The 40,483-nt window shown below is 44.8% G+C and carries 35 protein-coding genes (1 of these 35 cut by a window edge); 24 read left to right on the forward strand and 11 right to left on the reverse strand.

Features of this window, described 5'->3' with window-relative positions; all coding sequences use genetic code 11:
* Positions 1-492 carry the start of an N-succinylarginine dihydrolase gene (gene astB, locus ACXAER_RS16910; protein WP_474831247.1) on the reverse strand. The gene continues 849 nt to the left of window position 1, outside the view, so the window shows 492 of its 1,341 coding nt (coding positions 1-492); its start codon is at positions 490-492; its stop codon lies beyond the left edge, outside the window.
* 395 nt (positions 493-887) lie between these two features.
* Here astB and topA point away from each other — a divergent pair, with 395 nt between their 5' ends.
* The 5 genes from topA to fdhD all read left to right on the forward strand — a co-directional run bounded on the left by topA (position 888) and on the right by fdhD (position 7,151).
* On the forward strand, positions 888-3,548 hold the full coding sequence (gene topA / locus ACXAER_RS16915; protein WP_474831248.1) for a type I DNA topoisomerase: 2,661 nt from the start codon (positions 888-890) through the stop codon (positions 3,546-3,548).
* A gap of 137 nt (positions 3,549-3,685) precedes the next feature.
* Positions 3,686-4,237, forward strand: coding sequence for a DUF2058 domain-containing protein (locus tag ACXAER_RS16920; RefSeq protein ID WP_474831249.1), 552 nt, complete (start codon positions 3,686-3,688; stop codon positions 4,235-4,237).
* A 362-nt stretch (positions 4,238-4,599) separates the two neighbouring features.
* Positions 4,600-5,403, forward strand: a complete 804-nt coding sequence (locus tag ACXAER_RS16925; protein WP_474831250.1) for a leishmanolysin-related zinc metalloendopeptidase — start codon at positions 4,600-4,602, stop codon at positions 5,401-5,403.
* A 340-nt stretch (positions 5,404-5,743) separates the two neighbouring features.
* The gene (locus ACXAER_RS16930) at positions 5,744-6,382 is read left to right on the forward strand and encodes a molybdenum cofactor guanylyltransferase (protein ID WP_474831251.1); all 639 of its coding nucleotides are present in this window, start codon (positions 5,744-5,746) and stop codon (positions 6,380-6,382) included.
* On the forward strand, positions 6,372-7,151 hold the full coding sequence (fdhD, locus tag ACXAER_RS16935; protein WP_474831252.1) for a formate dehydrogenase accessory sulfurtransferase FdhD: 780 nt from the start codon (positions 6,372-6,374) through the stop codon (positions 7,149-7,151). Before ACXAER_RS16930 ends, fdhD begins: the two co-directional genes overlap by 11 nt.
* A 60-nt stretch (positions 7,152-7,211) precedes the next feature.
* Here fdhD and ACXAER_RS16940 read toward each other — a convergent pair whose 3' ends face one another.
* On the reverse strand, positions 7,212-9,536 hold the full coding sequence (locus tag ACXAER_RS16940; RefSeq protein ID WP_474831253.1) for an FdhF/YdeP family oxidoreductase: 2,325 nt from the start codon (positions 9,534-9,536) through the stop codon (positions 7,212-7,214).
* Positions 9,537-9,871: 335 nt separating this feature from the next.
* Here ACXAER_RS16940 and ACXAER_RS16945 point away from each other — a divergent pair, with 335 nt between their 5' ends.
* Complete coding sequence (locus ACXAER_RS16945; protein ID WP_474831254.1) at positions 9,872-10,336, forward strand: GNAT family N-acetyltransferase; 465 nt, start codon at positions 9,872-9,874, stop codon at positions 10,334-10,336.
* 144 nt (positions 10,337-10,480) lie between these two features.
* On the opposite strand, the gene ACXAER_RS16950 is transcribed toward ACXAER_RS16945, so the two are convergent.
* From ACXAER_RS16950 to rne, 5 genes are all read right to left on the reverse strand, one after another.
* Positions 10,481-11,308 carry a haloacid dehalogenase type II gene (locus tag ACXAER_RS16950; protein ID WP_474831255.1) on the reverse strand — a complete coding sequence of 276 codons (828 nt, stop codon included), beginning with the start codon at positions 11,306-11,308 and terminating at the stop codon, positions 10,481-10,483.
* Positions 11,309-11,389: 81 nt separating this feature from the next.
* Positions 11,390-12,067 carry a response regulator transcription factor gene (locus ACXAER_RS16955; RefSeq protein ID WP_474831256.1) on the reverse strand — a complete coding sequence of 226 codons (678 nt, stop codon included), beginning with the start codon at positions 12,065-12,067 and terminating at the stop codon, positions 11,390-11,392.
* A 21-nt stretch (positions 12,068-12,088) separates the two neighbouring features.
* Complete coding sequence (locus ACXAER_RS16960) at positions 12,089-13,672, reverse strand: sensor histidine kinase (RefSeq protein ID WP_474831287.1); 1,584 nt, start codon at positions 13,670-13,672, stop codon at positions 12,089-12,091.
* A gap of 158 nt (positions 13,673-13,830) precedes the next feature.
* Entirely contained in the window at positions 13,831-14,964 is a 1,134-nt protein-coding gene (locus tag ACXAER_RS16965) for a phosphotransferase (RefSeq protein WP_474831257.1), read from the reverse strand.
* A 104-nt stretch (positions 14,965-15,068) separates the two neighbouring features.
* The gene (rne, locus tag ACXAER_RS16970) at positions 15,069-18,467 is read right to left on the reverse strand and encodes a ribonuclease E (RefSeq protein ID WP_474831258.1); all 3,399 of its coding nucleotides are present in this window, start codon (positions 18,465-18,467) and stop codon (positions 15,069-15,071) included.
* An 812-nt stretch (positions 18,468-19,279) separates the two neighbouring features.
* On the opposite strand from rne, the gene rluC reads away from it, so the two are divergent.
* Both rluC and ACXAER_RS16980 read left to right on the forward strand, forming a co-directional pair.
* A complete protein-coding gene (gene rluC / locus ACXAER_RS16975) occupies positions 19,280-20,221 on the forward strand; it encodes a 23S rRNA pseudouridine(955/2504/2580) synthase RluC (RefSeq protein ID WP_474831288.1) in 942 nt (313 codons plus the stop codon).
* Between the two features lie 3 nt (positions 20,222-20,224).
* Positions 20,225-20,932: an HAD-IA family hydrolase gene (locus ACXAER_RS16980; RefSeq protein WP_474831259.1), complete on the forward strand. Its 708-nt coding sequence runs from the start codon at positions 20,225-20,227 to the stop codon at positions 20,930-20,932.
* A 51-nt stretch (positions 20,933-20,983) separates the two neighbouring features.
* Here the strand turns inward: ACXAER_RS16980 and ACXAER_RS16985 are convergent, their stop codons facing one another.
* Entirely contained in the window at positions 20,984-21,604 is a 621-nt protein-coding gene (locus ACXAER_RS16985) for a Maf family protein (protein WP_474831260.1), read from the reverse strand.
* A 153-nt stretch (positions 21,605-21,757) separates the two neighbouring features.
* Here ACXAER_RS16985 and yceD point away from each other — a divergent pair, with 153 nt between their 5' ends.
* The 14 genes from yceD to ACXAER_RS17055 all read left to right on the forward strand — a co-directional run bounded on the left by yceD (position 21,758) and on the right by ACXAER_RS17055 (position 33,293).
* On the forward strand, positions 21,758-22,291 hold the full coding sequence (gene yceD / locus ACXAER_RS16990; protein WP_049588743.1) for a 23S rRNA accumulation protein YceD: 534 nt from the start codon (positions 21,758-21,760) through the stop codon (positions 22,289-22,291).
* 3 nt (positions 22,292-22,294) lie between these two features.
* On the forward strand, positions 22,295-22,465 hold the full coding sequence (rpmF, locus tag ACXAER_RS16995) for a 50S ribosomal protein L32 (protein ID WP_012518206.1): 171 nt from the start codon (positions 22,295-22,297) through the stop codon (positions 22,463-22,465).
* A 15-nt stretch (positions 22,466-22,480) separates the two neighbouring features.
* Positions 22,481-23,506 (forward strand): phosphate acyltransferase PlsX, encoded by a 1,026-nt coding sequence (gene plsX / locus ACXAER_RS17000; RefSeq protein WP_269916416.1) that lies wholly within the window; start codon positions 22,481-22,483, stop codon positions 23,504-23,506.
* Complete coding sequence (locus ACXAER_RS17005) at positions 23,503-24,468, forward strand: beta-ketoacyl-ACP synthase III (RefSeq protein WP_474831261.1); 966 nt, start codon at positions 23,503-23,505, stop codon at positions 24,466-24,468. The genes plsX and ACXAER_RS17005 overlap by 4 nt, the downstream gene beginning before the upstream one ends.
* Positions 24,469-24,540: 72 nt before the next feature.
* Positions 24,541-25,470, forward strand: a complete 930-nt coding sequence (gene fabD / locus ACXAER_RS17010; protein ID WP_076012705.1) for an ACP S-malonyltransferase — start codon at positions 24,541-24,543, stop codon at positions 25,468-25,470.
* 9 nt (positions 25,471-25,479) lie between these two features.
* Positions 25,480-26,220: a 3-oxoacyl-ACP reductase FabG gene (fabG, locus tag ACXAER_RS17015; protein WP_474831262.1), complete on the forward strand. Its 741-nt coding sequence runs from the start codon at positions 25,480-25,482 to the stop codon at positions 26,218-26,220.
* A gap of 199 nt (positions 26,221-26,419) precedes the next feature.
* Positions 26,420-26,659 (forward strand): acyl carrier protein, encoded by a 240-nt coding sequence (gene acpP / locus ACXAER_RS17020; protein WP_012518211.1) that lies wholly within the window; start codon positions 26,420-26,422, stop codon positions 26,657-26,659.
* A gap of 80 nt (positions 26,660-26,739) precedes the next feature.
* Positions 26,740-27,978: a beta-ketoacyl-ACP synthase II gene (gene fabF, locus ACXAER_RS17025; protein ID WP_474831263.1), complete on the forward strand. Its 1,239-nt coding sequence runs from the start codon at positions 26,740-26,742 to the stop codon at positions 27,976-27,978.
* A gap of 273 nt (positions 27,979-28,251) precedes the next feature.
* A complete protein-coding gene (gene pabC / locus ACXAER_RS17030) occupies positions 28,252-29,103 on the forward strand; it encodes an aminodeoxychorismate lyase (protein WP_474831264.1) in 852 nt (283 codons plus the stop codon).
* 113 nt (positions 29,104-29,216) lie between these two features.
* Positions 29,217-30,236, forward strand: coding sequence for an endolytic transglycosylase MltG (mltG, locus tag ACXAER_RS17035; protein WP_474831265.1), 1,020 nt, complete (start codon positions 29,217-29,219; stop codon positions 30,234-30,236).
* A 59-nt stretch (positions 30,237-30,295) separates the two neighbouring features.
* Positions 30,296-30,970: a dTMP kinase gene (gene tmk, locus ACXAER_RS17040; RefSeq protein WP_014979118.1), complete on the forward strand. Its 675-nt coding sequence runs from the start codon at positions 30,296-30,298 to the stop codon at positions 30,968-30,970.
* The gene (holB, locus tag ACXAER_RS17045) at positions 30,970-31,857 is read left to right on the forward strand and encodes a DNA polymerase III subunit delta' (protein WP_474831266.1); all 888 of its coding nucleotides are present in this window, start codon (positions 30,970-30,972) and stop codon (positions 31,855-31,857) included. The genes tmk and holB overlap by 1 nt, the downstream gene beginning before the upstream one ends.
* A 60-nt stretch (positions 31,858-31,917) precedes the next feature.
* Positions 31,918-32,700, forward strand: coding sequence for a TatD family hydrolase (locus ACXAER_RS17050; RefSeq protein ID WP_474831267.1), 783 nt, complete (start codon positions 31,918-31,920; stop codon positions 32,698-32,700).
* Positions 32,701-32,735: 35 nt separating this feature from the next.
* Complete coding sequence (locus ACXAER_RS17055; RefSeq protein ID WP_474831268.1) at positions 32,736-33,293, forward strand: pyridoxamine 5'-phosphate oxidase family protein; 558 nt, start codon at positions 32,736-32,738, stop codon at positions 33,291-33,293.
* A gap of 178 nt (positions 33,294-33,471) precedes the next feature.
* Here ACXAER_RS17055 and ACXAER_RS17060 read toward each other — a convergent pair whose 3' ends face one another.
* The 3 genes from ACXAER_RS17060 to ACXAER_RS17070 all read right to left on the reverse strand — a co-directional run bounded on the left by ACXAER_RS17060 (position 33,472) and on the right by ACXAER_RS17070 (position 39,234).
* Entirely contained in the window at positions 33,472-34,104 is a 633-nt protein-coding gene (locus ACXAER_RS17060; RefSeq protein ID WP_474831269.1) for an SDR family oxidoreductase, read from the reverse strand.
* A 196-nt stretch (positions 34,105-34,300) separates the two neighbouring features.
* Positions 34,301-37,255 (reverse strand): ligand-binding sensor domain-containing diguanylate cyclase, encoded by a 2,955-nt coding sequence (locus tag ACXAER_RS17065; RefSeq protein WP_474831270.1) that lies wholly within the window; start codon positions 37,253-37,255, stop codon positions 34,301-34,303.
* A 158-nt stretch (positions 37,256-37,413) separates the two neighbouring features.
* Positions 37,414-39,234: a M2 family metallopeptidase gene (locus ACXAER_RS17070; protein ID WP_474831271.1), complete on the reverse strand. Its 1,821-nt coding sequence runs from the start codon at positions 39,232-39,234 to the stop codon at positions 37,414-37,416.
* 354 nt (positions 39,235-39,588) lie between these two features.
* Between ACXAER_RS17070 and ACXAER_RS17075 the strand changes: the two genes are divergently transcribed.
* A complete protein-coding gene (locus tag ACXAER_RS17075; protein WP_474831272.1) occupies positions 39,589-39,954 on the forward strand; it encodes a DUF4870 domain-containing protein in 366 nt (121 codons plus the stop codon).
* Positions 39,955-40,024: 70 nt separating this feature from the next.
* Positions 40,025-40,231, forward strand: a complete 207-nt coding sequence (locus ACXAER_RS17080; protein WP_474831273.1) for a hypothetical protein — start codon at positions 40,025-40,027, stop codon at positions 40,229-40,231.
* Positions 40,232-40,483 lie beyond the last annotated feature (252 nt).

Raw genomic sequence — 40,483 nt, forward strand, 5'->3', positions numbered from 1 at the left:
ATGTTGGTGATGAGCAAAGTGCTTTTCATTGGCGAACGTGCCGCGCAGAATGTTGCCCGTAACTTGAGGCTCTAATGAGCGATGAAACTTGTTTGTTAAGTTTGCTGGCGTAAAGTGAACGCGACCATCAGCAGTATCGGCGCTAGGAGACACAGTGGCGGCATTTGCAGTCCACATGCTACTGGCAGAGCAACACGCTAAGAAAATCTCGCGAGACTGCTTTGCAGCGCTTTCTAGCACACGAGCATCGGAACCAGTAAAACCTAGGCGACGAAGCGCAGCGATATCAGGGCGTTCTTGCGGAGCTAACACACCTTGAACCATTCCCATATCGGCCAGCGCTTTTGCCTTAGCAAGGCCTTGCTTAGCAGCTTGTCTAGGACTGCTCTTTGCATTAGCGTTGTTTAGGGAAGCGACGTTACCAAACGACAAACCGGCATAGTTATGGGTAGGCCCAACAAGACCATCAAAATTAACTTCAAACTGCTTCATACTTTCCCTCATTCTTGTAGTTTTTGCTGTTGACCCCATATGCTAAGTTCTTAAAGATTCTGCGACTAAATTAATTGCAGTTGTAGCGCTTTCGCTTTTGTACAGGGGCAAACGCAGCACTTCTTTAAACCTGAGCTCGTTGTTAGTTCAGGTTGGAATGGCTGGCATTATACGGCTTTTAAGACCGATGCCAATCGCACTGTTTATTTATTGTACAGTTTTTGTGCGCGTTTAGAGCGGTAGGAAGAATAAGTATGAAGAAGATCTTGTTTTCCATTCACTTTGTAGATATATGTTAAAAAAGAGCGAGCACCCTATATATAGTGCAAGGTTGCTCCAAATTTCAGAATTTGACGTAAATAGTCATTAAAAATCAATAGGTTTAGTTCAATTATATGGCAAAATCACTGGTCATAGTCGAGTCACCAGCCAAAGCAAAAACGATAAATAAATATCTTGGCAAAGATTTTATCGTAAAAAGTTCGGTTGGCCACGTGCGAGATCTTCCAACGAAGGCGTTAGGCAAAGTAGAGCCTAAAAAACCGGCTAAAGAACTCAAAACTTTAGGCGAAGAAGAGCGTCAAGAATATCTTCGTCGTCACGAATACTTAAAACTTGTAGACAGAATGGGCGTTGATCCAGAAAAAGACTGGAAGGCTCACTATCAGGTGCTGCAGGGCAAAGAAAAGGTAGTCAACGAACTTAAAAAGCTCGCAAAAGACGCCGACACTATCTATCTCGCAACGGATTTGGACCGCGAGGGAGAGGCGATTGCTTGGCACTTACAAGAATTATTAGGCAAAAAAGATAAGACTTATCAGCGGGTCGTTTTTAACGAAATTACCAAAAACGCGATACAAGACGCGTTTTCAGACCCGGGTGAGCTAAATATATCTCGAGTTAATGCGCAACAGGCACGCCGATTCCTAGACCGTGTTGTAGGCTTTATGGTATCGCCACTTCTGTGGAAAAAGATTGCTCGAGGCCTTTCTGCAGGGCGTGTTCAGTCGGTAGCGGTTAGGCTCGTTGTTGAGCGCGAACGAGAGATAAAAGCCTTCGTACCAGAAGAGTTTTGGGACGTTCACGCAGACTTGACCAGCCAGCAAAAAGCAGCGCTTCGTATGTTGGTTGCCAAGCACCAAGGTAATGCGTTTAAGCCTAAAAACAAGGCCGAAACAGATAAGGCTCTCGCTGACCTAGAAGGCGCTAATTACACGGTAGAAAGCCGCGAGTCGAAGCCAACGCAAAGTCGCCCTTCCGCGCCATTTATTACCTCTACGCTGCAACAAGCAGCGAGCACGCGGTTGGGCTTTGGTGTAAAGAAAACCATGATGATGGCTCAGCGTCTTTATGAAGCGGGTTACATCACCTATATGCGTACTGACTCGACCAATTTGAGTCAAGAGGCAGTAGACAGCGCGCGAGCATATATCTCAGATAATTTTGGTGGAAAATACCTACCAGATTCGCCAATTCGCTATGGGAGCAAAGAAGGCGCACAAGAAGCGCACGAAGCGATTCGTCCTTCAAATGTGAGCATTAGTGCGGCGAGTTTAGGGGATATGGAGCGCGATGCACAACGTCTTTATGAGCTTATTTGGCGCCAGTTCTTAGCGTGTCAAATGACACCGGCTAAGTACGATGCAACTACGATTAAAGTGGCGGCAGGAGACTACGAACTTACAGCAAAAGGCCGTGTACTTAAGTTTGACGGTTGGACGCGCGTGCAGCCACAGCTTCGCAAAAAAGGCGACGAAGAGCTTATGTTGCCGGATGTTCAGAAAGGCGATGTGCTTGACTTAAAAGCCCTTGATCCTAAGCAACACTTCACTAAGCCTGTGGCGCGATTCAATGAAGCGTCTTTGGTAAAAGAGCTTGAAAAACGCGGCATTGGTCGTCCTTCTACGTATGCTAGCATCATTTCAACCATACAAGATCGCGGCTATGTGCGTTTAGAAAACAAACGTTTTTACGCCGAGAAAATGGGAGAGATAGTAAACGATCGCCTGATGGAAAACTTCGACGATCTCATGAGCTATGACTTCACGGCTAACATGGAGCAACATCTTGATGATATTGCTGAAGGCAATAAAGATTGGAAAGATGTTCTTAATGAGTTCTATAGTGACTTCTATGGAAAACTGCTAACCGCCGAAAAAGACCCTGAAGAGGGCGGTATGCGCTTAAATCAGGCAATACCTGCGGGCATTGAATGCGACAAATGCGGCCGCGAAATGAACGTGAGAACCGCGTCTACTGGCGTATTCTTGGGCTGTTCAGGTTATAATTTACCGCCCAAAGAGCGCTGCACTAACACCATGAATTTAACGCCTGGTGATGAAGTCGTGAAAGTGGACGATGAAGAAGAGCTTGAAACAGAAGCGCTTCGCTCTAAAAAGCGTTGTCCTAAGTGTGGCACGGCGATGGACAGTTATCTGGTCGATGAAACCCGTAAACTTCATGTGTGTGGTAATACGCCAACGTGTGATGGCACATTGGTAGAGACAGGCACATTCAAAATTAAAGGCTATGATGGCCCCATTATCGAATGCGATAAATGCGGTAGCGATATGGAGCTTAAAAACGGTCGATTTGGTAAATACTTCGGTTGTACTAACGAAGAATGTAAAAATACTCGTAAGTTACTGAGAAATGGCGAAGCTGCGCCGCCAAAAGAAGATCCGGTCGATTTACCAGAGCTTCCGTGTGAAAAGTCGGATGCGCATTTCATGCTGCGTGACGGTGCTTCAGGTATCTTCTTGGCAGCGCATAACTTCCCTAAATCTCGTGAGACTCGTGCTCCGAAAGTCGAAGAACTTGCACGCTTTAGAGATAGAATTTCGCCGAAGTTCTATTACCTTGCTGATGCGCCAAAAACGGACCCTGACGGTAACCCTGCAATAGTTCGCTACAGCAGAAAGACCAAACAGCAGTATGTGATGTCTGAAAACGACAGCGGAAAAGCAACCGGATGGTCGGCATGGTACGACAACGGTAAATGGCAGGAGCAAGCAGCGAAAAAGCCTGCGGCAAAGTCAAAAGCCAAGAAAAAGTAATTCAAAGTTAATATAATACTTTGAAGCCTAAGCAATAAGCCCGGATTTATTCGGGCTTATTACGTTTTAAGACACACAATGAAGACTTGCAACTCGCTTCATGCAAGGTTTATTACTACATTAATAGAGAGTGAATTATGGCCTCTTTACAAGATCAACTTTTGAAAGCAGGGTTGGCTGATAAAGCGACGGCAAAACAAGCACGCGCTGATAAACGCAAAAAGCAAAAACAGAAAAATAAGCAAAAACAGCCAGTGGTAGACGAGGCGACGTTAGCAGCTCAGAAAGCGGCGGAAGAGAAAAAAGCCCGCTCACGTGAGCTTAACCAATTGCAGCAGGAAGAACGTGAAAAACGTTCGATTGCGGCTCAAGTAAGGCAGCTTATTAACGTTAATAAACAGCCGCGCAAGGGTGAAGCTTTACTCAATTTTACTCACGATAACGTGGTAAAGCGCATGTATGTGAGTGAAGAAATGCACAGGCAAGTGACGAAAGGTCGTTTGACAGTAGTATTACTTGACGATGCTTACGAGCTCGTTCCAACGCCGGTTGCTGACAAGATTGCTCAGCGTGATGAATCTTCAATTATATATCGCGCCGATTTAGATAAAAGTGGTAGCGATGGAAAAGACGAAGATGAAGACGACTGGTATGCCGACTACGAAATCCCAGACGATTTAACCTGGTAATCCTCCAAAACTCACCACTTTTTTGCCTTTAGGTGAACTGTGTGGTGAGTAGGTTTTTCTTGTTTTTATCTAAAGTAATCCGCGTTTCAGATACCTATTTCCAATAGCCAAATTTTAGTTAAATGTATTCATAGTAAGTGAGATTAAAATCATTATTAATACTAAGGATTCTCTAAATACATGTTTTAAAATGAATATTTTATAGGGTTCTTATTTTAAACGTTCTTATCTATGCCGCTTCGCATAAATTGTTAAAAAAGCATTGCACCTCGAATTTCTAGTCTATAGTTATTAAAGCACATAAGTAACGCTGTCAATAATTATTAGCATAGCATGCTGTTTCTCAATTCTGGAGGGAAGCCATGAAAGGTTTACCGAAGCTGGTTTTAGGTGTCGCAGTATCATTATGTATTTCATTGCCTTCACATGCAGGGCTATTCAATATCTCTATTAATAATCTTGGTGGCCTTACGCCTTCTCAATCCAGTGCATTTGATGGTGCGGTAGCATTTTGGGAATCCTATTTGATAGGTGTTCAAAGCGCGTTCAATCATACTATTGTTATAGACGCTAGTGGAACGTCGATTGATGGGGTTGGAACCATAATAGCCAGCGCTGGCCCAACAAGTATCATACAATTTTCCGATAGTGCGTTTGTTTATGCAAATAGAGGCCGCATGCAGTTCGATACGGCAGATCTAAATATCATAGAAAATGACGGCACACTTTTCGATGTTATTGTACACGAGATGGCTCACGCTATCGGATTTGGAATCTTATGGACCACCGACTTTATTAGATCGGGGAGCCAGTCTAATTATGTCATGAATTCGGGACGATATACGGGGGAATATGCATTAGAAATATACCGTCAAGAATTTGTGGAAGATACTGAATTTATTCCAGTAGAACTCGGCGGTGGAGATGGTACTGCCAATAGTCATTGGGACGAGCCTTGGCCTGGTGGCTCATCGGACTTAATGACCGGCTATTTAGGGCCCTATCCAATTACGTTAAGCGATACCACTGTAGCGTCGTTTGCTGATATTGGTTATTTGACTACTGTTACTCATGCAGTTGATGAAGCCGCAACAGTATGGCTGTTCGTATTTTCCATTGGACTTGTTGTTAGTCGACGCCAAAAAAAACCGGTACATATCGCTTAAAAGCATTGTCTCCGATGTGATTTTAGCCACATGGACGTGCTAGTGCTTAAAATCATGCGTTCAGTGTACTTACAAGTTCTGTACTCCATTGGTAGAATCACGATAAAACCTACTTATTGTGATGAAGGTATAGATTTCTGGATATTTTCCAACTCTGGTTTCTGCTTAGATTAGGAGAAACACAACACTGCAGTAAAGTGGCCAAATTATGTAATTCGATACACCTCTATATCGCTCAGGTCTGCATGAGGAAAGGCGAGCTCAGTTCTTCCATTGCCAAACAATACTTTGAGTTTTTAAAAAGTTAATGAGAAGATTTTAAGCATTGGAGATTTATGTAGTGGGTAAAGTGAAAACGACGCTCATCGGTTTAGTCCTTGCAGGTGGCAAATCGCGCAGAATGGGGCAAGATAAAGCGCTTATGCGTTATCAGGGTCGAACCCTCGTTGACAATGCTTCGTTACTTTTACAGGAAGCGAAGTGCGATGAAGTGATAGTTAGCCGTAACGTGCCAGGTTTTTTGAATGATAAAATTGAGGATGCCGGTCCGCTTAGCGGAATTCATGCTGCACTAAATGTACTCTCTAAATCTGAGATTCACAATGGCAATCATTGTGAACTACTTGTTCTCCCTGTTGATATGCCACAGATGACGCCAGAGCTTTTAAGTATGTTAGTTTCGCGAGGGCGAGAAACACAACAGGCATGTTATGTTGAAAACCGCTTTTTACCTTTTTATTTACCTGTTGCGAGGAACACCAACGCCATTTTAACCCGCTATTTGGTTGAGCAAAGAAAAAGACGCGTTGTCGGATTTTTAGAAACTATTAGCGCTGTTTCTCTTAAAGAAACTGATCTTAAAAGCACAGCTTTTAAAGATGTAGGGAATAACAAAAAGCGTCTCGAAGGTATGACCAGTGTAGATGACGCACAGTGGCTGAACGTGAATTCTCCCGGTGATTGGCCTAATGAAAAGTAACATTGAACAACACGCATTGGTTTTAGGTGCTGCACCCTATACTCAAAAGTTTGCTCTTGCTGAAGAAGTCGCTTTAAGCATTAGTTACAACGGTATTAATTATGCCGTAATGCTGATAACCCCTGACGACATTGAAGATTTTATTATGGGCTTCAGTTTGAGTAGCGACATTATCGAACATCCCCGCCAGCTTTACGGTATTGAACTGACGCACCACAAAGAGCATATCAATGCTGAAGTTGAAATTGCCAATCAGGCGTTTTGGAAGCTTAAGGAAAATAAACGGCAATTGGCAGGAGCATCGGGCTGTGGACTATGCGGTGTTGAGGCATTAGACAACGCCTTGCCACGATTAACGTCTATTGATGTATCGCCTTTACCCGATGTGAGCTGGTTTGAAGGCTTGCGTAGCCTTATAAGTAACGCTCAAGCGATAGCCCAGCAGAGCGGTGCAGTACACGGCGCGCTTTATATTGATGCGAAGCGCAATGTACTGGCGTGTCGTGAAGATATAGGAAGGCATAACGCTTTTGATAAGTTAATTGGTGCCATTGCGGCTAATAAACTTTATCAGAAGGATTGCCTTGTAGTGCTAACCAGTCGCTGTAGCGTAGAACTAGTACAAAAAGCGATAAGAGCAAAATTACCTTTACTTGTAACCCTTTCAGCACCAACGGCATTATCAGTTAAGTGGGCTAACCGCTATGGTGTTACCCTTATCCACGTGCCTAAATACGATCCACCAAGGGCTTATTCACCACAACTTTAGAAAGGCGTAAGGCTAAAGAGCTATTAAATAGCCCCGTAACCGGGGCCAAATTGGATAAGCTCAGACTGAAGAAACAGCTATTCGTCCATCCGACTCTGACTTTGAAAGTTTGATCGCGATAAATTTCGATGTTGGTGTGAACGTGCCATCACCGTAGCTTTCTAGTGGTACTAACGGATTGGTTTCGGGGTAATATGCTGCGGCTTGACCTTGCGGTATGTCGTAAGCCACCAACATAAACTGTTTAACTTGGCGTGTTTTGCCGTCGTTCCACAACGAGGTAATGTCGACCTTATCGCCATCTTTAAAACCCAGTATCTTAATATCACTTTCATTAATAAACAGTACGTCCCGCGCGCCAAACACGTTTCTGTAGCGGTCATCCATACCATAGATAGTTGTGTTGTACTGATCGTGAGAACGCAGCGTTTGCAAAATAAGGTCAGGCTTTTCACCTTGAGCAACTAGGTCGGCATTTAACAGTGAATCTGGCAGATCGTTAGCAGCAAATTCGGCCTTGCCTGAAGGTGTTAACCAGTGCCTTTCGCTAGCTGCGTTGCCTAGATGGAAGCCGCCGGGCTGCGCAAGTTTGGTATTAAAGTCTTTAAAGCCGTCTATGGTATCTGCAATCAGTTCACGAATGTTATCGTAATCGCTAATTAGCTCATCCCAGTCTACTGGTGTGTTGCCCAGTGTCGCTTTTGCAATACCGGCAATGATGGCGGGTTCAGAACGAAGTTCCGGCGAGCTTGGCGGAAGCTGACCATAAGAAATATGGACCATTGAAAACGTATCTTCTACGGTCACGCCTTGTTGTCCTCTAGACTGCATGTCAATTTCAGTACGTCCCAAGCAAGGTAAAATAAGCGCGTCTCTACCTGTAGTCAGGTGAGAACGGTTTAGTTTGGTAGCGATATGTACCGTTAAATCACATTTTGATAATGCAGCGTGTGTACGCGGTGTATCCGGTGTTGCCTGCGCAAAATTGCCGCCCAAGCCTATAAAAACTTTAGCCTCGCCGCGCTCCATAGCTTGAATAGCTTGAATGGTATTGTGACCCTGTTCTCGGGGGACTGCGAAGTTAAACTTGCTTTCTAACGCATCGAGCAGCGCTTTAGGCGGCGCTTCGTTAATACCCACCGTTCTATCACCCTGTACATTACTATGGCCTCTAACAGGCGATAGTCCTGCGCCAGGCTTGCCGACGTTTCCTCGTAATAGCTGGACGTTCACTATTTCCTGGACCGTAGCAACAGAGTGCTTGTGCTGTGTAATTCCCATAGCCCAGCACATAATTACCCGTTCTCCACGTTTGTACATGGTGGCCGCGTGACGGATGTCGTCTTTTGATAAACCGCTTTGTGCTTCAATATGCTCCCAGCTCGTCGCTTCAACGGTTCTCAGATAATCATCCATGCCGTTGGTATGTGCATTGATAAAGTCGTGGTCGAATACGGGCGCAGCATTGTTCGCTTTAGCTTCATATTCCCAGGTCAAAAGCCATTTAGCGATGCCGCGCATAACCGCCATGTCACCACCAAGGGCAGGCCTAAAATAGGCGGTATTTGTGGGAGTTGAACCATTGGTCAGCATCTCGATAGGGTGCTGAGGATGCTGGAACTTTTCTAACCCGCGCTCTTTTAGCGGATTTAAACATACAACTTGTGCACCTCTGCGAACAGCGTCGCGCAGCGGCTCTAGCATGCGAGGGTGGTTAGTGCCCGGGTTTTGCCCGATAACAAATATAGTATCCGCTTTTTCAAAATCGTTGAACGTAACCGTGCCTTTACCTACACCAATGGTGGGCTTCATACCTTGTCCCGAGGCTTCATGACACATATTTGAGCAATCGGGAAAGTTGTTAGTACCAAACGCGCGTACAAAGAGTTGATATAGGTAAGCGGCTTCGTTACTTGCCCGTCCAGAGGTATAAAATTCGGCTTGATGTGGTGAGCTCAGAGCATTTAAATGTTTAGCGATAAGTGCAAAGGCATCGTCCCATGATATAGGTTCATAATGATCAGTTTGAGCATTGAAGCGCATTGGGTGTGTGAGTCTACCTTGTGATTCTAACCAATAGTCAGTGTGCTTCTTTAGCAAACTTACTGAATGGTTTGAAAAAAACGCTGGGTCGACATAGCGGCCCGTAGACTCCCAATTCACCGCTTTAGCACCGTTTTCACAAAACTTCACTAATCCGCTTTCAGGTGACTCACCCCAAGCACAGCCCAGGCAGTCAAAACCCTTATCCTGATTGGTTTTAAGCATCGCCCGTAAATTTTTAAGCGGCTTCTCACTTTGGATCCAATTTTTAGTCACGCTTTTTAGCGCACCCCATCCGCCAGCGGGCTTGTCGTAAGTTTTGATGTTGCGCTTATCACTCATATTTTGCCCCTGTGCCCGCGCGGGTGTTTGCTCATGTATATAATACCTAGTAGCAAAGCACCTTAACTATTTTTAAATTGTGTTCCAATTAAATACGCCGACTAAATTATAGGGTTCATCAATTAAACGCTTATTTCCAGTCGCCAGTCTTTACAGGAAAGGTGCTACGACCGTTATATTCTTAAGGTAAAGTAAGAGCTTGAGCTTTGTGAGTAAAACGCTATGCGTTACACTCGCAAGTAGGTAACGAGTTGTAGCCTTTTACTTTTAGGTTTTTACAGCACCAGTAATAGCGCGCTACTTAAACGTTAATAATAAAAACTCATTGGGACAACATGGTTTCTTGGCAATCACTTACATTTAATGAACTTACGAATCACCAACTCTTCGACTTGCTTAAGCTACGAGTCAATGTTTTTGTTGTTGAACAAAACTGCCCCTATCCGGAACTTGATGAGAAAGACCGCCACCCACAAACCCATCACCTAATGGGTTTTGAAAATAATAATCTTGTGGCGTGTGCACGATTACTTGGTGAAGGCGTCAGTTATCCATCGGTAAGCATAGGCCGTGTGGCGACCAGTGAAGCTTTTCGGGGGAAAGGAGCGGGAAAAGCCCTCATGTGCGAAGCCATCAAACACTGTGAGTCGCTGTGGCCTGGGAGTGATATTGAAATTGGTGCGCAAGAGTATTTAAAACGCTTTTATGAGAGTTTTGGTTTTGAAGCCACATCGACCATGTACTTGGAAGATGGCATCCCTCATATAGATATGAAGAGACTAGGGACGGCACAAGCGTAGCCCTGTGCCTAGCTCGAAAAATCGGTTGGCATAAGCTTTAGCTTTGGCTCAGGCGTTTAGCCTGAGCATTAAGCCAAGTCCCTTATGCGTGCTAACCGATAAGCTGTGCTTTTGTGTACACCTTGATACCATCGACCCGAACGCTTATTTTGCATCCGGTAAACGGGATACCAGCTCATCTAGTCCGCTCACTACAGTGTCAGGCGATAGAGCCAAAGGGTAGAGCACTTTGCCCGGTCGAGCGATAAACGCAGCTTGCCAGCCAGCCTGTTTAGCCCCAGCAATATCCCAACCGTGAGCCGCAACTAACATAGCGTCTTCTGCTGCTATGCCCATTTTTTCAATCGCCCACTCATAAGTGCGTGTATCTGGCTTGTACAAATTAATATCTTCAACGCTAAGTCGCTCATCGAAGTAAGACAGTAGGTCTGCATTTTTAAACTGGGTATACACGCCTTTATTAGAGGAATTGGTAAGGCTTACCAGTTTATAGCCCTTGTCTTTTAACGCCTGCAAGCCATCACGTACGTCTGGGTGTGGAGGAAGGCTTCGCAAAGGCGTAACGATTGCCGTTTTAGCCTGCTCTTTAGTTAATTCAATACCTTCAATTTCAGCGACCATCAATAGTGAGGCAACGCCAATCTCTCCAAAGGTATGGAAGCGACCAGTGGTTGAGTCGACCAGCGAATGATGCAGCATGGTAGAGAACCAAAGCGGTAACAAATCATCTCGACCTCCTAATGCTTCACCCACCGAACTGCGCATGGCGGTAAGGTCGAGCAAGGTCTCATTAACATCGAAAAAGATAACCTTTGGTGCTCGCAATTCGCGTGCAGACATTGCCGTGTTCTTATCAGGCTGCGCTGCATCTCTGGCGTCTGTCTGAGCGAAAACAGGTGATGATAATAGACTAATGCCTACAGCGGTTGCGCAACATAGCCTTAAGAGTAGTGAAGAAGGTAAGAGAGCCATAATTATCCTTTTTAAATTTTGAACGAGTGTTCAAGTTAGATGGGATAATATATGAATGCAATAGCTAATGAGACGAAATGGCTATTTTCTAGTGGTTAATCGATATCCATTTCCGCGCAAGGTTTCAATAAATAATAAATCACAGCTTTGGAGCTTTTGACGCAGCCTACTAATGTATACATCAACAACATTGGTAAGTGGGTCGCTGTGGCTTCTCCATACTCGACTTAATATACGTTCTCGAGAAAGGACTTTTTCAGTATTTTCCGCAAAATAATAGAGCATGTCGTATTCTAGTTTAGTGAGTGTAATTTCTTCTCCTGACAGTGTCGCAATGCGAGATTCATCATCGATGTTTAACGGTCCGACGGTTAAGCCTGATTGAGTAACAGGCGTGTTGGTCACTCTTCGGCTTAAGGCCGTTATACGCGCTAGCAGTTCGTCAAAGTCAAAAGGCTTACATAGATAATCGTCTGCGCCTTGTTTTAAACCATTCACGCGCTCCCGTACCTCATCTACTGCTGTAAGTAGCAAAACCATAGGAGCATGAGGGAGAGATTTAATGGCGGGCAACAGCTCTACGCTATCTTCGTCGCCAAACATGCGATCGAGTACGATAATGTCTGGGGACTCGTGTCGAATGCGCGTAACTAAGTTGTGCAATGCCGACTCTTCGACACACTCAAAGCCTTCCGCACTCAAGCCTCGCGATAAAAAGCGTAGTAAGGGGGCTTCGTCATCAGCAATAAGAATCTTCATTGTTAGTATGACCTTAATTATTTATTGTTGAATATTATCTGAATGAATCGCTTGTTCTTCTATCACAGGCAGTGTCAACGTGAACTGAGAGCCTTTGCCTAGCGTAGAGTGGGCAGTTAGTGCGCCGTGGTGCGCTTCTGCTATGGCTTTTGCGATAGACAAACCTAACCCCATTCCATTGCCTTTGCGTTTTAACCTAACGAAGCGTTCAAACACGTGCTGCAAATCACTTGAAGAAATGCCTTCACCGCTATCAATGACTGATACATTGATATTCTGGTCTTCGCTTTCAACACGCAGCGAAATGGGCGTATCTGGATAGGAGTATTTGTGTGCGTTTTCAATAAGAATGGTCAGTGCCTGCGAAATTCTGTCACTGTCTATAAGCACTTGCGCTTTTTCTTTAGCAAGCCATTTAATATCTAGTTTTCTGGGCTTTGTAAGTTTTTGCCACGATGGCATGTTTTGAGTAAGCAGGCTGTGTAAGTCCGATTTAACCAAATCCACCGTGAATTCGTGCATCTCGGCCCGTGCGAGTAGCAGTAAATCATCGACTAATTTACTTAAGTTGACGGCCTGCTCGAGAATGGTTTCTAGCGTCTCTTTGTATATTTCATTGCTAGCTGCAGCTTGCCTAAGAGTGACCTGTGCTTCGCCGCGAATAATGGTTAGCGGTGTGCGCAATTCGTGGCTAACATCGGCCATAAATTGTCGGCGCTTGGCATCTTGCTTGGTTAGCTTGTCATTCGCCTCTTTTAGCGCACGAGTGCGGCTCTCCACTTCAAATTCTAGGTGCTTGCGATGGGCGTCAGCCTGATCTTCGTGTTCTTGTAAACGCGCAATCATAGAGTTAAGTGCTTTGACCAAGTCAGTGAATTCGCTGTCTAGCGTTTCAGGCAACCGATATTGGTAATTTCCTGAAGCAATGGCGTCTGTACCGGTGCGGATGACTGTAAGGGGTTGATAAAGGGCATTGAATAGCCAGTAGCAACCCAGCAAAATGAAGGGGCAGGTGATAAGACCCAAACTAATCGTAAACCATACAATGCTGGTGTTAAGTGTTTCAATGCTAGCATTAATACGCGATACCACACCTGTCTGGCGATTTACCGCAGAGTTGATGGCCTCCCTAAATTGGTTGTCGATAGTTACTTCTAGTAATGTTTGAAGGCGCTGCTGTTGATTAAGTGGGGTGCTGTCGTTACTTAGCGCAATAGCTCTAAACTCTTCCACAATGCCTTGAATAAGCGCTTCAAGTTCAGCAGTATCTTCAACACTTCCTAGCGTTGCCTCAAGCCCTAGATCTTCGCGTTGGGCAAGTTCCAGAGATTTTATACGGTTCAACGAGTTTTCTATTTGTTGTTGCTTATTGCGTACTTTCGCTTGGTTCGCATTCTTTCCAAAAATAAGCTCATCGGTTAGCTGTTTGAAAAGTCGGTAGGAAATGCTTGATAACTGTTGGTGTTCTGACAAAAGTGATTGAGCAAGCTGCGCTTGGGTTAGATTAGTACGGGTTAAATGTGCCGAGACAGCAGCACTGGCCAACGCTATTAACAAGATAAATGTAGATAACAACCCAAAAAGATAAAGTTTGCGTTTGTACATGGCAACGACATTGTATTTGTTTGCCACTATATACGCTAAATTTTATGTAATGGTGCAGTTTTATTTGGTTTTAAAGGCGAGCAGCCGTGTGAATTCTTACGAGCATTGCGGGTTTAGTACTTACGTGATTTTGTATTCAGGGCTGTGCTTTAATCTTTTTACTTTAAGGCGGCTAAGGCGATATTAGTTTGGTACTTAAGCTCAGTATCTATTTTCCAGTGCTCGGGGCTCCAACCAGATAAAAACCGATAAAAGTCAGCGCAGGCAAAAGGGTACAGCTTTTTCCATTCGGCAATGACGTGCTCAATATCACTGTTTTTGAAATAAAAAGGGGTATCATGGTTTGACGAGCGAGCTTGTAGTGCGCCTTCTAGTGCAAGGAAATACGTATTAAGTAAAGCGTCCCGATGGGATATATGGGTTTCAGTGGGTAATGCGCTTCCCAAAAAGTAAGCCACATCTTTTATGCCGACACCAAAACCGACATACTGAAAGTCGACGGCGGCACAGGCGGAAAAATCTTCAGTAAAACAGAAGTTAGCCACTTTAGCATCGCCATGTACTAACGTTTGATAGTTAGCACTATCTAAAGTTCTAGAAATGGCCAGGGCGTTTTGTTTTAACAGACCCTCTGGCATGGCTTGAAACTCATCTTCACGTGTAGCTAAGTGCCAATAAGTGCCCTCGCTCCACAGCTGTATATTTCGGTTTTCAAATTCACTTCTTACATTAAGAAAGCGCGCGTGAAAGTGAGCTAACCATTTGAGAACGGTTTCGCATCGCGCTGGGGTAAGTGAAGAGGCTGTACTTGAGTAGCCAGCGTGCGCTAAATCTTCCATAACCAGAAGGGAGGCTTCGCCCTGCTGGCTGTGAGCTATGTATTTAGCTGTTGGAAAGCAGGCATCAGTTTGCTTTTGAACAAGGCTATAAAAACAGTTCTCTACCGCAAAAGATTGGCACTTTCGGTTATGGCTTGCCTTGCCGTTCCAACCTTTGGGGTGTGAAAGGGTGTTTGGCGGTGTGGCGCATTTTACTACAACCTTAGTAACTGGTTGGTTGTTGGCTTTGTGTTGGGTAGTTGAGCTATCTTGTACGTGCTGGATTTCATCTCTACAAGTAGCGCTAACATTTTTACTGGCTTTTGCGGTGTCGTCACTAGAATAGCTTAGTGTGGCACGAAAGCAGGCACCGTAGCCACTCCAAAGAGGCTGGATTAGTTGCGTATTTAATACTCTTGCATTACACACTTGGCTTAACCAATCTATATATTGCTGGTCTACCGTGTCTGACATTTCATTCTCAATTCGAACTAGATTTCAAAAGTACACTAACAAACAAAAAAGCCGCTCGAAAGCGGCTTTTATTCATGGGCTAGTCAACCACTAGCAACTGAGATTTATTCAGCCACTGCTGGCGCTTCAGCAACGTCACTTACTGATTGAGGAAGTGTTGTAGTTGCTGATGCTCTCGAGTTGGCGTACGACATGGCCGCAGTTTTACCCGATACTGCTAGTGCAGGTCGTGTATCGTCAGCTTTTGCAGTAAGCGCCACATCAACAAAGGTATCGTTCACTTGCGCTGGCAACGCCATAGGGTGAGATGCACCACGCTTACCTTTACCGCTAGCAGCTAGACTATTTACAGCTGAAGCTGCCCTTACAGTACGTTGCTCTTTGGCCGGCGCCTCAGATGCTTTCGCTTCAGGCTCTGATGGCGCATCTGCCAAGTTAATTTCAACTTGTTCTGGGGATGCTGATTCATCTTTAGCTTCTGGCGCTGCGCTTGAACTGTCAGTATCAGCAGTCTCAACTGAAGATTCAGCGTCTGCTTCCGACACGGATTCTTCAGATTCACTTGATTGTTCAGTGTTTTGAGTTGCTTTGAACTGCTCAGCTTCAGTGGTAGCGTTATCTTCTGCTGCAGTTTCTACAGTCGTAGAAGGCTTATCTTCTGAAGGTTTATTTTCAGCTGAAGCTTCATTACCCGCTGAAGGCTCATTACCCGCTGAAGGCTCCGCATCAAACTGAAGTTCGTCCTGAACGGCTTCAACATCAAGCTTGGCTTTTTCTTGCTGGCCTTGGTTAGAAACAGGCTGTTCGTCTGCTGGCGCTAGTTGACCAGGCTCCTGTGCTTGCGTTTCTTCAACAACAGGCGCATCTGTATTAGCTGTTGCTTCAACTTCTGCTTCTGGCTGCTGTGGTGACAGTTCACCAGGCTGTTTAGCTTGCGTGTCTGTATCGTCAACTTGCTGCGACTCTTTCTTACGACGTTGACCTGCGGCACGAACGTGACGAGGAGAGCGGCGTGAACGGCCACGGCCTTCACGTTTTTGACCTTGTTCTTCACTATTGGCTTCACTGCTCGCATCAGTAGTCGCTTCAACAGGGTCATTAGCTACTGAAGTTTGACTATCAACCTTAGCCGCATCCGATTGAGCCGCTACTGGCTTTGCGTCTACAGATTTTTCAGCTACTTGCTGTTCCGCTTGCGGCGCTGGTTTATTAGCGTTCTGCTTAGACTCAACATTACTTTCAGCTGGCGCCTGTGCTTTCTCTACTTTAGACGACTTAGGTTTTGCATCAGCTTTAGGCTTCTGCTGTACCTGTGCTTCTTTCGGCGCAGAGGCTGTTTGAGCGTCATTTTGTTCTGCAGAATTTACAGCATCATCTTTCTTCACACGAACGCTACGGCGCTTGTCACGACGTTTTCTGCGCTCAGCCACTTCACGCTTCTTCTGCGCTTGGTTTTCTTGCTGCTCGCCATCTTGCTTTTCGTGCTTAGGCTTTTGCTGTTCATCGCGATGCTGTTGCGCTTTACGCGGCTTACGGCCTTTGTTATTACGCTTATCGTCTTGGTCTGACCGTTGTTCTTGACGCTGGTCTTTTCGTTGATCGCCGCGCGGTTTGCGATTATCTTTCTGGTCACTATCGCGGTTTTGATCTTTGTCTTGGTCTCGCCCTTTAGACTGGCTGCCACGGCGATTGTTTTTATTGCGCGGCTTACGACGGCGGTCATCATTATTGCGACTGCGGTTGTTTCTATTTTGGTTACCAGACTGTGCTTTCTTGTCTTTATTGGTCTCTTCTTCGCTTTCGCTACCAAATAAGTCGCTGATCCATTTGCCAAAGCGTGCAAACAGTGAAGGCACATCGTCAGCTTTCTTTGCCGGCTCTTCTTTCGGCGCCACAACAGGAGCAGCCGTAGGCGCAACAAGCCCTTTAAGTGCTGGTTCTTCGCGTTTGACGGGTGCAGCGGTCGTCGTTTCTGTTTCAGCTTCTACTGCAGGCATTAGCTCTACGTCGTAGCTCGCTTCAGATACAACGTCGTCTGGACGTCGACGCAACACCTGGTAATGAGGTGTATCCAAGTTTGCATTAGGAATAAGTAGTAAATCTACGCCGTGACGCTTTTCAAGAAGCTGAATTGACTTACGCTTTTCGTTAAGTAGATAGGTCGCAACTGGAACAGGCAACTGTGCTTCAATTTGCCCTGTGTTTTCTTTGATGCTTTCTTCTTCCAAAATACGAAGAATAGACAGTGCTAAAGATTCGGTTCCGCGAATAGTGCCGTGACCAGAGCATCGTGGACACACGTGGTGCGCTGATTCACCTAGAGAAGGGCGTAAACGCTGGCGAGACATTTCCAAAAGACCAAAGCGAGAAATGCGACCCAATTGTACTCGTGCTCTGTCGCTTCTTACCGCGTCTTTCATGCGGTTTTCAACTTCACGTTGGTGACGTACTGGCGTCATGTCGATGAAGTCAATAACTACCAAACCACCTAAATCGCGAAGACGTAACTGACGAGCAATCTCGTCTGCCGCTTCTAAGTTAGTATTAAGTGCAGTCTCTTCAATATCACCACCCTTGGTTGCGCGGGCAGAGTTGATATCAATAGAGGTTAGTGCTTCAGTAGGGTCGATAACAATTGAGCCGCCAGACGGTAAACGCACTTCGCGTTGGAACGCAGACTCAATTTGGCTTTCGATTTGGTAATGGCTAAATAATGGTACTTCACCGCGATAAAGCTTTACACGATTCGCAAAGTCAGGGCGCACTAGCTGGATGTGCTGCAGCGCTTGCTCGTAAATGCTGGTTTTATCGATAAGGATTTCGCCGATATCGCGACGTAGATAGTCACGAATAGCACGCACGATAACGTTACTTTCTTGGTGAATTAAGAAAGGAGCTTCGCGCTCTTCAGATACCTCTGAAATCGCTTCCCAGTGTTTAAGCAGAACTTTTAAATCCCACTCTAATTCTTCGTACGACTTACCTACACCGGCAGTACGCACAATTAGGCCCATACCTTCAGGAAGATCTAATTTGCTTAGTGATTCTTTAAGCTCAGTACGTTCGTCGCCTTCAATACGACGAGAGATGCCGCCAGCGCGTGGGTTATTCGGCATTAGCACCAAATAGCTACCTGCAAGCGATAGGAACGTAGTTAAAGCCGCGCCTTTTTGGCCACGCTCTTCTTTGTCGATTTGAATAATAACTTCTTGGCCTTCCTTAATCACATCTTTGATATTTGGACGGCCTTCGAATTTGTAACCTTTAGGGAAATAAGTGCGGGCAATTTCTTTTAGAGGGAGGAAACCGTGACGCTCTGCGCCGTAGTCGACAAAAGCGGCTTCTAAGCTTGGTTCAACGCGGGTAATTTTACCTTTGTAAATATTCGCTTTTTTCTGTTCGTGCCCTGGGCTTTCAATATCTAAATCGTACAACCGTTGCCCATCAACAAGGGCAACGCGCAACTCTTCTTGCTGAGTTGCATTAATTAACATTCTTTTCATTGTATCTAACTCTGTTTTAGTACAGCCGTTAAGACACAAAATTAAAGTGACATGTGCAAACCCTCACCGCGCAACCTCACGGCTGGACGGGGACCTTGTTGTTGCGTCGCATTATCCCTGGTGGTTGGCCATGTTAGCACCGTTTTTAGCGCTTAATTTTAACTGTTTTCACTTGTGTCTTATTTTCAGACAAAATCGCAAGCGAATTGCAATGGCCACACTGCTTTAAGGATGTCGGGAGCGACTAGCCCTTATTACTGTATTCTTTTTTACGAGCATTTTTATATGCTCGCTAGTCATTTAATTCTGTTAGTTAACGGCAAACTTATTTTATGTTCGCAAGCAATGGCGGTTGCTTTATCACGGCAGTGTAGTCGTTGCCTCTCTAGCTTGGTTGGTCTGAAAAATATTTTTTCATTGCGGATGCTACCAACGCGAACGCCATACTTTTTCGTTTTACAAGTGTGAGTAGCATCGTCGTTCTTTATAGATTGCTATCTCGTTCTCGTTTGTTGTTTTTATAACGCTGAGTTTCACGTTTCTGAAAGGGCGTTTTTTTACCACTTACTATCAAAAACTAAATTGTGAATATTACCGTTCAAAAAACGTCGTTAATTATCGCACCAAAACTGCAAATTTAGCAAGGAAAGCAAGTGAATAAATTGTGTATATCTCAATAAGTAGGCTGTGTACTGAGCGCAGACGAGTAGCAAAAAATTGCCTTTGGTTAAAATTGCGTCGATAAATGCTTTTTTCAATTATTTATCACTTTCAATTAGCCCAGAGAAATACCAATGAGGTATACTCTGCGCATGAAAGAAGAAGCCCCCAAAAAAGTACGTTTTGTAACGGTTGAAGCCGACTTGGCTGGTCAACGAGTCGATAACTTTTTGCGTACGCAGTTAAAAGGCGTGCCTAAAAGTATGATCTATCGCATTTTACGCAAAGGTGAAGTGCGAGTGAACAAAGGCCGTGTGAAACCTGAATACAAACTACAAGCCGACGATTTAGTCAGAATTCCACCTGTTCGTGTGTCGGAAGGCGCACCGGCGCCATCGCCTAAACTCGATAAAATTGCAGCGCTTGAGTCGCACATTCTATTCGAAGACGATCGCATACTTGTTATAAACAAGCCCTCTGGAATGGCAGTTCATGGTGGCAGTGGTTTAAGCTTTGGTTTAATTGAGGGCTTAAGATCCTTGCGCCCCGATGCCAAGTTTATGGAACTGGTACATAGACTCGACCGCGATACCTCTGGCTGTATTTTGATCGCTAAGAAGCGTTCTGCACTTCGCCATATGCATGAGCAGCTTCGTACTGGCAAAATGGACAAGCGATACAATGCGCTGGTTGCAGGTGAATGGCCTAAAAACCGATTTAAAGTAAAAGCACCACTTCGTAAGAATGTACTCCAATCGGGCGAGCGCATGGTAAGTGTAAGTGATGACGGTAAACCGTCAGAAACTCGCTATCGCATATTAGAAGAATACGCAGGGGCGACCTTAGTTGAGGCATCGCCTATCACAGGTAGGACTCACCAAATTCGCGTTCACTGTTTGCACGCCGGTCATCCTATTGCTTGCGACCCTAAGTACGGTGATGCGGATTTTGATGCATCAATGCGCCAAAAAGGGCTGAACAGACTGTTCCTTCACGCTCGCAGTATTTCACTGCTGCACCCAGCGACTGAAGAGCGAGTGACCTTTACTGCACCCTTAGACAATACACTCTCAAATACACTAAAAGCGCTGTAATTTATGCACTCAAAGAATCAGGCTGTGGCAGCACAGCCTTTCACTTCATTAAATGAAAAGCTGCCTAAGTACAAACTTGTTATCTTTGACTGGGATGGCACGCTCATGGATTCGGCGGCAAAAATTGTTAGCTGCATGCAGCTTGCCGCCAAGCAGTGCGATATGCCTGTTCCTACGTACGACGAAGTAGGCCACATTATTGGCATAAGTTTAAAGCCCGCCATAAAGCAGCTTTTTAAAATTGAAGATGATGCGTTAGCTGAACGTTTAGTCGCAGCATATAAAGATGCGTTTGTTACCCGTGATACAACGCCGTGTCCGTTGTTTGATGGCGTTGAGCAGTTACTGAATACTTTAAAAAAAGCAGGATGTACATTAGCCGTGGCGACAGGCAAAGCACGCCGCGGACTTGACCGAGCTTGGTTACAAACAGAAACGGGCGTTTTTTTCAGTACGTCGCGCACTGCTGACGAGGCAGAATCAAAACCATCGCCGGATATGCTGTTGCAGATTCTCGATGAGCTCGGCTTTGAAATTGAAGATGCCGTGATGATAGGTGACACAACCTATGACATGCAAATGGCTAAAACCATTGGAATGGATAGAATAGGGGTGTCTTACGGTGTTCATGCTCAGGTTCATTTAGAAGCGTTGTCACCTGTGGCACTTGTACACTCAATAAGTGAACTAGAAACAGCGCTATTTAAATAGCGCTGTTTCTTGGAACTGCTTTGGCAGCGCTTTTCAGACTGAATTAGTGGCTCACTGGGCTGCCACTGCTAATAAGTCGACATTGAAGTGGGCGCCCAGTAGTTCATTTAGCAGCATTATAGGAAGGCCTATTAGACTGTTAGGGTCGCGGCTCTCTATTTTGTCAAACAGCAGTACACCCAAACCTTCGCTTTTAAAACTGCCGGCGCAATCAAGTGGTTGCTCTTTATCTACATAGGCGCGAATGGCAGTTTCACTGTTATGGCGAAAGAAAACGCGTGTTTCATCTACCTGAGTTACCGTTTTATTGGTACTAGGTTGGTGAAGGCAAAGTGCAGTATAAAATGACACTTGCTTACCTTGGCATGCCATTAGCTGGTTTACTGCATTTTCAAACGTACCAGGCTTGCCAAGTAGCTGCGGGCCCGCATCGTTTTGGACCAAAGCTACTTGATCACTACCTATAATAATGGTGTCGTTATTTGCCTTTTCTAATTCAGCGGCAACCTTGTGCGCCTTTTGTTCGGCCAAACGCAAACTCAATGCAGTAGGGCTTTCGTTCGCAAAGGGCGTTTCGTCAATATCTGGTGCGTGGGTGTCTACCTGAATACCAATGTTGGCGAGCAACATTTTTCGGTATTGCGATGATGAGGCAAGAACAAGGGAGGCCACAATTACTCCTTTTATAAAATCAATATGTTGCGTACTTTCAGTTAGTAGTACAATGTTACATTATCACTGCGCACCACATACAGCGTTTTATTGTAGGTTAAAACGCAATTTTGCTTTGACAGGAAGGGGTTGACCCTATATCATGCGCGCCCTATGCAGAAAGTGAAACTCCCTCATTCGGTTGAACCGACTAAAAGTGCCATGAAACGTTCCGATTACCGGGGCGTGATTGCGTCTAAGGATATGGAACGATTGAGTGAAGCAGTTGTCCGATGCAATGACTATGTGGACGCAGAAGTACAGTTCGAAAAAGACGCGCAGGGTCTTACTGTCTTTCACGGCCACTTAGCCACGCAGGTAACACTTATCTGTCAAAGGTGTAATGGTGAACTCGATTATCCCGTGGAAGCGGAATTCTGTTTTACTCCAGTGCAGGGAGACGAACAGGAAAGCGATGACATCATTCCCGAGGCTTACGAACCGGTAGAGGTCAACGACCACGGAGAAGTTAATCTGCTTCAGATTTTTGAAGACGAGCTACTGTTATCTTTGCCAATTGTGCCCCTTCATGCAGAGTCGGAGTGTACAGTGAAGCAGGACGATATGTCGTTTGGAAAGATTGAACCGGAACAAGAGCGACAAAACCCTTTCGCGGTTTTGAAAGAACTTAAGCGAGACCAGGAGTAAGTTATGGCAGTACAACAAAATCGTAAAACGCGTTCTAAGCGCGGTATGCGTCGCTCTCACGATGCATTGACAGGCGCGACTTTGTCTGTCGATTCAACGTCGGGCGAAACTCACCGTCGTCACCACGTGACCGCTGACGGTTATTATAAAGGCAAGAAAGTAATCGGCGCGTAATACGGCGACTACATTTTGTCTAAACTAACCATCGCGTTAGATATCATGGGGGGCGATCATGGTCCCCCTGTTATCCTTTCCGCAGCCGTAAAGGCTATCCAACTTCATCCCGATGTGCATTTCACATTGTGCGGTGACGAAAAAATTATCAATTCGAGCTTGCAACCCCTTACCAATGTTGAGCGCAACCGCGTTACCATAAAGCATTGCTCACAAGTGGTTGAAATGGGCGAAGCGCCTACATCAGCGCTACGAAATAAAAAAGACTCTTCTATGCGTCGCGTTATCGAACTCGTTGAGAGCGGTGAAGCAGACGCGTGCGTAAGTGCAGGTAATACCGGTGCACTACTTACCTTGTCTTTCTACTTACTCAAAACCTTGTCAGGCATTGATAGGCCCGCGCTTATTAATATGATGCCGACAACAGGGCACCATAATGTTTTTCTTTTAGATTTAGGCGCTAACGTAAACTGCACGCCTGAAATACTTTTCCAATACGGTGTTATGGGTTCAGTGCTTGCGCAAGAGGTGGCGGGCATAGCATCGCCACGGGTTGCCTTATTGAACGTGGGCGAAGAAGATATTAAAGGCAACGCGCAGGTGAAATCTGCCGACCAGCTTTTCAAAGATGCGCCAGGCATAAACTATATTGGTTATGTGGAAGGCGACGACATTTTCACCGATCATGCCGATGTAGTGGTAACAGACGGTTTTACCGGAAATGTAGCGCTTAAATCGAGCGAAGGGCTGGCTAAGTTAGTGATAAACGAAGTAAAACGCCAGTCACAGAAGAACTTTTATACCCGATTATTGGCAAAAATTGCCTTCCCATTACTGAAATCTATCTATAACAGCGTGAACCCCGACCAGTATAACGGTGCGAGTCTGATAGGATTGCGCGGCATTGTTATCAAGAGTCATGGAAATGCACAAAAAGATGCCTTTTATTACGCCATCGTGCAAGCAATGAAAGAAGCAAAAATGCATTTACCTGAGAAGATAAAGACTAAGATAGAAACGGTATTGTTGGAGCAGCTTTGAGCAAATATTCACGCCTTATAGGAACAGGTAGCTATTATCCCAGCGACGTGCGTACAAACGCAGATTTAGAGCAAATGGTGGACACCAGTGACGAATGGATCACTGACCGTACCGGGATAAAAGAGCGACGTATTATTGGAGCAGATGAAACCGCTGCTACCATGGGTGCAGAAGCCAGTAAAAAAGCCATAGAAATGGCGGGCATCGACCCAAAATCTATCGACATGATTGTGTGCGCTACCACAAGTGGTCGCTATGCGCTTCCAAGCACAGCATGTGAAATTCAACGTATTCTTGATTTAGACGGCATTCCGGCATTTGACGTGGCTGCTGCGTGTGCAGGCTATTGTTATGCATTGAGTGTGGCCGATCAGTACATTAAATCGGGAATGGCTAAACGCATTCTTGTAATCGGAACCGACTGCCTAAGCCGATTGATAGACCCAGAAGACAGAACCATGGTTATTCTGTTTGGCGATGCTGCAGGCGCGACTATCATAGAAGCCAGTGATGAACCTGGTATTTTATCTACACATATTCATGCAGCAGGTTCATACGGCGACTTGTTATACGTAGGCAATCCAACCCGTGGTGATGAGCAGTCAGTTCACGAAAATTGGGGTGTGATGCGCGGCAACGAAGTCTTTAAAGTTGCGGTAACCAAGCTTTCAGAAGTGGTTGAACAAACCCTTGCTGCCAACGGTATGCAAAAATCTGATCTTGACTGGTTAGTGCCTCACCAAGCAAACTTTAGAATTATTAAAGCGACAGCTAAAAAGCTAAATATGTCTCTTGACCAAGTTGTGCTTACGTTAGAACAGTATGGCAATACCTCTGCTGCTACCGTGCCAACAGCGCTTGATACCGCTATCAGAGATGGACGCATACAACGCGGACAGCATTTATTACTAGAAGCATTCGGAGGCGGATTTGCTTGGGCATCGGCGCTTGTACGCTATTAGCCTTACGCGATGATGAATTTTAACTTCGACGTATTCTCGTTTCTAGTAAACTAAAAATAATAAGGAATCGACATGACAAAGACAGCCTGTGTATTTCCAGGACAAGGTTCTCAAAGTGTGGGCATGTTAAAGGAACTTGCTGAGACTTCTCCTATTATCGAAGCAACGTTTAAAGAAGCCTCTGACGCACTTGGATACGACCTGTGGGATTTAGTCCAAAACGATGCAGACGGTAAACTTAACGAAACCCATATCACTCAGCCAGCGTTGCTTGCAGCGAGTGTTGCAATTTGGCGTGTTATTCGCGAGCAGGGCATAGACGTAGATTACCTAGCGGGCCACAGCCTTGGTGAGTACTCAGCATTAGTATGTGGCGGCGCCATGGATTTTGCTGATGCTATCAAACTTGTGGAAGCCCGCGGCAAATACATGCAAGAAGCTGTACCAGCAGGTGCGGGTGCCATGTATGCCATTATCGGATTAGACGACGCTGCCATTGCTGATATCTGCCAGCAAACCGCTATCGCTACGGGCGATGTGGTTGCGCCGGTAAACTTTAACTCTCCAGGCCAAGTGGTTATTGCAGGGGAAAAGAATGCAGCAGAGCAAGCCGCTAATGCATGTAAAGAAGCGGGCGCAAAGCGCGCACTTCCTCTTGCGGTAAGCGTTCCTTCACACTGCGAGTTAATGCGTCCTGCAGCAGATAAGTTAGAAGACGCGTTATCGTCATTGAACGTTAATGAGCCTGCAATCAATATCGTGAATAATGTTGATGTCACTATTGAAACCCAAGGTGATGCAATCAAGAACGCATTAGTGAGACAACTATATTGCCCCGTTCAATGGACGCGTACTGTTGAATACTTGGCGGCTGCGGGCGTTGAGCGCGTTATTGAAGTAGGTCCAGGTAAAGTACTTACTGGATTGAACAAACGTATCGACAAGAGTCTTGAATCTCTTGCAGTTAATACACCTGATGGTGTTGAAGCATTAAAACAATAAGGAAACGCAATGAGTCAATTAGACGGTAAAATTGCGCTTGTTACCGGCGCAAGCCGAGGTATAGGCAAAGCGATTGCCACGCAGCTTGCTCAGCAAGGTGCTACAGTTATCGGAACGGCAACCAGTGAAAATGGTGCGCAAGCGATCAGCGATTATCTTTCTGAATTCGGCGGCAAGGGTTTTGCGCTTAATGTCACCGACAAAGAAAGTGTAGATACAACATTAAAAGCAATTAACGAAGCTTTTGGTAGCATCGATATATTGGTCAATAATGCAGGTATCACACGTGATAATCTGCTAATGCGCATGAAAGATGACGAGTGGCAGGACATTATCGACACCAACTTAACTTCAATTTTCACACTGTCAAAAGCGGTACTTCGCGGTATGATGAAGAAGCGTTGTGGTCGCATTGTAAATATCGGTTCTGTAGTGGGTAGTGCGGGTAACGCTGGTCAGGCGAACTATGCTGCAGCGAAAGCAGGGGTTATTGGTTTTTCTAAATCAATGGCTCGTGAAGTAGCTTCTCGCGGTATCACCATCAACGTTGTGGCGCCTGGTTTTATCGATACCGATATGACAAAAGCGCTAACCGATGACCAAAAAGAAGCCATTTTCAAAGATATTCCGGCTAACCGTTTGGGTGCGCCTGATGAAATTGCAGCCACTGTTGCCTTTTTAGTAAGCGATGGTGCAGCCTATATTACAGGCGAAACTATCCATGTAAATGGTGGTATGTATATGGGGTAAATTCGCAAAATTTGCGAATTTTCCTTAGTTTGGGGTGGTATTTACCCGAACTTGGATGTAAAAATAGTATTTTACGAATTTCGAATGTCGCTGGTTTGACCAGAAAATTTGTTTAAACTGGTGCTTGCAAGGATGCACCTTGCAAAATAAACTAGCGGCACTTTTATTATCTAGTGACGTTTAAGGGAAACCTAGAATTATGAGTAACATTGAAGAACGCGTTAAGAAAATCATCGTTGAACAACTTGGCGTGAAAGAAGAAGAAGTAAAAGCAGAAGCTTCATTCGTTGACGATTTAGGCGCTGATTCACTTGACACTGTTGAGCTAGTAATGGCTTTGGAAGAAGAATTCGACACTGAAATTCCTGACGAAGAAGCAGAAAAAATTACTACTGTTCAGTCTGCAATTGACTACATCAACGCTAACAAAGACGCTTAAGTCTTAAGTAGCGACAAAGCGGCTCTTCTTACAGAGCCGTTTTTGTATCTCCTACCTTAGTTCCAAAGCGAGGGCTTTTTGTGACAAAACGTCGCGTAGTGGTTACTGGTCTTGGAATGCTTTCACCATTAGGTCTTAATAGCGAAGACACATGGCGCAAACTGCTCGCGGGCGAAAGCGGCATTGGTGAAATCACCCATTTCGATTGTAGTAACTATTCAACCCGTTTCGCAGGTCAAATTAACGATTTTGATCCGCAGGAATACATTGAAAAGAAAGAAACCAAGAAAATGGACCGCTTTATCCAATTGGGTATTGCAGCAGGCAAGCAAGCTTTGGTCGATTCTGGTTTAACTGTTTCACAAGATAATGCGCATCGCGTAGGTGTAGCCATTGGTTCAGGTATTGGTGGTTTAGAACAAATTGAACAAAACCATTTAAAACTGACAAATAGTGGACCTAAGCGCGTATCGCCGTTCTTTGTACCTTCAACCATTACCAACATGATTTCAGGCTTTTTGTCTATCATGGAAGGGTTGAAAGGACCGAATTTAAACGTTGTGACTGCTTGTACAACAGGGGTTCATAACATTGGTATTGCCGCAAGAACTATTGCTTATGGCGATGCTGATGCCATGCTGGCCGGAGGCGCAGAAGCATCTATTACTCCGCTAGGTATGGCAGGCTTTGCCGCAGCTCGTGCGTTGTCATCTCGCAACGACAACCCACAAGCAGCAAGCCGCCCATGGGATAAGGACCGCGATGGTTTTGTTATGGGTGAGGGCGCTGGCGTGGTAATGCTGGAAGAATACGAAGCAGCTAAGGCACGTGGTGCTACTATCTACGCTGAGCTAGTTGGTTTTGGTATGAGTGGCGACGCGTACCACATGACATCTCCACCTGAAGATGGTGAAGGCGCGGCCGCATCTATGCAAAACGCAATAAACGACGCGAAGATGGATGCAAGCGAAATTGGCTATGTTAACGCTCACGGTACGTCTACGCCTGCCGGTGACATTGCAGAAGTGGCTGCGGTAAAACGTGTATTTAACGATCATGCTCACAAATTACTTGTTAGCTCTACCAAGTCAATGACTGGTCACTTACTGGGTGCGGCCGGTTCGGTTGAGGCAATTTTCACTATTTTGGCACTGCGTGACAAAATGGCGCCGCCAACCATTAATTTGGATGAACCAGGTGAAGGCTGTGACTTAGACTTTGTTGCACACAAAGCGAAAGCATTCAGTGAAGACTACGCACTGTGTAACTCATTCGGGTTTGGCGGTACGAACGGCTCATTGATATTTAAGCGCATATAGCGCACTCTAGCTAACATAATTCTCGCGAGTTTTACTCGCATTTAAAAGGCAGCTTCGGTTGCCTTTTTTTGTTTATGTGACCAAGCAGAACCATTATACCTGCGGTAACACGCCGCGATTACGAATATTTTAACTCTCGCTAAGTTAGTTATTATCTATGCAGGCTGTTATTATTCATTGGCGGCCAACTAAATGGTCGTAGCTATAAGTTGTTTGACCAATTCAAGTTGGTATACTCCCATCAAAGATAGTAACGGCGAACAAGAGTAGGCAGTGATAATTATTCCCAGCGCTACGCCTATTTCACCCAGTGATAGGGCGTTTAATTACGGAGACGGTGTGTTTACTACACTGATGGTGAACGAACACAAAGTAGAATTATTGCCTTATCATCTTTCACGTTTAGAGCACGATACAGCTGCCATCAAACTAGATATCGATATAGATATCCTCGAAGCCGCAATTGCAGAACAAGTTAAGGCGATAAAGAAAGCTTCAGAAGACAACGCATCAACTAAATATGTATTAAAAGTTCACGTTTCTGGTGGTCAGGCGGGTAGAGGCTATGCGCGAAGTAAAGAGAGTGAAGCATTAGTAAGATTCAGTCAGCATCCATACCCGAGTCATTACGATAGTCTTGCTGATGACGGGATGACGCTTATATGTGCTCAAACTAAGCTAGCCATTCAACCATTGCTTGCGGGTGTAAAGCATATGAACAGGCTAGAACAAGTCTTAGTTAAGCACGAAGTAGACGATGCTGGCGCACACGATGCTATTGTTTGCGATACCCAAGATAACATTATTGAAGCGAGTGCTGGCAATGTATTTTTCTACCTCAATGAACAATGGTATACCCCGTCTTTGAAAGGAAGCGGTGTCAATGGCGTAGTCAGGCAGTGCCTTATTGATTCGCTGTTAAACGACAATTGTTCGCTTCACGTGGGGGAATATGACCTTTCTTATTTGCGAAAAACGAGTGCAGTGGTAATTACCAATGCACTAATGGGCGTTATGCCGGTACAGCAAATACGAATGCCGGATTTCTCTTATGTCGATTTTGATACAAAAAGCGATGCGATTGTAGCGCTAAAGACACGGCTTCAGACTGCGCTTAAAAATTAACTAAAACGCACTTCTTACAACAGGGTTCGTCAACGTTTTACGAGCTTCACCAGATTAGTAATAAAAAGAAACAAAATGGAATGTAGAGCAATGAAAAAAGGGGAAGTTCAAGCATGAAGCGGGTAATTGTTATTCTATTATCTCTTGTCATGCTTGCCGTTGTTGGGGCAGCCTCTGGCGTAATGTATGTCTCGAGCAAGGTTACCGATGAACTAGCATTAAAAAGTGAAATCTTATTTACGATAGAGAGCGGCAGTAACGCTTATCGTACCGTGAAACACTTGCGTAAAATAGGCATGACCGATGTGTCGCCCTTTGTTGCGAAGGTGTGGCTCAAATTCTTCGCAGGCAGTACGTCTGTTAAGTCTGGCACCTACATGCTGCGCCCAGGGCAGTCACTAGTAGATGTGTTTACCTTGTTTACTGAGGGCGATGAGCATCTGTTTGCAGTGAGTTTAGTTGAAGGGCTAACCCTTGCACAGTGGCTTGAGGCGCTTAAACAAAACACAGATTTGGTGTTTGATTTAAACGAAGGGAAATTAAACCAGCTCACTCAGGATAATGGCGTAGATTGGTGTTGCGAAAACGTTTCGCAGACAGAGGGCGTATATTTGGCTGATACGTATTTCTTTACCAAAGGCACAACCGCAAGCGCGTTATTGAAAAGAGCACACCGCGCGCTAATTGACTTTGTCTCTAGCGAATGGGAGTTACGGGATGCCGAACTGCCGTTAGCCACACCTTACGAGGCTCTTATCTTGGCGAGTATCATTGAAAAAGAAACGGCTGTGCCTGCGGAACGAGACATGATTTCAGGCGTTTTCGTCAATAGGCTAAACAGAAATATGCGTCTTCAAACTGATCCCACCGTGATTTATGGTATCGGTCCTACGTTTGACGGAAACATTACTCGTAAGCACTTGCGAACAGCAACGCCTTACAATACCTATGTTATTAAAGGGCTCCCACCTACGCCTATCGCGATGGCAGGCAAGGCCGCCATTCACGCTGCGTTGCACCCACTGACAACGGATGCACTCTATTTTGTGGCGAAGGGCGATGGCAGCCATCAATTTTCTACGACACTAGCTGAACACAATGCAGCTGTGCGAAAATACCAGTTAAAACGATAGCCGTATTGATGCAGACAACCGATACGTTATAGCTAAATAAAAACAGAGTTTAAAAAGTAATGCGCGGAAAGTTTATTGTAGTTGAAGGCCTTGAAGGGGCAGGAAAAAGCTCAGTGATTGGGCTGATTGTTCAAGCATTGAAAGGGGCAGGAAAGCGCGTTGAGCAAACTCGTGAGCCAGGCGGCACACCGATGGCAGAAGCCATTCGAGAATGTGTAAAACACGACTGGGATGAGACCGTGAGTGAGGAGACTGAACTACTTCTTATGTATGCGGCTCGTGTGCAATTACTTACCAATAAAATCTTACCTTCACTTGATGCTGGTGCGTGGGTGGTAGGTGACAGACACGACCTGTCATCTCAAGCCTATCAAGGCGGTGGTCGGGGCGTCAGTGGAAAAACAATGTCGGCCATCAGCGATATCGCCCTTAAAGGGTTTAAGCCAGATTTAACTCTATACCTGGATGTCGAGCCTGCGGTTGGACTAGAGCGCGCCCGCGGGCGAGGGGAGCTTGACCGCATTGAACAAGCGGGGCTCGCCTTTTTCGAACGAACTCGTGCAAAATACTTGTCTCTTGCTAAGCAAGATGAATCTATTGTCGTGGTTAGTGCAATGCAGCCTATGGAAAAGGTTCATCAAGACGTGATTGCGATTATCAATGACTATGTGACGAACACAAGTAGCGAAAGCAGTAACATTGCTCGAAACGAAAGCCAGCAGGGGAAAGGCTAATGCAAGTAATGCCTTGGTTTTCTACAACGTTCTCGACGTTACTGTCGCGATATATGGCAAAGAAACTACACCATGGTTTATTGCTGACAGGGCCAAAGGGAATTGGAAAATACCAACTCGCGTTAGGGTTAAGCAATGCGCTATTGTGTAAGCAGCCAAGCATAAATGGGCCATGTGAACAGTGTCAAAGTTGCCATTTAAGGCAAGCTGGAAACCACCCAGACTTTCATGTATTAGAAAGTGAAAAGCAGTTAGGTGTGGATAAGATTCGTGAAGGCATAGCCAAGCTTTCCGGTACTGCGCAAATGGGGGGCAATAAAGTGTTGTTGATCCCTCGTGCCGATACCATGACGGAAGCGGCGGCTAATGCACTGTTGAAAACCTTGGAAGAACCCACAAATAATACCTTCTTGCTGCTGCTCACTGACAGTATCAATAAAATTATGCCGACCATATTAAGTCGATGTGAACGGCAGATACTCTCGCTCCCGTCAGTGTCAGACAGTTTGAACTACTTAAACGCTAAGGGCGTAGAAGATTCAAGCGAAGCGTTACTGGCAGCTTATGGCTATGCCCCTCTTCGCGTAGAAGAGGCACTCTCTGGTGACGAAGGTATTAGTTATCGCGATTTTAGTGATGGCATGCAGGCACTTTTAGCAGGTGATGCGAATATGCAGGCGCAAGCACTTGCAAATAAATGGCAGGGTAATGCGCAGCAAATCGCATTGTGGTGCCAACAAATGGCCCATGACGAATACATGAAACGTCAGCAGGCCGTCGACTTTGAACGCTATGTAGCGTGTGTAGAGGCAGTAAAAACGCTCGAGCATGCTGGGGTAAATAAATCGATGGTGCTGTTTGGGTTGTTAAAGCAGTTTCAACGTTAGCAGACAAATACAGTCTTTTTGTTCCTTTTGTCTGAAAGCAATTTTTTATACAGGTGTAGTTTGTTCGTAGATTCTCATTGTCATTTAGACCGACTTAAACAAGGGCCAGAAGAGCTGGCTGAAACCTTAAATTTCGCAAGAACCCGAGGTGTTGAACACTTCCTTTGTGTGTGCGTATCTGTTGGTGATTACGACAGCATGTTAGACGCTGTTAGCCAATTTGATGACGTTTCAGTTTCTTGTGGTGTGCATCCGTTGCATCAAGATGAAGCGTGCAGTTATGAAGAACTGCTAGAGAAGGCGCAGCGTGAAGAAGTTGTTGCGATAGGAGAGACAGGGCTGGACTATTTTTACAGCCCGGAAAGTAAAGATATTCAGCTTACCTCTTTTATAGACCATATTAAGGTGGCTAACGAGACCAACAAGCCACTTATTATCCACACGCGGGATGCGAGAGAAGATACCATCAACTTACTCCGTGAATACAAAGCAGAGCATACCAAAGGCGTTTTACATTGTTTTACTGAGTCATTGGAGATGGCCCAGGCGGCTATAGAGATGGATTTTTACATTTCGATTTCTGGCATTGTGACTTTTAATTCCGCTGATGAATTACGTGAAGTCGTGAGAGCTATACCTTTAGAGCGGTTGCTAATTGAGACTGACTCGCCTTGGCTTGCACCAGTCCCTCATCGCGGTAAGCAAAACCAACCAGGCTATGTAGTGGAAGTGGCTGAGTTCATTGCAGAGCTTAAAGGTGTATCGGTTAAAGAGCTTGCCAATATTACTACGCGCAATTTTTACACCTTATTTTCTTTAGCTGATAGGAAAAAAGCAGCGTAACGAAAATAGCGGTTGGTTTATAATAGGAGGTGGGCATGCCCCAGTGGCGACAAGGATTGACAAAGAGTCTTCACCAAACCCGCAGTATGCCAGAGAGTCGTTACTTTCAGTTAGCTACTGTGGACGGTAGTGGTGTACCGTACTGCCGTACCGTGGTTTTTAGAGGGATCACCGACGACAACCAACTGGTGGTTATTTCTGACACTCGCTCAGATAAATATGACCAGCTTGGCCAGAATCCTCACTCTCAGGTGTGTTGGTATTTCTCTAAAACTAGGGAGCAATATCGCTTCTCTTGTACTGCAACAATAATAACGTTACATCAAGATGCTGACTTAGTTACTCAGCACTGGAATAAATTGTCAGATGCAGGCAAAAAGCAGTTCTTATGGGGCGAGCCCGGCACACCAAGAAACGATGGTTCGGCACTACAGGTTGAAGGGGATTTTGGTGTAGTACCACCTCATTTCTGTGTGATCATGCTTGCTATTGATAGCGTAGATTACCTGAATTTGAGAGGTAACCCTCAAAGCCGAGAGTGGCACCAAAAAGACGGCAATGCCAATTGGATGAGTCAGTCGTTGATTCCCTAGACAAAAAATCAACGTTTTCCTAGCAAATTGAATGAAAACTCCAAGCTTAAATATGCTTCAAACCTGTGGTTAAGATTAGACGCTCGATTAATGTGTCTTAGGCACATATTTGAAGCCCTCTTGCTCTTCGTTGTTAAACTTGCAAGAGTACAAGGGGGCTTTACATTATTTATACAGTTTATAAAACCTGAGAGATCGGTGTTTCGCCTTTGAACAGGTGAGTAATTACGTTTTCAGTTCCTTCTTTTGCAACGCTTTCCACAATGGCTGTAGCTACGTCTTCCCTCGGTATAACAGCATCATCTTTATTGCTGGGCATATCTGTGCGGACAAGGTGATTACCTGGTTCATTTAATAAGGTACCTGGGCGGAGGATGGTATAATGTAAGCCACTATTAATTAAATGCTCGTCTGCCATGTGTTTCGCAACTAAGTAAGGCTTTATGGCTGATTCAACGGAGTCAGGATCGCCAGCACCGATAGAGCTTACCATTACAAACTTGGGTGTACCTGCAGCCTTTGCGTAGTTAACCGCATTGCGAGCGGCCCATAGGTCTATCATTAACGTCTTATCTGCCCCTGTATTTCCTCCCGAACCGGCTGTAAACACAGCGACATCTACGCCTTCGAAATGTGCCGAGAAGTCTTTTTCTAAATCCTGCTCAACCACGGTAAGGTTGCTACTTTGTATATCAGAAAGTTTCTGTGGACTTCTTACAGGAGCTAAAACCTTGTGCCCTGCATCTAAGAGCTTTACGGTGGCTTGTTTACCGATTTGTCCTGAAGCGCCAATCACTAATACGTAAGCCATAATGTTATCCTCCTTGCAATTAAAAATGTTTGTCGTTACAAAGTTTTATAAGAAGCAAACGCAACAAGTGATCAATAACTACGGTGGATTGCATGTTAAAGAGATTGACTGCATAAAAGAGTAAACGCAAAAAAGCCAGATTGAGTTAGTCAAGACCTTGTGGATAGGGGCACAGCATGTTGCCGGCATGTTATCGTTATTTCACAACGGCGTTTCGACCAGACTCTTTCCCCTCATACAGCTTTTTATCAACGGCGTGAATACATGCATCTACGCTATCGTAATCTTTGATGTCTGCAACGCCACACGTTATGGTTACCTTGATAGAGTGGGGAGAGCTTTCAATAGTTTGCTCCGAAACACACTTACGTAACTTTTCTGCTACCCAATAGGCCTCTTGTACATTGAGTGACGGTAACAATATCAAAAATTCTTCTCCGCCCCAGCGTGCAATGACATCGCTTTCTCGAAGGTTTTTTTCCAAGGTTTTGGCTATTTTTACCAACACCTCATCGCCAACATGATGGCCGTATTCATCGTTTATATTCTTGAAAAAGTCTATATCCACAATAAGCAAGGAAAAGGTACGACTATGGCGTTTAAATTCTTGCCACTCTGCGTTGGCTCTCTGTGTGAAATATCGTCTATTTTTCAGCTCAGTTAACGAGTCTTGAGTCGATAATTGCGTAAGTTTTTCTATCATTGCTTCAAGATCTCGTGTTTTTTCCTCTACCTTAAGGGCCAGTTCAGCAGAGCGTTTTTTCAACGTCGAAATTCGTAGCCAGATTACTGAAGAGATGATGAAGAGAATACTTAAAACTAATGCGCCTCGCCAAATAGGCTCGTCCCACCAAGGAGGAATCACTATAACTTCAAGTTGAGCTTCGTCGCTACTCCATACATTCTCCTGATTTATAGCTTTTACCGTAAAACGGTATCGCCCAGGCTCTAGATTTGTATAGGTTGCCACTCGCGTCTTAAAATCAGTAAATCGCCAGTTATTTTCGAAATCAACGAGCTTGTATGCATAGCGCAGTTCATTAGCATTCATAAAATCTGTGGCTGCGAACTCAATGGAAAGGGCAATGTTATTATGAGTGAGTTCTATCTTCTCTCCTAAGTTAAGGCGTTGCTGCACGCTAGTACCATTTTGTTCGTCTCGACTTACTGTCTCTACCTTTGTCAGGTGAACAGCAGGCGACCATTTAACGTTTGCAACTTCTGACGGAACGAACTGCGTGAGCCCCTCTGCACCGCCAAAAAGAATAGTGTTATTTGGGGTTGTGGCAACAGAGCCGATATAGTAACCCTTGGAAAGGGCGCCATTTTCTGCGCCATAGTGATAAAGTGTCGAAAGATCAGGCGCTAGATAAGTTATTCCCTCTATAGTTGAAATCCACAGCCCGTACTCATCATCTTCAACAATTGCCCCGATTGATACTTTGCTCAACCTACTCTCTGGCTTAATTTGTGTCACTTTTATGGTTGATAAGTCATCATTATTTTTGGTGACAAAATACAAGCCATCAGCTTGCGTCCCGACCCAATAGCCACCGCGCTCAGAACGCGAAACCCACGTTACTACCGTACTGTCTGTAATTTTGTCGGTGTAATCACTAATACTTTTTAATTCACCAGTGAGCTTATTAGCCAAATGTAGCCCTGTTACAGTGCTGAGCCATGCACTTTCTTCATTTTCAATAACAATACGAGTAGTAAGTGAAAGAGGCCATTGCTTTATAATCCGTCCCTCGGAAGGGCGATACACGAAAACACCATCGCTATATCCGCCGAACCAAATATCGCCTTGGTTGTCCATGTTAATGCTGTAGCCAGACTTACCTTGTAACGCCTCAATTTCGAGGCGGTTTGTTTCCCGGTTTAACTTTGCAAGTCCGCTGCGAGTCGTCACCCAAAGCGTATCGCTCTTTGAATCATAAAAAATACTGGTGAGTTTATCACTAGCTTGACTGTCAGTTTTTTGTGCGTGATTTGAAGTGAAAGGTCCTTGATAGGTCTTATTAACTGTATTGTAAACCCATAGACCTTTTTCATTCGCCACCCATACTTTATTCTCTTTAAACGAGGCCATAGATCCAATTATCCGGCCACCACCGACTTCAGTCGTATAAAAGTTGCTTAGTTCGGGGTTACTTATGGCAAAGCCATCGTCCTTTGTACCCACTACGACAAGGCCTGATTTAGTTTGATATAGGCTTGAGACGCGCTCGTCTCCTGAGTCTTTGTCACTAATTGGGAAGTGTAATACTGTATAAGGGCTGTGGGCTTTTAAAAGGTTTAAACCTCGTTCTGTCGCAACCCATAAATCGCCATTTCGCTGTAGTAAAATATCCGTTACCGAATTGTCTGACAACCCTTGTATTTCACTCGTACATTGTTCAGTTATTGGCTCGGGCTCGATATTGAGATTAAACAGGCAGATACCATGAGTAGAGGTGCCCAACCAGAGTCGTGACCGCTCTGCAGCGATCAGTCTGGAAAAGTTAACACCTTCATAAGCAGCAAGTACCAATGAATTTTTTATCGTATCGAGCTTATAAAGACCAGAGGTGGAGGTAACGTATAGACTATTGCCGATTAGCTCTATATCAGTGAGTGTGCTCGTTGTATCGGGAAGGTAACTGACGAGCTCGATACTGTCGTTTTTTTCATAGTACCGATACAAGTTTCGTTCAGATATTATCCACAGCGTGCCGTCGTGTGTGGTTTTCAGCCTGTTGATGACCTGTTTGTCAAAAGGTGATGAAACAGGGAGTGCGTAATGCATAAATTTTTCAGTGTCTACATTTAATCGACTCAGACCGCTAAAGGTGCCAACCCAAATATGTTGGCCGTCTACGCTTGCTTCTAACTGAAGAGCACTTAGTGTTTGTAGACCTGTAGACTTATCGTTGTCCCACATTCCAAAATTTCTAAAGGTATAACCATCGAATTTATCAATGCCCGACTGTGATGCTAGCCAAAGAAAACCGTTTTTATCTTCCGCGATATCAGAAACAGTAACGTGGGTGATACCGCTTTCCATATCAAACGTGTGAAAGGCTGGGGCACCTATTTCAGCTCTTGCGACAAAATTAAAGCTAGCCAATAAAGCGAAGATAGGGAATAGGTACGCTGAGGGACCGCGCATATAGTGGCAACATTAAAAATAATTCATGTCTAAAAACTACGCTAATTCAGGGAACTTTCAATAGAACAAAAGTTTAATTTGTTTAGAAAAAGCCCCGTGGGGGGCTTTGTCTATTAAAAATGTTCACAACTGTGTTGTGATTTAAGTACCAAAGCGAGTTACCAGCCACACTGGCGGGATGCGTTTTGTTCATCAAGCCATGTTTTTAGCGGCGCAAAGTAATCGGCAATGGTACTGGCGTCCATTTGCGGTGAGCCTGTCAATGTCTCTAATGCATTTTGCCACGGTTGGCTCATGCCCATTTCCAACATTTCATTTAATGCTTTACCAGCCTCTTCGCTTCCATAAATAGAGCAGCGATTTAATGGACCCTCATCTCCTGCAATGTCACACAGTGCTTTGTGGAATTGAAATTGAAGAATATGCGCCAAGAAATAACGCGTGTAGGGCACGTTGGCTGGAACGTGGTATTTTGCACCCGGATCAAATGAATTGGTGCCGCGCTCCACTGGCGCCATGACGCCTTGATACTTTTCTCTCAATTCCCACCAAAGCTGGTTGTATTGTTCAGGTGTTACTTCACCTGACATCACTTTCCAGCGCCACTGGTCTACCATCAAGCCAAAGGGAATAAAGGCTATCTTATCAAGCGCTACCTGCATCAGCATGCCGATATCGTTTGATGCGTCTGGGATCTCATCAATTAAGTCAATTTGCTTCAGATACTTAGGCGTTATGGATAGTGCTATAGTGTCACCAATGGCTTCGTGGAACCCGTCATTGGCTGAACCACGATAAAGAAGCGGCTGGTCTTTATAAGCGCGTTGATAGTAGTTGTGACCCAACTCATGGTGAATAACGTTAAATTCTTCCCCCGTTTTCTGGATACACATCTTAATACGAAGGTCGTCTTTATCGTCTAAATCCCATGCAGAAGCATGACACTGTACGTCACGGCCGTCTGGCTTTTGAAACATAGAACGTTCCCAAAAGGTATCTGGAAGTTCTTCAAAGCCAAGCGATGAGAAAAATGACTCTGCTTGTTTAACCATGGCGATTTCGTCATACCCTTGTTTAGCTAATGCGCTTGTAACATCAGGCACTTTCATTTCTTGCTGAGGTTTAACGATATCGTAAATATTCCCCCACGACTGCGCCCACATGTTACCTAACAAATGCGCTGGGATTGGTTTGTCTTGTGGTACCACATCTTCGCCGTAATGTTCACCAAGCTTTGCTCGAACATGACAATGAAGTGACTCGTAAAAGGGCTCTACTTGCGTCCATAGACGATCTAACTCTTTCGGAAATTCATCAGCTGGCATGTCATATTTGCCACGCCACAAAGCGCTGACGTTTTCGAAGCCTAGTTCTGCAGCACCTTCATTGGCAAGTGCTACTTGTTCGGCATAAAGTGGTGCCATGGGTTTAGATACTTCACGCCAGCCTGTCCAATACTCTAACAATTTATCGGCATCGCGTAGGGTTGCCATTTCAGCGCTCATTTCGACCAGGCTTTTACACGTACCATCTTCGCTGCAATACTCACCAGAGCCGTACATGGCACTTAAATCAGAACCAATTTTTGCAAGACGCTCAGCTTTTTGTGCATCTGCCGGCGGAGGCATTGTTAAACTGTTTTTAAGTAGGTCAAGCTGTCTGCGAGTGTCGGTATCTACTTCTACATCGTTAAACTTCGCCGCTTCTTTCGCTAGCTTAGCCACTTTCGTTGAAAGTACTTCGTTAAAATAAGCACTGACTGCTGCTGTGTCGAAATTGATGTTCGTAGCGTAGCTCCACTCTGCGTGCGCGGCAGGAACTTGCATTTTCGCAATGTCATTTTGCGCCTGTGTTAAAAACTGTTTGGCATCTTGCGCTGTGAGTTCTGGTTTAGTTTCTGTCTGTGGTGTACTTTCGCCACATCCCATAAGCGAAACGCTTACTAATGCTGCTATAAGAGTACGTTTATGATTGAGCATATTTTGTCCTTTAATTATTTTGATTTTAAAGTGAATCGATGTTCACATAGACATGCGGTAGCATTGTGTAATGCTGCGCAGCTTTTGTAAAACAAATTTGATGTTCGCATATGCATGAAGCCTTGTAGTGCAAGGCATAATAGACAGAGTACAAAAACGTGCTCTGGGAAAGTAATGATGAGCCTTTAATATCGAGACGGCCTCTCATGAAATTAAAAACCTAATAATGCGCAAAATTATGATTTTGAAGATGAGCAATACGAAAAAGTAATTGTTCCAGTTAAGCTAGGCTGCAGCAAAACAATAGATGCTTATATTTATCAGATAGCACCAACTAAATAGAAAGGAAAAGTTATGTCAACGGAAGAACCACTCTATTGGGGTTTAAACGCTCGAAGCTATTGCACGCTTATTCATGTTTCTCAATTATCCAGCTTCGTTATACCTGGTTTGGGGGTCATATTGCCTATCGTGCTATGGATTGCTCACAAAGATCAGAACGAAGACATCAACCAGCACGGCAGGGTGACTGCGAATTGGTTGATAAGCTTGCTTATATACTCGGTTATTTGTTTTGTATTGACGTTAATAATTATAGGAGCGCTGGGCTTTATCGTTCTAGGTCTGATGAATTTCGTCTTTGCTATTGTGGCAGCGGTTAAAGCAAATAAAGGAGAGCTGTGGACCTATCCGCTAAGTTTTGAGTTCTTCAAACGTTAATCTCACAAATAACATGTTGCTTCAAGCAAGAAAGAACTGCGATTAAAAACTGCTTATGAAGGACGTTTCAATGTTGAAACGTCTTCGTACCTATCCCATAGCAGACACTGCAATGGCCAACGTAAGCAATAACGCGATATGTTTTGGTTTTAATAGCATGCTTACCTCTTTTCTTGTGACTTTTTCTACCGGTGTTAAGCTTAACGATAGTTTTCAAAATGGTGTCGCGCTATACATAATTAGTATAATGGGCTTAAATGTCGCTAATGTCATTTAGTTTGCGTTATTATAAAGGCGCTATGACCAAGGCGTTATCGTGGAGCGATTTTGTTGGAAGGTAAGCTGAGTGCCGGGTTCTAGACTAGGAATTACTTCGCACTAAATCGATCACTCGGCAGTGCGCTGTGAATAAGGTACTGGCTTTTCAACTGTTTGGCGCTTTTAAGCGAAGTACTGCTACCGCGCTTCACTGTGCTTAGTGCTAGCGGTTTATTCTGGCGCTGCTTCTTAAGTAATTGGGATGAAGGCG

It is taken from the genome of Alteromonas sp. AWJ4_199, assembly GCF_056159165.1.

Bases quoted from the DNA above. Each gene is read 5' to 3' on its own strand.
- topA (WP_474831248.1), top strand. From the start codon at position 888: ATGGCAAAATCACTGGTCATAGTCGAGTCACCAGCCAAAGCAAAAACG.
- ACXAER_RS16920 (WP_474831249.1), top strand. From the start codon at position 3,686: ATGGCCTCTTTACAAGATCAACTTTTGAAAGCAGGGTTGGCTGATAAA.
- ACXAER_RS16925 (WP_474831250.1), top strand. From the start codon at position 4,600: ATGAAAGGTTTACCGAAGCTGGTTTTAGGTGTCGCAGTATCATTATGT.
- fdhD (WP_474831252.1), top strand. From the start codon at position 6,372: ATGAAAAGTAACATTGAACAACACGCATTGGTTTTAGGTGCTGCACCC.
- ACXAER_RS16940 (WP_474831253.1), bottom strand. From the start codon at position 9,536: ATGAGTGATAAGCGCAACATCAAAACTTACGACAAGCCCGCTGGCGGA.
- ACXAER_RS16945 (WP_474831254.1), top strand. From the start codon at position 9,872: ATGGTTTCTTGGCAATCACTTACATTTAATGAACTTACGAATCACCAA.
- ACXAER_RS16950 (WP_474831255.1), bottom strand. From the start codon at position 11,308: ATGGCTCTCTTACCTTCTTCACTACTCTTAAGGCTATGTTGCGCAACC.
- ACXAER_RS16955 (WP_474831256.1), bottom strand. From the start codon at position 12,067: ATGAAGATTCTTATTGCTGATGACGAAGCCCCCTTACTACGCTTTTTA.
- ACXAER_RS16960 (WP_474831287.1), bottom strand. From the start codon at position 13,672: ATGTACAAACGCAAACTTTATCTTTTTGGGTTGTTATCTACATTTATC.
- ACXAER_RS16965 (WP_474831257.1), bottom strand. From the start codon at position 14,964: ATGTCAGACACGGTAGACCAGCAATATATAGATTGGTTAAGCCAAGTG.
- rne (WP_474831258.1), bottom strand. From the start codon at position 18,467: ATGAAAAGAATGTTAATTAATGCAACTCAGCAAGAAGAGTTGCGCGTT.
- rluC (WP_474831288.1), top strand. From the start codon at position 19,280: ATGAAAGAAGAAGCCCCCAAAAAAGTACGTTTTGTAACGGTTGAAGCC.
- ACXAER_RS16980 (WP_474831259.1), top strand. From the start codon at position 20,225: ATGCACTCAAAGAATCAGGCTGTGGCAGCACAGCCTTTCACTTCATTA.
- yceD (WP_049588743.1), top strand. From the start codon at position 21,758: ATGCAGAAAGTGAAACTCCCTCATTCGGTTGAACCGACTAAAAGTGCC.
- rpmF (WP_012518206.1), top strand. From the start codon at position 22,295: ATGGCAGTACAACAAAATCGTAAAACGCGTTCTAAGCGCGGTATGCGT.
- fabD (WP_076012705.1), top strand. From the start codon at position 24,541: ATGACAAAGACAGCCTGTGTATTTCCAGGACAAGGTTCTCAAAGTGTG.
- fabG (WP_474831262.1), top strand. From the start codon at position 25,480: ATGAGTCAATTAGACGGTAAAATTGCGCTTGTTACCGGCGCAAGCCGA.
- acpP (WP_012518211.1), top strand. From the start codon at position 26,420: ATGAGTAACATTGAAGAACGCGTTAAGAAAATCATCGTTGAACAACTT.
- mltG (WP_474831265.1), top strand. From the start codon at position 29,217: ATGAAGCGGGTAATTGTTATTCTATTATCTCTTGTCATGCTTGCCGTT.
- tmk (WP_014979118.1), top strand. From the start codon at position 30,296: ATGCGCGGAAAGTTTATTGTAGTTGAAGGCCTTGAAGGGGCAGGAAAA.
- holB (WP_474831266.1), top strand. From the start codon at position 30,970: ATGCAAGTAATGCCTTGGTTTTCTACAACGTTCTCGACGTTACTGTCG.
- ACXAER_RS17055 (WP_474831268.1), top strand. From the start codon at position 32,736: ATGCCCCAGTGGCGACAAGGATTGACAAAGAGTCTTCACCAAACCCGC.
- ACXAER_RS17060 (WP_474831269.1), bottom strand. From the start codon at position 34,104: ATGGCTTACGTATTAGTGATTGGCGCTTCAGGACAAATCGGTAAACAA.
- ACXAER_RS17065 (WP_474831270.1), bottom strand. From the start codon at position 37,255: ATGCGCGGTCCCTCAGCGTACCTATTCCCTATCTTCGCTTTATTGGCT.
- ACXAER_RS17070 (WP_474831271.1), bottom strand. From the start codon at position 39,234: ATGCTCAATCATAAACGTACTCTTATAGCAGCATTAGTAAGCGTTTCG.
- ACXAER_RS17075 (WP_474831272.1), top strand. From the start codon at position 39,589: ATGTCAACGGAAGAACCACTCTATTGGGGTTTAAACGCTCGAAGCTAT.
- ACXAER_RS17080 (WP_474831273.1), top strand. From the start codon at position 40,025: ATGTTGAAACGTCTTCGTACCTATCCCATAGCAGACACTGCAATGGCC.